Here is a 57,671-nt window from a genome sequence, read left to right on the forward strand (position 1 = left end):
CTGATGGCGGACAGTGCGAGATTGGTGGATTGCCGGGTGATCGGCGCCGTAATCGCCAGGATCGCAACCACGAGCGGCACGATGGGCAATGCCAGGATCTGTTGTCGAAGATTCACCGCTTTTCCTTCGGCTCGTTACGAGAGCTCTTGTCCTTCGAAATGGGCCCGAAAACAAAGAATCGCAGACCTTTCTCCGATCCGCGTCGATCGGGAAACGGCCGAACGCGCGTCGCCGCACAAGGAGCCCGAACGGGGCCCGAGTCAAGCCGTTTCGCGCGCGCCGCCGGCAGCAGCGCCAAAGATGCCATAAAATAGCCATACCAATGACAAATTCACTGAACAAAGTTTGAATTTGCTGGATACGGCACTCGTCGGCCGGGGCGAAGCAGCAGCCGGCAAGGCCGATCCCGGTTCGATGGCAGACGGATGAACGGGCATCTCGCCCGGATCGAGGCAAGGAACCCGCACGACCGCACAGATAAATGAAAATTTTTATAGTATTATCAACGCCTTGTCGCGCTATATGCGTCGAGAGTGGTATGTATTGTTGCATATATCCGCGCTGCTTGGTAGTATATGATTCCCTATCATTACGAAAAGCGGAACAATGCTTGATGTAATTGACGCAATCGTTCAGCCGATCGGGATCGGAAGACAGGCCATCCGGCTGGCGTGTCTTGTTTCCAGCCACTTCGACGACGTGATCGTTGCCTATGTCCAGGGCATCCGGGCCGGGGAGAGCCACATTCAGGGCATGCTGAAGGCTGGAGACATCATCGAGTTCCCCATCACTTATCTGCCGTGGGTGGAGCTTCCCGCCGAAATACGCTTCGTGCGGAGGGATGACGACGTCGAGATTTGCGCGCCTTTCGAGCTGCGCACGGTTGACGAGGCCATCATGCTCGTGGGCCCGGGGGAGCTTGAGGTCGACAACGTCACCATCGCGCAGGGCATCGTGCGCGGCGTCGTGTTCAACAAGATCAACGGCCTGCTCAAGCCCCAGCTTTTCGCCCGCATCAACGGCGTCATCCCGCGCGCGGTGGACATGGAAGAGCCCCGCCTGATGGACGAGGGCGGCGCCAGTTTCCGCTTCGCCATCCAGCTCCTGCCGATCGACATCAACGACAGCGGCCTGTCGATCGAGCTGTTCGCGGTGGGGGCCCATACGCCGCTGGCCTCGGTCGTGCTCAGCCGGCCGGCGGACGACGAGCTGGACAGGCGCCTCATCGCCCTCGACGCGCGCGTGCAGCAGATCCAGGACGCCTCCAGCTTCCATATCAAGTCCCTGCGCTCCGAGCTCAAGGAGCAGATCACGGATATCCAGCGCCGGGTCGATGCGTTCATCGAATACGCTTCGTCGTTCATCTTCGACCGGATCGCCGGCGAGCACAGGGAGACGAGCGCGCCGGTCGATGCGACGCTGCAGGCGCAGATCGACAACCTCAAGAGCTTCATCCACTCGTCTCCGACGGCGTCGAGCGGGGCCAAGAAGAGCGAGGCCGCCGTCCCGACCACGGCGACCTACGTCGATCTCAATTCCGATCTGTTCACGCTCGGCTGGTATGCCGTCGAGGTGGTGGACGGGAACGGCTTCCGCTGGATGAGCCGGACGGGGATCATCTTCAATCCCGATCCCGCCAGGGTCATCAGCGAGGTGCTCATCGTCATCGACAAGGTCTATGGCGCGACGTTCCCGCTGCTGAACTGCTATTTCGACGCCTTGCCGGCCGCTCTCGACATCACCGAGGACCCGGCGACGTCGCGGTTCATGGCGCGTCTGCGGTGGCGCGAGGGCACCCCCGCCATCCCGGTGCAGACGATACGGATCGAAAGCCAGGTGAGCGCCTCTCCGGCGCAGGCCGAAGGCTCGAACGACCAGCGCATCCTCTCGATCGCGATCCGGGAGGTCAGCTTTTTCTATACCGCCTGACGCTCGCGCGGACCGGCGGCAGAGACGAACCGCCGGAACGCTTGCCCGTTAAACGGAATCGTTCGATCGGCAGGAATTCGTTCAAAACCAGAGGCTGGGAGGAAAGAACGACCGATGGCGCCACCGATTGCCCTACGCCTATTGCGATGCCTGATGCTGGCGGCCGCCGTCGCCGGTACCGCCGCCGCCCAGGCGCAGGAGGCGGTCTGTGACGCCCCACCGACACCGTGCTGCGCTCTCGACATCCCCGCCGAGGCCCGCCATGGCGATGCTCGCCAGGACGACGCCCAAGACGGCGTCCAAGACGGCGCCCTGGCGATCGGCGTGCAGATCTGGCCGGAGCACCTGAACAACGCCCCCCAGGCCCAGTTGCTGGCGCTGCATCCGTCAGTGTTCCGCCTCACCGCCGGGCCGGGAGGATGGCGGCGTGCGGAGCCGTTGCCGACGACAGCGGACATGGCCGAGGTCCGCCGCTATGTCGCCCGGCAGTTCGAGGCGCGCCACGAGGCGCTGGAACGGCAGGCCGCGCACCTGAAGGCGCTGCTGGCGCGCACGCGGGGCAAGCTCCACCTCATCCTGTGGGAGCCGCCCTTCACCGACTCCGAGCTGCGGCTGCGACGCAGCAAGGACGACCGGCGCGTCATGCCGCGCTCGGCCGTGCCCGTCATGGCAAAGTTCCATGTCGCCGTGATCGAGGCTCTGCAGGCCTACGGCCTTCCCGTCGATGCCATCGAGCTGGCCAACGAGCCCGACGGGGACTGGAACATCCGCATTCCGCTGCGGATCTATGTGGAATTGCTGCGGGAGGTACGGCGGGAGGCGTCGGTGCAGCGGGTGGCTCTGCCGCCCATCGCCGGCCCCGGCGCGAGCTCGTACACGGCGTTGCTCGGCTACCTGAAGGACCCGGTCTTCGGCCAGCAGCTGCTCGAAGTCGTCGATATCGTCAGCGTGCATGCCTGGGACGACCGCCTCAACCGCGACATCCGGGCCGTCGCGCGAGAAACGCGGCGGCGACTGACCGCCATGGGATACCACGGGCACGTCGCGGTGACGGAATTCGCCCCGACCTTCCTCGACAGGGACGACCGGGACGCAGGACGGGGCGCCAACAAGCGCTTGGCGGAGGCGCGCAGCAATACGGACAGATACGCGGCGGAGGTGCTGCGCACCAAGGCCGTCATGCTGAGCCTCGCGATGTCCCCAATCATCTTCTGGGAATATCGCGACGTGAAGTGGGGCGCGGCCAGTTACGGGCTCGTCGACCTCGCCGGTCATGAACGCCCGACCTACAGAGCTTTCGCGCAGCTGGCCGATCTCATCGCCAGAACAAGGCCGGCGGCCGTGCTGACGGGAGAGGACGATCGCACCTTCGTGTTCTTCGGCAAGGACGGGGCACAGTCCATCCTGCTGATCAACCCGACCGGCGAGCCAGCGCGCTTCTCCTTTTCCGACAGCGTGATGCGCCTCTTCGGAGACGAATGGCTGCGCACGGCCGACCCGCCCTGCGGCATACGGACCGAACTGCTGCTGGAGCCCTACGAATTCAGGCTGCTGCAATCCGGATAGAGGAATATGCCCCGACACGACCCAGCATGCGCCGATCATCATCCGGGAGTTTTGAACCCCTGAAATTACCGACCGTAGTTGTCAGAATGAGGATTGTTATGGCTGCGAAAAAAAAGATCGCGATGGTTGGCTACTATCATTACGGCAACTATGGAGACGAGCTGTTTCTGGAGGTTTTCGAAAAATACCTTGGAGACTACGAGTTCGTGTTCCTGCAGGATACGCTGAAGCGCCCGTTCTACAGCGGCGGCCTTGAAGGACTGAAGCAGAAGGTCGCCGATGTCGACGCCATCCTGATCGGCGGCGGCGATCTGGTGATCCCCTTCTACTGGACCGACCAGTATTTCGAGGAGCCCTTTCTCTCGAAGCCCATTTTCATGCACGGCCTCGGCGTGCCGACCTGGGGGGGGCAGGATCCCCGCGTGGTCGCACGGCTGAAGAACTTCTTCCAGAGCGACAGCATCAAGCACATCCACGTGCGCGACATCGAGAGCCAGCGGTGGATCGAGCAGCATCTCGAACCGAAGGTGGACATCGCCCGCTCCCCGGACATCATCTGCGCGCTCGACCTGCCGGCCGTGCAGCGCCCGGAGGACGCCCCCATTTTCGGCATCATCACCCGCCAGCAGAGGCCCGGCGAGATCCGCTGGAACAATCTCACCGCCCTGTGCGAGAAGGCGGTGTCGCTCGGATACCGCACCCGCCACATCGTCGCCGCATCCGGCATCATCGGCAAGGACGACCTTGAGGCGCTGAAGGAATTTCCCTTCGAGGCGGACGAGTATTTCTACAGCGAGGACATCCGCGAGATCACCGCCGCCATCGGCGAGTGCGCGGTGCTGGCGTCGATGAAGTTCCACGGCCTCGTCGTGGCGACGATGTTCGGGATACCCACGATCGGGCTCATCACGACCGATAAATTCACCAATTTCTACAAGATGATAGAGCGAGAGGAACTCAGCGGCCACCACCGGCACGAAAGCCTGCCGGACCGGCTGCAGAAATACATGCCGCGCATCCCGTATTTCACGCGGCACGCGATCCGGGAAAAGGCGGATACGCAGTTGCGCAAACTGGCCAGGAAGATCAAGGAGACGCTGGACGAGCAGGAATCCGCGCTGGCGTCATAGATCAGATGCTTCCATCTGATCGATAAACACTCTAGAGCGCAAGACGTTCTGATGGAATCAGACCGTGCGCTCCAGATTTTATATTTTACCGCAACTTGCGTTCAATTCGATGGATCGACTTGAACGCAAACTGCTCTAGCGCCTCCGGGCGATGCATCAGGAGCGGCGGAGCAGCTCCCTCAAGCGGGGCGGTGTCTCCAGCGCTCCCGCCGAATGCCAGACGCAACAGGGAAGGCGATGAATTACGTGACAACCCCGCGCAAAGCATCCATCCCCGCCGACATGCGCCACCTGCGGGATGTCAAGCGATGGGGGAAGACGACCTATTACTATGATTCAATGGAGGAATTCGACAACATCAAATCCATCAGATCCGGCATATATACGATCAAGAGCGCGAAACTGTTCTACGACTTCAATGTCGCGAACCGGCGATCCCGCGTCACATTGATCATCTTTCACCCCGCTATCCCCGACCGGGCAGGCAAGAAGCTTCCGTTCTTCGTCGGCGCGAAGATTTCTGCCGACGCGGCGAACCTGATCATGGTATCGGATCCGACGTTGTACCTCCATCGGGAGATATCGTGCGGCTGGTATAGCGGCGGGACGGGATATCCCGTGCAGGCAGTGATGCCGGAGCTGCTGGGCAAGTTCCTGACCCTTCTCGGCAGCGAATTGACCATCTTCACGGGAATCTCGGGCGGCGGCTTTGCGTCGCTGCTGTTTTCGCACAGCTTTCCCGGCTCCCTCGCCATTCCGATCAATCCCGTCACGAAACTGGGCATAACGTCGAGATACGCGTTCAACATACTGAAACGGAGGGCGTTTCCCGGAATGGCGGACGAGCAGTTTCTAGACAGAACCATATGCTCCAGCCTGCGAGAGAAATATTCCGCTCCGTTCCACAACAAGATCCTCTATATCCAGAACTATCTGGATCACTTCCGCGAAATTCACGCCAAGCCGTTTTTCAGTGCTGTCGACAGCGATTCCCGGTGCAATATCAAGGTCCTGTACGGCAAGGAGTGGGGCGCGGGACATATCGCTCCCAATGCCACATACATGAAGGACATTCTTGCCACTGCGTCTTCGGCGCACGATGCCACTTCCGCCTTGGACGATCTGCCCGGGGTCATGCTGGCAAGCCCGGCCGGCATCGCGCATGCCATGCAATAGGTGTGCCCGGCGACGCCGCAGGAAGCCGGAAGTCGTGCCCCGCCGCCGGCGGCGTGTCACCATTTCACGGCAACGATGACACGCCCCAGAGCCGTCGGACACTCACTTTGAATCGGTTGGTGATTCCCATAGGTCTGGGAATGTGATTCACTTCTTGTCGGAGATGATTTGCGATGCCGAAGGCTTATTCGCTTGATCTTCGTGAGCGCGTGGCGCGTTTTGTGGGTGCCGGTCATTCGCGGCGCGCGGCTGCAGCCCATTTCGGTGTGTCGGTTTCCTTCGTGATGAGGCTGATGGCGGACTTCACCGATCAGCCGAGATCGACTGTGATAGTCACGCCTACGGCAAGCTCACCTGCTGCCACGATGAACGGCCGACCTAACCTAAGAGGCAATCCAGGCAGCGCTCGATATTCTTGGGATCGTACTCTACTAGAAGCTTTCCACCTTTTGTTTGCTCCTTCGGCTGTATATATTGCACAATCTGATCCCGCATTGCAACAATGGCCGACTGATTCCAGTTCATGGCTTGATTTCCAAGGACTATGTTAATTGTATTGGCCGGGGAGAAAACCGTGTTATGAAGGCCGCTACCAAACTCGCCCATGACGACATCGGCATTGGAGAATAGGGTCACCTGTTCTTGCCAGCTATATTTTTCCGGAGCGATTATCGAGAAACCTCTGGCATGCAATAGCTGCTCGATACTATCCGAGTCGACCAGTCCCCTTGCATTCCGGGCATTCCGAGGCGATCGAACAAGGCCCCGAGAAATATACACCCTTTTGAATTCTTCATTTTTCATGTTGCTCGACAGATTTGCGCATGATTCTATTACATCTTTGACAAATTCATTGTATGCATAAGACATGAGAGGTGAAAATCTTAATAAAGAAGGCAATACAATATCCGATGCCTTGATTATTTCTTTCCCATCGTCAAAATATATAAAATCCTCTTCGGTCAATCCTGAGACTATATTTAGCATATTCTTCGCCCACGCAGGGGTGCGGGACGGTATGAGATATTTCCTGTGTTCCCGCGAAAAAAGAGTCGATCTTTTATATAGCCATGCCATCGGCAGCATATCGAGAAGCCAATGACCATAGACCAGCCAGCCAGGCTTGACCAATGAGACAACCGGTTCCTCTATGTAGCGGATACTATCATGATACTCGTTTCGAACAAATTTGACCAATCTCTCACTGACATCTTCAACTGAAAGTTTTTTGTTTATATTTTTTAACCAATAATTATTTATAATATTTCTTGATATTATTATGCGCCTGTCCTCCGACAGGAGGATGCCCCCATCCGCCATAAAGCATTCGTTAAACTGAAATAACCCGATAGCTGGTATTTTTCCGCACACTTCACCGTGGCGATCCGCAATGAACTGACCGGAAAATTCCGGAAACGGAACCGGACGCGGAGGAGGCATGTCGCCTTCGGGAAACAGAATCTCCGCTAACACTGGCGAATCATCGAATAGATCTCTGTTTCTCCCATCTGAAAGAATTGCATCTAGCATCGGGTATCCTCCAAACGAACGCCCTACCGTTTCGCGCCGGATTTGGGCTCCATAAGACCGCGCAGATAGCTGCCGTAAGCATTCTTGGCAAAAAGCTGCGCGCGAGCCTCAAGCTGTTCAGGCCCGATCCATCCCTTGGCGAAGGCGATTTCTTCAGGGCTTCCGATCTGCTGGCCCTGTCGTTCGGTCAGCGTGCGGACGAAGTTCCCCGCATCGAGCAGGCTTGCATGGGTGCCGGTATCGAGCCAGGCGAAACCGCGTCCCATCTGCTCGACCGAGAGGCGGCCTTCCTCGAGGTAGGTCTCGAGAAGCGAGGTGATCTCCAGTTCCCCGCGCTTCGAGGGTTGCACCTGCCGGGCGCGCTCGGATGCCTTCTCGTCAAGGAAATAGAGCCCGGTTACGGCGAAGGATGACGGCGGCTGCGCCGGTTTTTCAATGATGCGGTTCACGCGGCCGTCCGCATCGAAACCGACGACGCCATACCGCTCGGGGTCGGCGACCTGATAGCCGAAGACAGTGCCGCCCGAAGACCGCTCGTCGGCACGGGCCAACAGTTCCGGCAGGCCATGGCCGAAAAAGAGGTTGTCGCCCAGCACCATCGTCGACAATGACCCGTCGAGGAACTCCTCGGCGAGGATATAGGCCTGGGCAAGGCCGTCGGGCGAGGGCTGGACGATGTAGGTCAGCTCCAGCCCCCATTGGGAGCCATCACCCAGGGTACGGCGGAACTGATCCTGATCCTGCGCCGTCGTGATCACGGCAATCTCACGGATGTTGGTCAACATGAGCACCGAGAGTGGATAATATACCATCGGCTTGTCATAGATGGGCAGGAGCTGTTTCGAAATGCCGAGGGTGATCGGGTAAAGGCGTGTTCCCGAACCTCCTGCCAGAATAATGCCCTTGCGTATCGCCATGTCAGGCCTCCTTTAGGTCTGCTATTACCTGCGCGAGACCCTCGCGCCAGTCAGGCGGCGGAATGCCGAAATCCGCAGCCAGCGTGGTGCAATCAAGGCGGGAGTTCAGCGGTCGTCGTGCGGGAGTGGGGTACTCGGCGGAAGAAATCTCTTCCACGTCCACGGAAAGCCCGGCTTGCGAGAATATCTCGCGCGCAAAGCCGACCCAGCTCGTCTCCGGCGCGCCCGCATAATGGTGTGTCCCCCCGCGCGCGCCTTCATGCAGCGCGGAGGCGAGGGAAAGTAACGAGGCGGCGATGTCTGCGGCCGGGGTGGGACCGCCGATCTGATCAGCAACGATACGCAGGTGGCTGCGTTCTGCGCCAAGCCGCAGCATGGTCTTTACGAAATTCGCGCCATGCGCCGAGAAAACCCAGGAGGTGCGCAGGATGATGTGGGCTCCGCCCGCCTCCCGGACGGCTCTTTCCCCGGCCAGCTTCGAGTGGCCATAGGCGTTGAGCGGGGCTACCGCATCCGGCGGCTGCCAGGCGCGCGTCCCCGAACCGTCAAACACGTAGTCGGTGGAAACATGCAGGAATGGAATGCCGAGGTCGGCAGCGCTGCGCGCCATTGCGCCGGGCGCATCCGCATTCACCAGATGCGCGGTCGCAACCTCGCTCTCCGCCTGATCGACCGCGGTATAGGCAGCGGCGTTGATCACCACGTCAGCAGCGCTCGTCCGTACTGCAGCCGCACAGGCGGCGGGATCGGTCAGATCGGCCTGGCGTCTGTCGAGGAAAGTTGCCTCCGGGGCCCGGCGCGCGAGCTCCCGGGCGACCTGGCCGGTGCGTCCGAAAACCAGAATCCTCATGTCTTCACTCCAAGCCGCTGGCCCACGCCATGCCGTTCCTGCAGCGGGCGCCACCAGCTCTCGTTGTCAAGGTACCACTGGACGGTACGATCGAGGCCTTCTTCGAGCGTCACCGAGGGCCGCCAGCCAAGCTCTTCACGGATGCGGGTGGGGTCGATCGCGTAGCGCGCGTCGTGGCCCGGGCGGTCCTTTACGAAGGTGATTTGCTCGGCATACGATCTGCCCGTCGGACGCTTCCTGTCTAAAATCGCACAAAGCGCCCGAACGACATCGATGTTCCGGTACTCATTTTCCCCGCCGACGTTGTAACTGCTTCCCACCCGACCTTCCCCGAGCACGAGAAGGAGCGCGTCGGCATGATCCTCCACATAAAGCCAGTCGCGCACGTTCGAACCCTGTCCATAGACGGGGATCGGCTTCCCGGCGAGAGCATTCAGGATTGTCACCGGAATCAGCTTTTCAGGAAAGTGGTAGGGGCCGTAGTTGTTGGAGCAGTTGGTCAGAACGGTAGGCAGGCCATAGGTTTCGTGCCAGGCACGGACGAGGTGGTCCGAGGCTGCCTTGGAGGCGGAATAGGGACTGCGCGGATCGTACGGCGTCTCTTCGGTGAACTGCCCCGTTTCGCCCAGCGAGCCAAAGACCTCGTCCGTCGAGACGTGGTGGAAGCGGAACGCGGGAGGCTTGTCTTTCCCTGCCCAATAGGAGCGGGCAGCTTCAAGCAGGTTGTAGGTGCCAACGATATTGGTTTCGATGAAGACGCTTGGCCCGTCGATAGACCGGTCGACGTGGCTTTCGGCCGCAAGATGCATCACCGCATCGGGCTCATGGGTAGCAAAGACACGATCGAGATTCGAACGGTCCCGGATGTCAACCCGTTCAAAAGCATAGAGACTCGAGTCCGCCACGCTTGCCACGTTATCGAGGCATGCGGCATAGGTCAGCGCATCGACATTCACCACGGAATGCCCGCAGGCCACCGCAAGCCGCACCACAGCAGAGCCGATGAAGCCAGCGCCTCCAGTCACCAGGATTTTCATGCCGCACCCCAGACAAACGGGCTATCTATATCCGCCAGGAGTGGGGCCTCAGCATCTTTATCAGACACAATAGCGGCCTCTGGCTCAATGTTCCAGCCGATACCGATCGCCGGATCGTTCCACCGTACTGCGCCTTCAGATTCGGGAGCGTAGTAGTCGGAACATTTATAAATGATTTCGGTATCGTCCGTTCGAGTGATGAACCCATGCAGGAAACCGGCGGGAATCAGCAGTTGACGCCCGTTTTCTGCGGAGAGTTCCACTCCCACCCATTTCCCGTAGGTGGAAGAATTTTTCCGGATATCGACTGCCACGTCAAAGAGCGCGCCGCGCCCACAGCGCACAAGCTTGGCCTGTGCATGCGGGGGGGACTGGAAATGGAGACCCCTCACAGTGCCCTTTTTCGCCGAAACGGAGTGATTGTCCTGCACAAAGTCAATATCCACCCCGGCCTCGGCCAAACGCTTCCTGTTCCAAGTCTCGCTAAAAAAGCCACGTGCATCCTTAAAACGACGAGGCGTCACTATTATAATACCATTTAATTCTGTAGTTTCTATCTGCATTGTGACTTGACCTCTGCGTTTTAACCTGTGTCTAAAGAGCACTTAAGAGGATGCTTACTATATACGCATTTCCCTCCATTGCGCCCGCCATACCACAAGCTTGAGATGCACGATGTCGATCCGGGCAGCCAGTTCACCTCTATCGACGGAACAGGGCGTTGAACGACGCCCGATCAGGTCTGCAGCAACCTGCCGCAGCCCGTCTGGGCGCTGCATAAAAGGGCGGATCCCCTGCGAACAGGCCAGAAACCGTCCAGACAACCGGGTTGCCTCTCTGCCTACGCCTTCTGCCCGGCTGCTTCCACCCGGGCATAGATGTCCTCGATGCGCACGATATCGTCCTCGCCGAGATAGGGGCCGGACTGGACCTCGATCAGATTGAGCGGCACCCTGCCGGGGTTCTCCAGGCGGTGGATGCAGCCGAGCGGCAGGAAGATCGATTCATTCTCGCGCAGCAGGATCTCCTCGCTGTCACGCGTGACGAGCGCCGTGCCGTTGACGACGACCCAGTGCTCGGCCCGGTGAAAATGCTTCTGCAGCGACAGCTTCGCGCCGGGATTGACGGTGATGCGCTTGACCTGGAAACGCTCGCCCTTGTGGATCGACTGGTAATATCCCCACGGGCGGTGGACCTGAACGGTCTGGGTGGCGGCGACATGGCCGTCGTTACGCAATTGCTCGACGATCTTCTTGACCTCCTGATCACGCTCCCTGTGGGTCACGAGGACGACGTCAGGCGTCGCGACGACGATGAGGTCGTCGACGCCGAGCGCCGCGACGAGCTGGCCCTCGCCGCGCAGATAGCTGTTGCGCACGTCGTGCGCCGTGACCTCGCCGACGAGGACATTGCCGTCATCGTCCCGGCGCCCGATGGCGGCGAGCGCCGACCAGCTTCCGACATCGGTCCAGCCGCAATCCGTGGGCACGACCACGGCAAGATCGGTCTTCTCCATCACCGCATAGTCCACCGCGACCGAGGGGCTTGCGGCGAACGCCTGCTCGTCGAGACGGATGAAGTCGAGATCCCGGCGCGCCTCGTCCACCGCTGCCTTGCTCGCCGCCAGGACGTCGGGCGCGAGGCGGCCGAGCTCCGACAGGAAGACGGATGCCGGCAGCAGGAAGATGGCGCTGTTCCACAGATAGTCGCCCGATGCGAGATAGCGCTCGGCGGTCTCGCTGTCCGGCTTCTCCACGAACCGCTGGACAGCGTAGACGCCCGGGCTTTCCGTCTCGATGCCCTGCTGGATGTAGCCGTAGCCCGTCGCCGGCTCCGAGGGCTTCACCCCGAAGAGCACGAACTTGCCGCCGAGCGCGGCGTCGACGCCACGGCGGACGGCGTCGAGCAGGGCCGTCTTGTCCTGCACGACGTGATCCGCCGCGACCAGCAGGATGAGCCCGTCCGGATCGCGCTGGCTTTCGATCAGCGCGGCGACGGCCGCGGCCGCCGTGGTGTTGCGGCCGACGGGTTCGAGCACGATCGTGGCGTCATCGATACCGAGCGCCCGCAGCTGTTCGGCGATGACGAACCTGTGCTCGACATTGGCGATCAGAATCGGCGCGGTGAACAGGGAACGGTCGGCGACCCGCAGCGCCGTTTCCTGCAGCAGTGAACGCTCTCCCGCGAGCGGCAGCAGCTGCTTGGGGAATGTCTCGCGCGACAACGGCCAAAGACGGGTCCCCGTTCCTCCCGAAAGAATGACGGGCGTGATCCGGACTGGTTTCGCGTTCATGTGTCACCTCGACTTCCGCGGTTGGGGGGCCGGTCCGCTCATGCCGGATCGGATCGAACCCTGCGATTCCTCGTCTTGAGCGCATTCTGGTCGGCCACACGGCCCCACTCGGCCGGCAGGCGCTCCGGCGCCCGGCCTTCCCGGACGGGCTCCAGGGAAACCGTCTCGGCCGCGCGTGCAGTGCTGCGGCGGGAGGCCGGTCCGACGTTCTTCAGCATGGCTGCCAGATGGTCGTATTGCCTTGAAACATCGGCCATATAGTGGAAGTAGAGCTCGCGGGAGGCGCGCAGCAAGTCGGTCCGCAACGCGGGGATGGACCGGTAGTCCTTCATCGCCTCCACCATGTCCTCCACCGTGGCGAGCGCGTGCAGGGCATGGCGCGCCGGCAGCCCCTCGAACGCATCGAGGGTGCCGATGACCGGACTGCCGAAGGACAGCGCTTCCACCGTCTTGATCTTGAGGCCGGTGCCGCCGATCATCGGATTGATGACGCAGTCGACGTTGCGGTAGAAATCGGCGAGCGTGTCGACGAGCCCCATCTTGTAGGGTCCCGATTTCAGATGCAGGTCGCGGCGGCAGATCGTGCCGGCGAGCGCCCAGCTCAAGGGGTCCTCCGTCTCCGCGGCAAGGGCGGCGTCGAGCTCGCGCACGGACCGCACGTTCCAAGGATTGGCGCTGCCGAGATAGCCGAAGAGGAAGAAGGACTCCTCCTTGTGGTGGCCGAGGAGGAAGTGCGGGGCGATGACGTGGCCGATGGTGACCACCTGCGAACCCTGCATGGCGCGGATGCGCGCCGATTCGTTTTCCTGGATGCCGATGACGATATCCGCCCGTTCGAAACCCTTCCGCTCCTCGTCGGCGGAGGTGAAGAACCAGCGCGGGTCGAGATCGTTCTGTTCGAGTATCTTGTGCCGGTCGCTGAACAGGTCGTGCGTGTCGATGACCTTGCAGGGTATGTCGAGGTCGACCAGCACACGCGACATCCACACGTAGTTGACGACGACCGCATCGTACCGATGGGTCCTGACGAGGTCCTTGACGGTGTTGCAGAGCTCCTCCGGGCACCAGTCGTCGATGCCCCAGCGCGACGCATAGCTCGGCCTCTTGTTGGGAGACGACGCCAGGAAGAAGAAGCGATGCCAGAACGCCGACATCGCCGTCCGCTGGTCGTTGGTCAGCCCCTCCATGCCGTAGTACAGGTAGTCCAGAACGGCGCCACGCAACTGCAGCTCCCGGCCGAAGGCCAGGATGCGCGCCGCGTTGCCCTGATTGGCCGGATGCGACGGGACCGGTGACACGACGAGTATCCGCAGATCCGCGCTCATGGATGCACCTCGAGGCGATCCACGCAGAGGCCGACCTGCCGGCTGACGTCGATGCTGCTCATGTTCCGGCAACCCACCGACAGCACGGTGAAGTCCGCCGACGGCTGGGGAACGTCGACGACGACCCTGCCGCTCGTCGCCGACCATTTCTCCAGCGTGAACGGCGCGACGCAGCCGTCGATCATGATCCTGATGCCTTCCAGATTTCCGGGATCGTTGGTGTTGACCACGGTGAGTTTCAGCCGCAACCTGTCCGAGACGGGCGCCTGCCCGCCGACGAGCAGGCGCAGATGTGGTGAAGGGCCGCTCCACAGCCAGGAATAGCCGCTGTCGATCTCGCATCTGTAGCCGCCGTCGTGAATGAAGCGGGCCGCGGTGAACGACAGTACGGCCGGCGTCCCGGCCACCGCATCCAGCTCCACCGAGGCGCGCAGTTCCCGCAGCCGCTTTTTCACGATGCGGCGGCTGATGCGCGCGCCCTCGAGCGTGCTGTCGCCGCTCAGGAAGGCGTTGAGCCCGGCGAATTCTCCTTCGGGCAGCACCAGCCTGAATACCCTGTCGCGCACGCCGGCGATCAGCAGATCGACGGACCGCCGGTCGTCCAGGACGCCGTCCGGCCAGGCGCCCGCGGCGGCATCCATGCCGACGAGGACGGCCACGCTGCCGACGCCGGCGATCGTGCTGACCACATCCGCGTCGACGTCGTTTTCGAGATAGAGAACGGTGACCTTGTCGCTGCTGCCCCTGCTCTCGCGAAAGACCGGGTCCAGCGATCCGGGGCCCAGCGACAGGATCGGCAATTGCCCTCCCGCCTGCCGAAAGCGGGAGAAGAGCTCCTTCGCCGCCGGCGTATATTGCTCCGGCCGGGCGATCCCGACGAGCACGTCGCCCACCACGCCGCTGAACCCGGAGTGCGGAAAGGAGAAATCGACGACGCGAATCTGGCCGAAGACGTGCTCCAGAAAACGCCCGATGACCGCCGCGGCGCCGAGCGACAGCAGCGCCCCCTTCCTCCGCGCGGCTGCGCGCTTATCGTAGACCAGCGACATCAGTGCGCGAATCCGTCGATGATCAGCGAGATGGGCTGAGGTCCGGAGACGGACCTCACACGGGGAACGGATCTCGCTCCCGCCCCTTTTGCGGGCTCTATCTCGTCGGCCGGCGTGTCGTCCCACTGAAAGCGGATGTTGCGTATATCGAAATGCGACGGAATGATATCGTCGAGGAAACGGTCGTTGTGGACCGTGTACTGCGAAAGCTCCGTCGGCGAGGGCCAGCCGACGCAGATGCAGAAATCCCCTTTCAGTTCCCGGACCTGCGCCACCTGATGCTCGGGTATGCCTTTGGCTGTCCGCTCCAGCTTCAGCGTCTGCCGCAAGGGGCGGGCCGCATTGGCGACATCGATATTCTGCTGCTTCTTCCTGCTCTTCCTGGGCCCCTTCTGCTCGTAGGCGGTATTGATGACCTCGGCGTAGCGGGCGGCGACGGTTTCGAGCGACAGCTCGGTCCGGGCAAGCGTCCGCGCCCGCGCGCCGAGCGCCTCCCTGAGATCCGGGTTGTCGATGAGCCCGCACACGGCGTTTTCCAGCGCGGCGCTCACGCCCATGACCGGCAGATGCACGACCGCGTCGCGGGGCAGCTCGGAATAGGCCGCCGTGTCGTTGACGATGCAGCATTTTCCCGCCGAGAAAGCCCGGGCCAGCGTGCCGGAGCTTTCGCCGACGGAGGGGAAGCGGAGATTGACGACGAGGTCCGACGCGCAGATGTAGGTGTCGAGATCCTCCTCGGATACATAGCCCGTGACCTGCGATACCGCGCTCAGTCTGGGGTAGGAACGCAGGATCTGGGAGAGCGCGTATTCCTCCGGCCGTTCGGGACCCGCGTGAATCCAGCGGAACTTGTAGCCCCGCGCCAGAGCGCCTTCGAGCGCCGCCATGAGCCAGTCGAAACGCTTGACCTTCGTCGCGAAGCCGGAAGTCAGAACGATGACCCCTTCGGCATCGAGCTTCAGGTCCCTGCGCGCCTCGGCGCTGCTCTTGTAGGCTATGGAAGGAGCGAAATGCGGGATGACCGCAATATTGCTCGCAGCATCGTCGCCGTGGACAGTCCGTATCTTGTTCAGAGCGAATTTCGAATGAACGATGACGCCACGGGACAGTTGCAGCACTTCGTCCAGCATGTCGAACAGCACGTAATTGGCCGGGGTCTTGATGCCCCGCGTTTTCCACTGCCGCGCATAGAGTTCGGAAAGCCCGGCCGACGAGCTGTTCATGCGTGCGAGGATATCCTCGAGGCTCGAGGAGCTGAGCTCGTACAGATACAGCAGGTTGAGATCGTGCAGCATCACCACGCCCGAGTGGCGGCGGAGCGCGTTGAGCACGAAGATATGTCCCTGATTATTGCCGATCTGATGCAGTATTCTGTCTTTGTCGCCGATCCAGCGTATCGACTGACGCTCGTCACGCAACGCGACACCGGGAGGCACCATTCCGAAGATATCGTCGGTATAGGCGATGCACGAGAAATGCCGCCGCAACGGCGTCAGGAGCATATAGGCATAATCCGCGATGCCGTTGCGCGCCGGCGGGAGAGGAGTGAAACAACTGAGAACGTGCTCAGGACTGTCCATACAACATGTCCTCCAGCATACTGAATGCAGAAAAACAACGTTCCGTACCGTGCGGGACAAATAGATCCCCGCACCGGACAACATCGATCAACTCCCGCGCAAGGGGAATCCGCTTGCCGGGAATCATGTTCTGCAAATTCTTTACCCGGCGCAAAATCCGATCGGTCGGATGGTCCCGGCCGATCGGAGAACGTGTTTGCGCAGCGAATGCTGACGGTAATGGCCCTCCGGGCAAGAAAGGCACGCCGGCTGGCGCGGCGGGGACCGTCCCGCCCCGGAGGAGCCGCCTGCAATTGCGGCTCTATGAACAATTGCAGGCGGCAGCACTTGGTGACGTCACGTCAACGATCAGGACAGGAGATCATTGTCCTCATCGGTGATGATGTGAATGACGTCGGCCGTCTTTTCCTGGCTCTCCTGCTCGTGGATGAACGAGGCGGCGACTTGCGCCCGATCGCCCGTTTCGTTGAGGAGGTTGACCCAGTACTCACGACCTTCGGCGTCAGCCTCGCGGTCGAGCGTATTGAGATAAAGGTGGTCGACGAATTCTTCGTTGCTGAGGCCCCTGAGATTGTCCGCCTCCTCCACGTCGAGGAACCGGCTGGCGATCTCGTACAGCGAAGCACCGTTCTCGTGCAGATCGAACCAGTACTTGATGCCGTCGACCTCGCCGCTGCGGTCGAACAGCGCCTCGTAAAGGCGGGCCACGGCGCCCTGATCCTCGTCGCTCGCCACGACGACGACGCTGTCGGACCACTTGAGGTATTCAGCGTCGGTGATCTCGAGGGTGTCCTGGGTCTCGAGGTTGATGACAATGGCGGTCTTGCCATTCCATTCCAGGCTGTAATTTTCGCGCGAGGCGAGCTGGTCTTGCCAGGAATTGTCGGCCCCGCCCTCGTCATCGCCGGCCGCAACGTTGCTCGCCTCGACATTGTTGACGAAGTCCGCAAAGTTGATGACGTCGAAGCCGTCACCGGCCTTGACGGTATCGGAACCGCTGACGAGGTAGAACTCGTCGTCGCCGGCACCGCCTTCGTAGACGTCGTCCCCGGCCCCGTCGATGAACGTGTCGCCGAAATCGCTGCCGATGATCGTGTCGTTGCCGTCACCGCCGAAGAACGTGCGTTCCGCCTCGCCCTGCGCCAGGCCCGCGTAGATGAGGTCATCGCCGCTGCCGCCGGCGACCACCACGGGAAGCTGGCCATCGATCGTGATCGTTCTGCCGGTTTCGGTCTCGAAGATCGCAACCGGCACGTCCGACGGCAGGCGGATCGCCGATTCCGAATCTTCACCGACGAACAGAATATCTATTCCGGGAGGAAGGTTGTCCCCGGAATTATAGTTTTGGGCCACCCCAACTTCCTCGCCTTCCGGCAGATCTTCCAGCACACCAATGATGGCCGACTTCACAGCGTCCGGAAGCGTCGAGTTCCCAATATTGGATATGGCTTCGTCCAAGCCAATATTATACGTAACTGCCATGACATCCTCTCATCGTACACCACTGCGCGCGAGCGATACTCCTCCCCGGTACAATCTCACGCGCCCGGATTGCAGGCCAATGTCATCTCGTTTATTATTGTTATTATTATCTTTATTAGACGCATTGCTGTTGCGCTTACGGACCAACAAGCAAAGACCTGTAACAGCCTCCTTATGCGTTTTTCCGTTAGCAGTAACCTCCTGGCCGGCGGCGCGAACGACCGAACCATCATCGAAGGCTGCTTCAAGATGCAGTTCGTATTGCGACGCTTTTTCATCGCGCAACCGAAATGACACCGAAGTAATAGGTAATCCGCGCTGTCTCGCTCCGGCGAAATCACCCGTCAACGTTTCAGGGATAGCGCCGTAATCGGAGACGACGCAATCGTAACCGATATCAACACCAATAGGGCGACCCGGCCAATGAACCGTGAAGCCCTCTACCCGACCGGACCCGCCACGCGCGCCCAGCCATTTGCCGGATGTCGCCACGACATCGCCCCGCTGAGCGATGTGCCCTGACAGATATACCGGCAAAATATCGTCCTGCACCTCCCGGACATTGGCCGGCCTCTCCTCCAGCTTATGGATAAGAGACTGGTCCGCATCAGAGATTCGGTCAAGCCTGTCCAGTTTGAGCTTGACGCGATCTTCCTTGGCCGCGCCGTTGACGAAGATCGTCACCACGATCGACGCGTCCGCTTCGGAAGAAATCACCACGGCGTCACCCGGCTCGCGCAATACCGGGCCCGTTGCATTGGGCCCCCAGAATGTTTCCACACCCTGTGTGTCGGGCGCGAATGTCACCGTAATTTGTGGCACTTCCGCGGCATCGTCCGCAGAGAGATAACGCAGGGCATACAAGCCGCGCGCAACAGGCATCACCCGTGCGAAAACGCGCGATGTCTGCGGCTTGTTGCCTGTAACGACAGAAGCAGAGGGGAGTTCTCCGGCAGGTGGCGCAACCTCCAAGTCTTTGCGCCCGACATAACGACTGACCCGTTTCGGCGCACCGGAATACCCCTCTCGCTGCCTGACAGTGAGTTCGCTTGCCATGTTCAGGGCTCCATTCAGCGCTTGAAACTATGTCAATCTAACCCCGCAAGATCGCAAGATCGTGATCGGGATCATAATTAAGCTATCCGATGAATGCAACCCACAAACAAACATCAGAACAAACAGAGTGATTGATAAGCTTTCGCGAGTCGCCGAGTCTATAATTTCTGGATTCAATACTATATGACACAAAATCGTGGCAAAAATAGGTCCTTTTTTCCGATACCCCACGTGGAATACCGGAAACGGTGCGAGTTGCGGCTCAGCAATAGGTGTTGTAGCCTGCATTTACGGGACAAAATGATTCAGACATCCATTGTCGCGTTGCCGTTGCTGGAGGAGGCGCTGCCGCAACAGGAGCATAATGCCCATATTGATGGCATGATGCCCATATTCGCGGCCGACAGGTGTAACTGCATGATTTATCACGATCTTCATCCGATATCGGATATCGCCAGCGACCTGGTCATCTATCCGGTCAGCGATTATCCGCATTTGCGATCGGTGCAGACCGTGCCCGTCGTGATCACCGAGGCGGACCGGGTGGCGGCGGAGTATCCCCTTGCATGGCAACGCATTAGCGGAAAAATGACTCTCGTCGCCCTCACCTGCCTCGAAGCGGGGGAGGATTCGCCGGCCACGTCCGTCCAAGCCGATGGGGAGCCGTTGCTGCTGGCGCTCAAGTCCTATCCGTTTGCCGTCGGCGCGATCGACGAGACGACGTCGCTGCCGGTGCTCTACGACCGCGCGCCAGTGCGCGAGGCGGCGAAGCCGCTGCCGCTCTACGACAGGAACGGCAAGCTCCATATGCATGCGCTCCGGCGTCTCGCCGCCGCGCGCATCTTCACCCACGGCGCGCGCCTCACCGCCCTGCTCTCGCAGCGGCTCGAGGAATGCGGCGCCCTCCAGCCCTGGGAATTCGCCCTGCAGTTCGACAAACGGGCCATTTCATTGAGCGGCCTGTTCATACTGGATCGGGACATCAAGATGAAACATCAAAAAATTAACCTTATTATCAATGAATACGGACGAGATGTTGTGCGCCTGTGCGAGCTCCACGAGCTTTCATTGTATCGTATGCATAATCTGGCTAGCCGATATGCAAAAATATCATACTCTTAGGGCGCTTTCCGGTTGGGCGTCATCACCTGATCGATCAGAATTCGCTCTGTAGAATGAAGCCGGATCAAATTTCCGATCTCCGGCGGAAATCGATCCGGTCGCGAGTGCTTTCGATCTGCCTGTTTCGGACGACGTCGGAATTGATATGCACAGTATTTATGAGCCGGTTTCATTTCCCGCCCATGCCGGCGTGCGCTGGTCGCCGCCAACGGTATTCGAATTCGCGCGGGATCTGAGATTCGTGCCCGTGACGCTGCTCGAACTTCGTCGCGCGGCGCATTGTTTTCCGCTCTGCCTGCGGCGCATCGGCGAATCCGTCGACGTCGTGGCGGTCCTGGCCGATTACGAAGGCCGCAACATTCATCTGAACGGGCTCGGAACCTGGACCACCGAATATGTCCCCTTCGCGTTGCGCGCCTATCCCTTCAGCCTGGTGCGCAACGCCAGGGACCAGACGCCGCGGCTTGCCGTGACGCGCGACGAGGACGTGGTCGGCCCCCACGGGCGGTATCAGCTGTTCGAATCATCGGGGCACCTGTCGGGCCCGGCGACCGCCGTCTATGAGGAACTGCTCGCGGCGGAAAAGTCGCAGGAGGCGATGAGGTTGGCCTGCCGCTCCCTCATGCACCTCGGCGTCACCATGCAGGTGCCGCCGCAGGCGATCGGCGGCCGCGGCCATCGTCACCGGCTGTTCGTGGTGGATCAGGACAGGCTCCAGGGCGCCTGGAGCGAGCAGCTCGAGGCCTGCCTGGCGCTTTACGAAAGGGAGCCGGTCACCATGCATGTCGCGGAGGCGCTGGTGTTCTCGCAGCGGGCATTCGTCATGCGCGCGAGAGAGCCCGAGCTGGTCGAGGGAACCACCGCCCCCCGGCTTCCCGGCCCGGACGGCGACCAGACCGACGCAGTGCAGGAGGACGTCGAATCATACATCGACTACGATACGAATATCGTCTTCTGAGATGTTGGTTTCGGAGCTGTCGATCGGATCCGAACAATATATCGATATTGACGAACGAATCCGCTATCCATCACGATTTGTAGATGGATATTATTATGGATTCGAATAACTTATAGACTCGTATGCAACAATTATGGTCATTTCATGACTGCTTGTCTGTCGGATGCGATCCGTCGAGATTGACAATTATCAGTATGGCGGTTACTTATCAAACAATCAACTCTCTTATTGATCTGCGGCGGAGTCTCGAGATGTTCACATCTTCCAGACTGTTTCGGCGCTCATCGCCCGATACAGCCCTCCAGACCCCGCTGAATCGTGCGATAGCTGCGGCGCGACCGGCTATCTTCGGTTTGATCGGGTTTTCGAGCGTCACAAGCATCTTGTCGCTCGTGCCGGCGATCTACATGATCAACGTGTTCGATCACGTCATGAGCAGCCGCAACACGGCGACGCTCGTCATGTTGACCGCGATCGCCCTGTTCCTGATTCTGACGAGCTCCGTCGTCGATCGCCTGCGGGCGATGGTGGCGCTGCGGGTTGGCTTGTGGTGCGATGAAAGGGTAGCGCCGCCCCTGCTCGCCGCCGTTCAGGACGCCGCCTTGCGCACCGGCGTCAGAAACGAGGCGCAGACGCTGCGCGAGCTCGACAGCTTTCGGGAATTCTGGACCGGCACCGGCATCCATCTGCTCGTCAAGGTGGCATGGGCGCCGCTTTTCGTCGCCATCCTCTTTTTTCTGCATCCCGTCTTCGGATTGATAGCGCTCGGCGGCGTGGCCATCGTCGCCGTCCTGACCTTTGCTAACGAGCGGGCGACAAGTCAGTCCGTCGTGCATGCCACCATCTCCTCCCAGCGCGCGTCGAGCCGTATGTCTTCCGCCATCCGCAACATCGAAGTGATGCACGCGATGGGAATGCGCGAGACATTTCGCCGACTCTGGATCGCTGACCACCGCGAGACGCTGGCGTGGCAGAGCCGGTCGAGCGACCGTGCGGCCGTCTACAGTGTGCTCTCGTCGTTCGTCCAGACGGCTCTCGGAATCGGCATCCTCGGCGCCGGCGCCTACCTCGCCATTCACGGCGAGATATCCGCCGGTGCCATCTTTGCGGCGCGCATCATCTTCGGGCGGGCGGTCAGTCCGATGATCGAGATCGTCAAGCAATGGAAGAGCTACGTGTCCTCCTCCCTCGCGTATCACAACGTCCAGGAGATGTTCCGCAACGCCGAGGACACCGCCGATCGCGTGCTGCTGCCGCCGCCCGAAGGCGCGCTCTCGCTGCGCGGCGTGATCCTCGAACACCAGCAGACGCGCAGGATCATCCTCAGAAACATCACCTTCGACATCGACCCGGCCGAGGCCGTCGCCGTGATCGGACCGAGCGGCAGCGGCAAATCGACGCTGATGCGGGCGATCGTCGGCGTGCTGCCGCCGGTGATGGGCGAGATCCGTCTCGACGGCGCCGAGCTGAAGCACTGGCAGGTCGAACAGCTCGGCTCCTATATCGGATACGTCCCGCAGGAAGTGGATCTCATGGCCGGCACCATCGCGCAGAACATCTGCCGATTCGGCAAGCGGAACGACGACGCGATCGTCGAGGCGGCTAAGCTTGTCGGCGCGCATGAGCTCATCCTGCAATTGTCGGATGGCTACAACACGCGAATCGATCTCGAAGGCGGCGGTCTCTCGGGCGGGCAACGCCAGCGAATCGCCCTCGCCCGGGCAGTGTACGGCGAGCCGGCGCTGCTCGTGCTCGACGAACCCAATTCGAATCTCGACGCCGCCGGCGAACAGGCGCTGATACGGGCGATTCGCGAATGCAAGCGCCTCGGCATGACCGTGATCATCGTCACCCACAAGGCGCAGATTCTGGCCGTCATGGACAAGGTGATGTTCATCAACGGCGGCACCATCAGCCAGTACGGTCCGCGCGACGAGGTGATGGCCCGCATCGGCTCGCGCAACGTCGTGCCGATTCCCGGCAAGCACATCAGCGGGGAGTGAACCATGGAAGAACTGCCAGCCAAACCGGGACCAGCCGCCGGACAGCCCGTCCGGGCCTCCGAGGCGGTGCCGAGGGACTATCAGATCGACGGGGAGGCCGAGGAAACCGTCAGCTTTCCCTCCGCGAACTGGCGCCTGCCGCTCCTGATCGGCTGGGCGATCGTCGTCTTTGCGATCGGCGGGAGCTTCGCCTGGGCGGCGCTCGCCCCCATCGACAGCGCCGTCGTGGCGCTCGGCACCGTTTCCGTGGAGAGCAACCGCAAGACGGTCCAGCATCTCGAAGGCGGCATCGTCCGCGAGATTGCCGTGAAGGACGGCGACTTCGTCGAGGAGGGGCAGGTGCTGTTCCGCCTCGACGTCACGGCGGGGGAGGCGCAGCTCGAGGTCGTCCGCAGCCAGAAGGCCGCCCTGCTCGCCGAGGAGGCCCGGCTGCTGAGCGAACGCGACCTGCTCGACAGCATCCAATTCCCCCAGGAGGTGCTCGACAGGCAGGACGACATCACCGTCGCGCAGGCGATCGCCGATCAGCAGCGCCTTTTCCGGGAGCGCAGCGCCTTCGTCCGCGCGCAGACGGACGTGCTGCATGCCCGCATGCAGCAGGAGAAAGAGGAACTCGCGGGCGCGGAGCAGGAACGGATTTCCGGCCAGAAGCAGATCGAATGGGTGGACCAGGAGCTTCCCGGCCTGCGCTCGCTGTTCGAGAAAGGTCTCGTCCAGTGGACGCGCATCACCGCCCTGGAACGCCAGCGCGCCCAGCTTGAGGGCGTGACCGCCAAGGCGGCCGCGACCCATGCGCGGCTGCAGCATTCCATCGGCCAGACGCAGCTTGAGATCGCCGAGCTGATGCAGAAATTCCAGCAGGAGATCGCGGGAGAAATCGCGGCAGTTCGCCGGCAAATCGCCGAAATGACGCAGAAGCAGAAGGTCGCGCAGGACGTTCTCAACCGCCTCGCCGTCGTCGCGCCGCAGAGCGGCGTCGTGCAGGGGTTGAAGGTGTTCACGCCCGGAGGCGTCATCCGGCCCGGCGACCCGCTGCTCGACATCGTGCCGCTCAACGAGGAGTTCGTCGTGCGCGCGCAGGTCTCACCGCTGAACATGGACGTGGTCAGCGTCGGCCAGCGCGCGGAGCTGCGTTTTCCCGCGTTTCATCTGCCGTACGTTCCGACCATGTTCGGCGTCGTCAGAACGCTGTCCTACGACAGGCTCTTGGATGAAGCCAACAGCGAGCCCTACTTCGCCGCCGAGGTCGTCGCCGACAAGTCGACGCTGCCGCCGGAAATCAGGGAAAAGCTGCGGGCGGGACTGCCGGTCGATGTCGTTATCGTCTCGGGAGAAAGAACGCCGCTGCAGTATCTGCTCGCTCCCCTGACCGATCGGCTGAGAAAGGGCATGCGCGAGGGATGACGGCGTTGAGGGAAGCGGATGCCGGACATGCCGCTGCGGGGGACAGCGCCCCGAAGACGGTTCTGAACGTCGGCAGCGGCCTGTGGGCGCCGCACAAGCTGCACGCGTTCTTCCGCAGCGGGCACTGGAACGAGGTGCGCGTCGACATCGACGTCAGGGTGAGGCCCGACGTCGTGGCCGATGTCACCGACCTTTCCGCGTTCGGCGACGGCAGCGTGGACGCGGTGTGGAGTTCGCATAACCTCGAGCACCTCCACGACCATCAGGTGCCGCTCGCGCTGCGGGAGTTTCTCCGGGTGCTGCGCGGCGACGGCCTCGTCCTGCTGACCATGCCCGATCTCCAGGCGGTAGCCGAGATGATCGCCGCGGGCCAATGCGAGGAGGTCGCCTACGAATCGCCGGCCGGGCCGATCACGCCGCTCGACATGGTGTACGGACACCGCCCGTCGATCGCTGCCGGCAACGTCCATATGGTGCACAGAACCGGGTTCACCCGGGCGCGTCTGCGGCGGATGCTTGCCGAGGCGGGCTTCACGCGCAATCATGTGTTCCGCGGACGAAACATGGACCTGTGGGGTGTCGCGCTCATGCCCGACACCGACCCCGGCGTGCTGGCACAGCTTTTCCGCAAGCCGGTATCCGTCCTGTGAACGTCCTGTTCGTGCATCAGGGATTCCCCGCCCAGTTCAAGGGGCTCGTCAAGCTGTTGTCGCGGACGCCGGGCGTCCGCCTCGCTGCCATCGGCACGCGTGACGACGCCTATGCCTATGTCGACTACCGCCGGTACAAGCCACCGGGCCTGCGCCCCGATACGGGCATCGTGAACGAGGATGCGACCATGCGCATAGGCAGGGCCGAGGCTGTCGTCGCACAGGCGAAGCGGCTGCGGTCGGACGGTTTCGAACCCGATATCGTTCTCGCGCACACCGGCTGGGGCGAGGCACTGCTGCTGCGCGATACCTACCCGCGCGCCCGCATCGTCTGCTACTGCGAATATTATTACCGCCGCACCGGCGGCGATCTCGGGTTCGATCCGGAGTTTCCGTCCCAGTCGGAGGAGACGATGCACCGGCTGCGCGTGCGCAACGCCTTCAGCCTCGCATCCATGGACGACGCCGACCTCTGCATATCCGCAACCGCGTGGCAGCGCTCGACCTATCCGGCGCCGTTCCATGACCGGATAGAGGTTTTCCACGAGGGCGTCGACGTCGGGCGCCTCACCGGCTCCAGGCGAGCGGCGGACGCGCCGTTTCGCGCCGGCCTCGGTATTCCGCCCGGCGCACCGGTCGTTTCCTACAGCGCGCGGTACCTCGAGCCGCTGCGCGGATTCCACACGTTCATGCGGTCCCTGCCAGCGCTGCTGCAGGAAATGCCCGATGCCCACGTGCTCGTCGTCGGCAGCGACGAGGGCGGCTACGGCGCCCCTCCCAAGGGAGCGCGGACGTGGAAGGAAGCCATGCTGAAGGAGGTGGGCAGCCGGCTGGATGCGGCGCGGGTGCACTTCCTCGGGTCCCTGCCCTACGACGGCTATTGCTCGGTGCTCGGATGCGCGGACGTCCATGTCTACCTGACGGCGCCGTTCGTCCTGTCGTGGTCGGCGGTGGAAGCGATGGCCATGGGCAAGGCCATCGTCGCCTCCGCCACGCCGCCGGTCACCGAATTCATGACGCACGGCGACAACGCGTGGCTCGTCGACTTCTTCCGGCCCGAGATGGTCACGGCCGCCACCGTCGCCCTGCTCGACGACGCCGCGGAGCGGGAAAGGCTGGGAAACAGCGCCCGCGCCACGGTGGAGCGGCGATCGCTCGATCGCAACGTCGCCAGCCGCAACATCTGGACGCGGCTGCAATCCCTGTCATGAGAGCGAAGCCTTGACGATGCCCGACGATCTCCTTTCCGACATGGTCGTGTCGATCGCAGAAGCGGACCAGAGCGTGCTCGCGGCGCTGGCGCTGGAAGCGTACCGGCAGGAAAAGTACAGGCTGGCGCTCGCCCATATCGACAGATGCTGCAGAACCGGCGGGCCGGTGGCGGAATACCTCTCTCTGCGGGCGCTGGTCCGAGACAGGCTGGGCGACAGCAAGGGCAGCCTGGACGATCTGATGCAGGCGTCGGCGATCAAGCCGCCGGGCAACGGCGACCGGCGGCGGCTGGTGCACGCCGCGCTCAAGGCCGGAGACATCGATGCCTGTCTCGCCGCCGCCGCGCCGATACTGGCGGCTCAGTCCCCTCCGACGGGCCTGCTGCGGACGCTGGAGCAGATCGCGCCGCAGGGTCTCGGCTGGCTGTCCGCCCGGGAGGATGCGGTCGACGTCCACCTGCGGTGGAACGGCGGGGAGTACCTGTCGCTGACGGCGATCTGGGATGACGAGCCGCAAACCCATACGGTCCGCTCGCGCGAGGCCGGGGAGCCGTTCGAGCATCAGGCGGTCCTCGCGCTGGCGTGGCCCGCCGGCGCGAGCGCCTTCAGCGCCACGGCGGACATTCCGATCCTCGGCGGTCCGCTGAAGCGCGCCCACGGCCGGCAGGAGCACGACCGGATCGAGATCGTCAACGCCCAGGCCCTGCCCGTCTACGATCGGCCGGGGGCGATACGCCACGCCACCGTCGTCATTCCCGTCTATCGGGACTTCGAAGCCACGCGTGCATGCATCGGCGGCGTCCTGGACCATCTGCGGGTTGACGAAGGCGTCTCCGTCGTCGTCGTGAACGACAGCAGCCCGGAGCCGCGCCTTGCGGCCTACATCCGCGATCTCGCCAACGAGGGGCGCATCACGGCCGTGATGCGCAGCCGCAACGGCGGTTTCATCGCGGCGGTGGAGACGGCGCTGGCGCTCATTCCGACCGGCGACGTCATCCTGCTCAACGCCGACACCCTCACGCCGCCGGGCTGGATCGCGGCGCTGCGGCAGGTGGCCGCGTCCGATCCGCGCATCGGCACGGTCACCCCGCTGTCGAACAACGGTGAGCTGACGAGCTTTCCGCGCCCGTTCCAGGCAAACCCCATGCCGGCCGCCAACGTCGTGGCGGCGCTCGACACGGCGGCAAGACGCGCCAACGGCCGGGAAGCCGTCGACATCCCGAACGGCATCGGCTTCTGCCTCTACATGACGCGCGCCTGCCTCGACGCGGTCGGCGGTTTCGGCAGCCCCTTCCTCGCCAGCGGCTACTACGAGGACGTCGACTTCTCCCTGCGGGCCGAGAAGGCCGGGTTCCGCAACGTCTGCGCCACCGGGGTCTTCGTGGGCCACAGCGGCTCGGCGTCCTATCTCGATGCCAAGCGCGGCCTCGTGATCCGCAACATGGGCGAGATCCTGAGGCGCTTTCCCGACATCCGCCCGAAGACCGACTGGTTCATCGCCCACGATCCGCTGGCGGCAGCGCGCGAGCGCATCCTGACCGCGATCCTCGGGGAAGGGACGCCCGCGGATCTCGCCGTTCTGGTCTCGGGCACGGGCCACGCCGATGCGGAGGCGATCGCGGCGGCGTGCGACGGCGCGAGGGAAGGCGAAGACGACGTCCGTCCGCTCGTCCTGCGGTTCGACCCGGCGTTCGCGCACCGGGTGTCGGTGACGTCGTCAGGGCCCCTTCCCTTCGATCTTTCCGTCGAAATCGGCACCGGCGACGAGTTGGACCGGCTGGCCGAGCTGCTGCGCGCGGCGGGAGTCTCGCGGCTGCTGCACGTGCTCTACGGCCCCTGCGTGCCGCAGTCTCTCGAACTGGGGCGGAAACTCGCCCTGCCCTGCGATGTCGCGGTGATGGACGTCTCGGCGATCCCCCGCCCCAGGACGCGCGCGGCGGCGCTTTTCAGGAGCGCCCGGCGCTGCTTTCCGGGCAACGGACAGGTGGCGCTCGCCATCGGCCACCTGATGCCGCATCTGTCGCCCGATCCGCCGCTGATCCGCTCGCACCGGCATCTCACCCGGGTGAGCCGCTCCATGGGGGACAGCCTGCTGGCGGTCATTCCCCTCGAGGTCGGCGCCGCCCGGTTCCGGGACATCGCGGCACTGGCGGCGGCCTTGCACAGGCAGCACGACGAGCGGGCGATCATCGTGCTCGGCCGCACGGTGGACGACGCCTCGCTCATGCGCATGGGAAACGTGGTCATCGTCGGCGAAACCTCGCCCGATGAGTGGCCGCGCCTGATCGGGCTCTACGGCTGCGGCGCCGCGCTCGTATCCGGCGGCGATACGTCCCGCTGCGACGCGCGCCTGTCCTTCGTCGACGCGCTGCCCGTGCCGATCGCCGCCCGAAGCGGCGGGTGGCTGGAAGAGGCCCTGCTGAAGGACATCGACTGCCCGCTCGATCCCTCCCTGTCGCCCGACGCGGCGGCTCGGGCGGTCCTGACCTGGCTTGCGACGGCGGCGTAGCGCCGCTTGAACGAGGCTCACGCGACCGGCCGCAGACCGGATGCGTCGGCACAATGCCCCCCGGGCGATCGGGTCGCCCCCATCAATCAAGGAAAAACAAACAATCAAGGAAAAACAAATGTCTTCTACCGAAAAGAATGACGTCGCCAGACGTCGCCAAAGGAAGTCCGTCACGGTGCGGGAGGAAACGCCGGCGGACGACGCGCGGATCGCCTATCGATCCGGACGGACGAGTGCGCCGGACCCGATAGCCGACAAGGTCCTCGGCGAATTCATCCGCCTCGACGCCACCACGCTCGGCGGCTGGGCGCTCGCGCCCGCGTTCCCCGATCGCCGGCTGGTGGTCGAGATATGGCTCGAAGGCGTGTTTCTGCAGGCGGTGCGGGCGGACAACTTCGTGCCGGAGCTGCGGACGCGGTTCGGCAGCGACGGCTGCCACGGCTTCATCTGCCGCATTCCCGACTGGGCGGTGGCCGAACGGGGCATGGCGAGCGCCTATCTGTCCAACACCAACCACGTCATCGGCACCCCCGTCACCCTCGACGCCTCGGACAATTTCATCCGCAAGTTCGACGTTCCGGGCAACGTCCGCTGGCTGGGCGGGCTGCGTCTTTCCGGCTGGGCCTACGACCGGAGCGCGCCCCAGCGGCACCTGCGGGTCTATGCCTATTGCGACGACACGCTCATCGGCGAGGCGGTCGCCGACCGCATCTACGAGCCACAACAGGAGGAGCCCGTGCCGGCCGGGCCCTATGGCTTCGACCTGCACCTGTCGACGCATCTGGCTGACGGCAAGCTGCATCGCGTGCGGGTCGTCGAGGAACGGGGCACGGAGCTCGCCGGGAGTCCGCTCGTGGTGGGATCGCTGGGGAGCGGGCTGCCGCGGGAGTTCGACGAGAAGCCGACGGATCCGGGATACCGGCGGCGGCTGGAGTTCTTCGAGCGGCTGTTCCCCTCCTCGCTGCCGCTCGACACCTACGGGGAATGGGCGAATGCCTATGGCGAGGAGCCCGCACCGTCCGTCTCCGGCGCCGGTCCCCGGTTCGCCATCGTCGTGATCGGCGAAGCCGACGCCATGGCCGCAACCATCGCCAGCATCGAGAACGGCTCGTTCGACAACTGGCTCGTCATCGCCGTCGACGAGCCGGGGCATCTCACCGCGGACGACTGGCAGGCCATAGGCCGGAACATCCGGGACGAGGAAGCCGACCGCGTCATCGCGCTGAGGGCGGGGGACGTCCTCCACCCGCGCGCCCTCGCGTATCTCGCCGCCGCCATCGAGGCCGATCCCTCGCCGGGGATCATCTACGCCGACAGCGAAACCGTCGACGCCGACGGCAGCGTCGTGCCGTCATTCAAGCCCGCTTTCGATCTCACGCGCCTCCGGACACAGGGCTACGCCGCCGACATCGCCGCGTTCGTCCCCGAGCTGCTGCCACGGCTAGAGCTATTCCAGCAGAAGTGGACACCACTTTTGCGTCCGGAATTGCGTAAAAACAAAGAGATAGAGCATTTCCGCGATTCGGAGAAAAGCGGAAATGCTCCATATCCCGACAGCGGTTTTTCCGCGGCTGTCGTGGTGGCGGGCAGCTTCGCCGCCGCGATCGACGGCGGGCGGACGATCGCGCATCTGCCCCAGGTGCTCGTCACCGTGCCGGAGAGAGACGCAGAGGAGCGCGCGGCGGAGCTCTCGGCGGCGGCGCAGTTCTGGCCGGGAGGAACCGCCGAGGTCGTGCACACGGGTGGGCGTCCGTCGCTGCGGCTGCGGCCCCGGCTCGACACCGGGGAGCGGGTCTCGATCCTGATCCCCACCCGCGACCGGGTCGGGCTGCTGCGCGCCTGCATCGCCTCGATCCGTGCCCGCACGGACTGGCCGAACTACGACATCACCGTCATGGACAACGATTCCAGCGAGCCCGAGACGCTGGCCTATCTCGGGGAAATCGCGCGCGACGGCGTCACGGTGCTGCGCTGTCCGGGCCCCTTCAACTACGCGCGCATCAACAATCTGGCCGCCCATGCCGCCACGGGCTCATGGCTGCTGCTGCTCAACAACGACACCGAGTGCACCGACAGCGGCTGGCTGGCCGCCATGCTGGAAGCGGGCCACGACGGCGACGTCGGCGCCGTGGGGGCGAAGCTCGTCTGGCCGAGCGGCACGGTGCAGCACGGCGGCGTGGTGCTGGGGCCATATTTCGGCGCGCTCCATGCCTTCAACGACTGCGCCGCCGACGATCCCGGCTACGACGGCCTTCTCACCGTCTGCCACGAGGTCAGCGCCGTGACCGCCGCCTGCCTGCTGGTGCGGCGCGAGGACTACCTCACTGTCGGGGGCCTCGACGAGCGCCTGTTCCCGATCAATTTCAACGACGTCGATTTCTGCCTCAAGCTCAGGGCCGCGGGCAAGCGCAATGTCTGGACCCCCCATGCGAGCCTGCTCCACAGGGAATCGGCCAGCCGCGGACGCGATGTCGGCGCGGAACGGACGGCGCGCGCGGCGCGCGAATTGCGAAGCCTGCAGTTGAAATGGGGCGAAGCGCTCATCGCCGACCCCTATTACTCGCCGTGCCTGAACCTCGACGCCTATCCCTATTCCGGCCTCGCCTGGCCGCCGCGCCCGCGCGCGGCGCGCCTCAACCTGCCGCCGCAGCCCGCAAGCGTCGAGCGGGCCTGACCGGCCACGACCACGAGCACGCGTCGGCCCCCTTTCAGCGGCCGGCGATGCGCCGATAGATGGCGTCGAGGCGCTGCGCATAGCGCGTTCCGACGTTGACAGGCCGGAACGCCTCCGCCTCGCCGGACGCCTCCTGCGGCTCGTATCGCGCCGCCCGGAGCGCCTCCACGGCGGCGCTGTGGCGCGGCTCGGCCCAATACTGGCCGTCCGCCCACGGATAGTGTCCCGCCGGCACGTCGACCATGTCGGCCTCGACCAGCAGCTGATTGCCCGCGAGCGCGAAATCGACGTTGCCCGACCAGTAGGTCGCGACCACCTTGCGCCCCAGCAGCACTGCCTCGGCCAGCGACCGTCCGAAACCCTCGGCCCGGTGAAGGGACACGAGGCAGTCGGACGACGCCAGCAGTTGCAGCAGGTCGTGCCTTTTCAGCACGGCGTCGACGACGATCAGGCGAGAGTCGGCCTTCGCCGCCGCGTTGAGTTCGTCCATCCGCGCCCCGTCCGCCGCGCCGCGCATGACCTTCACGACGAGACGCACCGAATCGTCACCGGGAAAGGCGTCCCGGAACGCCTCGATCGCCGCCATCGGATTCTTGCGATGGAACGACGACAGCGCGTCGAAGTAGGTCAGGAACACGAACTTGCCGTCCGGCAGGCCGAAACGCTTGCGGCTGGCCTCGACGGGCTCCGCCGTCACCGCCGAGGGCATGTGCACGACGGGCACGGGCGAGGCCAGTTCGTAGGCGCCGCGCACATGGGCGCTGATCGCCCACACCTCGTCGACGAGCGAGAAGCAGAATTCGAGCTCCCGCGGCCAGCGCGGCAATTCCCACGGCCACAGGCCGATGGTGTAGCGGCCGTGGAAGAGCTGCGTGCCGCGCTCGCAGAACAGCCGCAACGTCTCCATGCCCGTCATGACGAGCAGGTTGAGCGGATAGACGGGGCTGTCGACGGCATCGGCGGGATAGGCGTGCGGCATGGTCTCGACATTGGGACCCGCCGGGAAGTCGATGACGCAATGATCGACCCGGGCATCGGCCAGGGCGCGCGAGGCGCATCGCGCATCCTCGCCGATGCCGAGCTGCCCGAACAGGTGACCGACGACGTTGACGCCGAAATAGGCCCAGGAAGGATAGGCCGGGGAAGCCCCGTCCGGCTGGACCGGGAGCTCCGGCGCCTCCGGCACGTTGACGCCCGCGGGGCAGACGCGCTCCACGAGATCGACAAGCCAGCGCGGATGCGGGAAGAACGGGGACAAGCCGTTGAAGATATGCTTGAAATACCATGCGAGCAGTTGCTGCCGGCCTTCGCTCCTGTCGAGCGGCGTCGCCCGCGCCAGATCCGCGCTGAAGGCGCGCACCGCGAGCGCGGCATAGGGCAAGGGGATATTGCCGCCCGGGTACTGCGCCTCCAGTTCGGTGGGCGCCAGATAGAGCGCACGAATCTGCGGCCGCTGCATCGCCTCGCGCAGTACCGCGTATTCGCGCAGGCCGCTCGACAGGCACCATCCCAGAAAGCCGAACCGCTGCTCCCGGGTCTGCAGCGGCCATAGCTTCTGCAGATCCGGCCGCAGCATCCATATGGCCGCCATGACCGCGAGCAGCGGCACCTCGTCCGCCTCCGCCAGTTCCTCGAAAGGCTCCAGAAAGGCCAGATAGCGGGCGTGCGGAGCCGTCCTCGCCCGTGACACCTGACGGCTCAGCGCCAGGCCGATGCTACTTGAACGCGTCATTGCACCTCATCTTTTCATCCGGCATCGACAGACGGTCGATTTGTCCTTCTTCCGCGAATACGGGGAAGAACGCGCCCGATACCTGTCATCCGATTCGAATAGGAGACGAGGGTACGTCAAAGCATTGTCAGCGGAAAGAGACGCGATCCCGTCGGCGTCTCCTGCGAGACGGTATTGAAGAGGCGGGGCAGGCTGTCGTCCTGTCCGGGATAGAGCCCTATCGCCACCGTGCCCGCGCCGAAGGCGTGAACGCAGTTGTGCTTGCGCTGTGACACCAGCACGTCTAGCTCGGCGATCAGCGCCTTCAGGCGCCCGGGCGACATCTCCTCGAGCCACCAGGACGGATCGAGCGTCTGCGGCAGCACCACCTTCTGGCGCAGGCCCAGGCGGCTGACGAAGGAGGAGAACGCCGCCGCGTCGTCCTCGGCCTTCTCGTACTGGTGGATCGTACTCACCACCGGCACGAGGGCATAGTCCTCGTAAGGCTTGAGGAAATCCCGTATCAGCGGGGCGTTCTCATCGGCGGCGCGGGCCATGGTGGCCTGGTTGGTCAGCGAGATGCCGAGCTTGGGACCCGCCGGCAATCCGAAATCGACGCTGTCGTCCATGGGATGAAAGCGCTCCGGGTAGCGCGTCAGCGTGACCTCCACCGGCAAATCGAGCTTCCACCGGTTGACGATGCGCTGCGACGTGAAGTCCCGGACGGAGAACGACGCGAGCGCCTGCGCGGCCCGCCGGATCTCCGGCGTTATCCACGACGTGTTCAGATTGGCGACGCCGATGTTGTAGATGTGACATTGCGCACCCCACGCAAGCGCGTCGTTCATGAAGGTCATGAACTTCGGCAGCATCGACAGGGTGCCAACCCCGCCGCCGCCCAGCACGATTCTCTCGGGCCGCAACAATCTGGCCTGATTGTAATTCCCGATGAAACTCGCCGCCTCGACAAATCGCCCAGTGAAAGCGGAGCGGGAGCTCAGCACATGAACCTCGTCCGAGGGGAATTTGTTGATGGCATCCAGCAAGCACAGCTCGTCGCCGAGATTGCCGAAACCGTAGGAACCAAGGAAAAGGGTTTTCAAGCCGGACGATCTCCTGTCGTTGGTCCGCTGCCACTCCCGCGATAGGACGGATATCCGACCGATACGCGGAAAAACGTTCCAGACGTCAACCTGCTCGATTGATCAGCCCGGGGCGGATATTAGTGTATCGACGGTCGAGATGCCAGCTTGCGCGGACTCCGCTTGTGGATTGATCGGACGGAGTGGAAACCGGCAGGCGCGATACCGCCGCGCCTGCCGGCTCGATGCGGGAGCGGGGAATTTACGCCGCCTGCGCCACGACGAACCGCGTCCGGACGCCGGCCATGACCGTCATCGAGGCGAGGCAGAGGACGACGCCGCTCATCAGGAACACGGTGCTCACGCCCGTCGTGTCGACGATCAGGCCGCCGGCCGCGGCACCGGTGGTGATCGCCAGATTGATCGCGGCGACGAGCAGGCCGCCGGCGGTTTCCGCCTCGTCCGGCACCGCGCGCGCGATCCATGTCGACCATGCCACCGGGATGGTGCCGAAGGCGAGGCCCCACAGCGCGACGACGACCGCGTCCGCCGCGACGTGGCCGCCGTACTGCCCCAGCACGAAGGCCAGGGACCCGATGAAGAGCGGCACCACGGCAAGCGTCAGCCGCAGGGAGCGCTGCAGCAGCCAGCCGCCGAGATAGTTGCCGAGAAAGGTGGCGATCCCGAATGCTAGGAGCATCATCGAGATGACCGTCACCTCCACATTCGTCACCGACTCGAGGAAGGGCCTGATATAGGTGAACATCGCCATGTGGCCGGAGAACACGAGCAGGGCGGCGACGAGGGCGATGGCGACGTGGCGGCGCGACAGCAGCTCGGCCAGCGTGCCGAATCGCGGCAGGCTCTGCGGGGGCATGCGCGGCAGGCTGACGAACTGGAAGATCAGCGTGATGAGGCCAAGGCCCGCCGCCGCCAGGAACACCCAGCGCCACCCCCAGAGATCGCCCAGATAGCTGCCGACGGGCGCGGCGAAGATCGTCGCGGCGGAAACGCCCGACACCACGATGGACAGGGCGCGGGGCACGGACTGCTCCGGAACGAGCCGCATCACGGTTGCCGTCGACAAGGCCCAGAAGCCGCCCAGCGCCATGCCGAGCAGGACGCGCCCGGCGAGCAGGAGCGGCAGGCTCGGCGCCACGGCGACCAGCAGATTCGACAGGATGAGCAGCAGCGAGAAGACCAGCAGCACGTTGCGCCGGTCGCTTCTGCGCGTCAGCACCGCGATCAGCAGGCTGCTGACGACACCCGTCACCGCGGTTGCCGTCACCGCCTGCCCCGCCATGCCCTCGGTGATGCCGAGATCGCGCGCCATCGGCGTCAGCATGCTCGCGGGCAGAAACTCCGCTCCGACGAGGCCGAAGACGCCCATGCCCATCGAGGCCACGGCCGCCCACGCCGGCGCGGGTTCGGACGCCTCCGCATTGCTCGTTGTTGTCGCATTACCCATATCCGGGTCCTTTCGCTGGCGCGCTTTCCGGCCGGAAAGCGCGCAAAGTGGGAGAACTCCGGACTGCGGTCCGGAGAACTGGACCCTGGCGATATGGGTAGCCATGCCGGACGATCCATGTCATTTTTGCCGGGTTATATGATCGATACTCCTGAAGTCGCGACGGAGCCCCGAGCCATGGATCTTGTGAGCGAGTTGTTGTCGGGCATGCGCCTTCGGGGTGCCAGCTACAGCAAGCTGCGTCTGGCGCCACCGTTCGGCATCGGCTTCGGCCCCGCGCCGAACGCCTATTTCCATTTCGTCTCGGCCGGGGAACTCTACCTGCGTCCGGCGGGCGGCGAGATGACAGCCAATGGCATGACGGCCAACGGCATGACGCCGCTGCGCTGCGGCGACGCCGTCCTGCTGCCGCGGGGCGACGGGCACGCGCTCGTTTCGGCGCATGGCGTCGCGATCCGCGCGTTCGATAGTTACAAGACCGTTCCGCTGTGCTCCCAGGTGTGCATGGTCGACGCCGTCACGCAAGACGCCCGTGACAGCGGCGAAGCCCTGATCTTCTCCGGCCGGCTGCAATTCGAGCTCGATACGCTGCACCCGCTGGTGGGCCTCATGCCGCAGGTGATGTCGGTCCGCGCCCTGCTGGGTCGGCAGCCGGAACTCGCGCCGCTGCTCGCGGCCATGGAGCGCGAGATGGCGACCGCGCGCGCCGGCGCGGCGGGCATTCTCGCCCGGCTCGCGGACGTCGTCGCCGCGAGCATCGTGCGCGGATGGGTCGAGTCCGGCTGCGGGGATGCGACCGGCTGGGTCGAGGCGATGCGGGACCCGCGTCTCGGGCGCGTCATCGCGGCGTTGCACCGCGACCCCGGCCGCGACTGGACCATCGCGGAAATGGCCGCGGAGATGGGCAGCTCGCGTTCGGTGTTCGCGGAGCGGTTCGTCGCGGTCACGGGGACCACGCCGTCGCGCTATCTGCTCTCGCTGCGGATGCGCCTTGCCGCCCGGTGGATCGGCTGCGAGGGGCTGTCCATCGATCAGGTCGCGCCGCGTCTCGGCTACGGCTCGCGCGCCGCGTTCAGCCGGGCCTACAAGCGCGCCACCGGGACGTCGCCGGGGCAGTTGCGCCGCGCCGGCGCGCCCGGCTGAGGCCGATGCTCACGGCCGGCGCGCTTTGCGGCCGATCAAAAGAAAGCGGTGAGAACCTATTACGTGAACACCGATAAGCCCGTATCATGCCGGAAGGGAGGCAGCCCAATGGTCGACCAGATCGCGAAGGTCCACGCGACGAAAACGCCCGAGAACCCGGCGCAGCGCGATGCCGGGGATCTGATCCGCACACAGGCGCATGCCGCCGGCAAGGAAGACGCCATCCGGCAAGTCGGGCAGCTTCTCGTCGCAGCGGGCCGCGCCGCGCCGGGCTACGAGGAGAGCATGGTGCGGCGGGAAGCCGTCGCGAATACATATCTGGGCGCCGGCGTCGCCATTCCGCACGGGCTCGGCGAGGACCGGGGCCTCGTGCGCCGCGACGGAATCGCGGTGCTGCAGATCCCGGAAGGGATCGAATGGAACCCCGGCCAGACCGCCCATCTCGTCGTCGGCATCGCCGCAACTTCCGACAGCCACATCGCCATCCTGCGCCGCCTGACGCGCCTGCTTCAGGACGAGGCGCGGCTCAGGGCGCTCTTCACCACGACCGACCCCGAAGCCATCGCCGCCGCGCTGCGGGGCGACGGCGAGGCCGAAACGCCCGCCGCCGGCCAGATGGCCGGGGATACGGCCGAGGACCTGGAGCAGCGGACCGAATGGACGGTCGATTACCCGCCCGGCCTGCATGCGCGCCCCGCCGCCGCCTGGGTGGAGGCGGCGAAGGCCTCGGGCGTGCCCATGCGCGTGCGCCACGGCGGGGAAACGGCCGATCCGCGCAGCCTGGTGTCGCTGCTGCAGCTTGGGCTCAGGGCGGGCGACACCATCGTGATCTCCGCCTCCGGCACAGGCGCGGCCGAGGCGCTGGCCCGGTTTCGCACCGTCGTCACCGGCCTGTCGGCACGCGAGAAGGCCGAGGCGGCGCGGGCCGCCGAAAAGGTGCGCGCGCCGCTGCGCGGCTGGAAGCCCGCCGGCAATCCGGCCGCGGTGGCGGGCGTGGCGGCGAGCCCCGGCCTCGCCATCGGCCGGGTGCATCTGCTCGCCGCGGCCGAGCGCGAGGTGCCCGACCGGCCGGTCGGCCTCATCGAGGGCGGCGCGCTGCTGAACGAGGCGCTGGTGCGCACCCGCGCCCGGATGAAGGCGCTGATCGACGACACGACGCGCCGGCTGGGGCCGGCCGATGCGAAAATCTTCGAAGCCCAGACGGCCCTCCTCGACGACACCGACCTCATTACCCTCACCTGCCAGCTCATGGTGGAGGGACACGGCGTCGCGTGGTCGTGGAACGAGGCCGTGAACCGGATCGCGGGGCAGTTGTCGGCGCTGGAGAATCCGGTGCTCGCCGCCCGTGCGGCCGACCTGCACGACGTCGGCCGGCGCGTACTGGGGCAGATCGACCCGGCGCTCGGCGACGGCTCGCCGGCGGACCTGCCGGACGAACCCTGCATTCTCGTCGCGCCGGACCTGTCGCCCTCCGACACGGCGGCGCTCGACACGTCGCGGGTCGCCGGGATCGCGACCGCGCTCGGCGGCCCGACGTCGCACAGCGCCATTCTGGCCCGCACCCTCGGCGTGCCGCTCGTGGTCGCGGGCGGGGCTGAGCTGCTGCGGCTCGCGGCGGACGCCACCGCGATCGTCGACGGCGACAACGGCCGCGTCTGGCTCGACCCCTCGGCCGAGGACCTCGCCTCGGCCCGCGCGTGGATCGCGACCCTCGCCGACAAGCGCGCCGCCGAGGCAGCGGAGCGCGGCAAGCCGGCGCGCACGCTCGACGGCCACACCATCGCCATCGGCGCGAACGTCAACCGGCCGGATCAGGTGCCGCTCGCCCTGTCGCAGGGCGCCGAGGGCGTCGGCCTGATGCGCACCGAGTTCCTGTTCCTGGAGCGCGGCGACAGCCCGACCGAGGACGAACAGTACGAGACCTATCGCGGCATGATCGCGGCGCTCGGCGGGCGCCCGCTCATCGTGCGCGCGCTCGACATCGGCGGCGACAAGCAGGTGCCGCACCTCGACCTGCCACGGGAGGAGAACCCCTTCCTCGGCGTGCGTGGCGCGCGGCTGCTGCTGCGCCGGCCGGACCTGCTCGACCCGCAGCTGCGCGCGCTCTACAGGGCGGCCAGGGACCGTCCTGCCAGGGACGGCGGCGACCTGTCGATCATGTTCCCGATGGTGACGTCCCTCCACGAACTCGTCGCGTTGCGCGAGCTATGCGGTTTCGTCCGCGCGGAACTCAACGCGCCCGAGGTGCCGATCGGCATCATGATCGAGGTGCCCGCCGCCGCCATCGAGGCACACGTGCTGGCGGCGCATGCGGATTTCTTTTCCATCGGCACGAACGATCTCACCCAGTATGCGTTGGCCATCGACCGCCAGAATCCGGAACTCGCGAGCGCGGCGGACAGCCTGCATCCCGCCGTGCTGCGCCTCATCGCCATGACGGTGGCGGGCGCGCGCCGGCACGAGCGCTGGGTGGGCGTGTGCGGCGGCATCGCGGGCGACCCGTTCGGGGCCATGCTGCTCATCGGGCTCGGCGTCAGCGAGCTGTCGATGACGCCGCGCGACATTCCGGCGGTCAAGGCCCGGATCCGCGGCGCGAAGCTCGAGGATCTGCAGGCGCTGGCCGCAAGCGCGCTGGAGGCGGAAACGCCCGCCGACGTGCGCAGGCTCGACAGGGGAGAAGACTGATGGGCGTCATCACGGTTACCTTCAATCCGGCCATCGACCAGACCGTCACGCTCGACCGGCTGGTGCCCGGCGAGGTCCACCGTCCCCGTTCGGTCCGGCAGGACGTGGGCGGCAAGGGCGTCAACGTCGCGAGCTGCCTCGCCGATTGGGGGGTGCCGGTCGCGGCGTTCGGCCTGCTCGGCGCCGACAACGCCGTGCCGTTCGAGACACTGTTCCGCATCAAGGGCGTCGAGGACCGCTTCCGGCGCGTTCCGGGTGCAACCCGGATCAACTTCAAGATCGTGGACGACGAGAACACCACCGACATCAACTTCGACGGACCGCCGGCCACCTCCGAGCGGATCGAGGCAGTCGCGGCGGAGGTGGAGGCGCTCGCCGGGGCGGGCACGCTCGTCGTGCTGGCGGGCAGCCTGCCTCCCGGATGCCCGGCCGATACCTATGCCGGGATCGTCGCCCGGCTCACGGCGAAGGGCGCGCGCGTGTTTCTCGACACCAGCGGCCCGCCGCTGGCGAAGGCGCTCGAAGGCGCTGTCCTGCCGCACTGCATCAAGCCGAACCGGCATGAGCTGGCCGACTGGGCCGGCACGCCGCTCGCCGACATCGGCGACGTCGTGCGGGCCGCGGCCGGTCTCCATGCGCGCGGCGTTTCGCTGGTGGTGGTGTCGATGGGCCCGCAGGGCGCCCTGTTCCTGTCGGACGAGGGCGCGCTCATCGCCCGGCGCACCGTGGACAACCTCGCCAGCACGGTGGGCGCCGGCGACGCCATGGTCGCCGGGATCGTGGCCGCCACCATCGAGGGCGCGGACCTCGCGCGCACTGCCCGTCTGGCGACGGCGTTCGCGGTGGGGAAGCTCGGCAAGGTCGGCCCCAACCTGCCCGACCCCGAGACGGTCCGCGCGCTGGCGGAAACGGTCGATCTCGTCTCGGCGGACATCGCGGACGCGGCTCATGGGGAACGCAGGAAATGAGCAGGATACTGGCCGTGATCGATGCGGGCGAGGCCGGCGTTGCCGGGGTTCTGGCCGGCGAGGCGCTGCGCAAGGCCGCCCGTGCCGGCGGCCGGCCGATCGACATCGAGGTGCGCACCGGACAGGGCGTGACGAATCCGCTGCCCGCCTACACCCCGCAGGAGGGAGACACGCTGCTGTTCGTCGGCCCTCTCGACGCCCCGGACTCCGGTTTCGGCGCGCGGCCCCACAAGCGCCTGACGCTGGAATCGGTGCTGGCCGATCCGGCGGCCGCCCTCGCCGGGACCGCGCCGGAGGGAGAGCAGCCGGAGGGAGAGCAGCCGGAGGGGGCGCAGCGAGGCGGCGACGGGCCGCGCATCGTCGCGGTGACCTCCTGCCCCACCGGCATCGCGCACACCTTCATGGCGGCAGAGGGGCTCCAGGCGGGCGCGCGGCAGCTCGGCTACGCCATCCGCGTCGAGACGCAGGGCTCGGTCGGGGCCGAAAACGCGCTCACGCCGCAGGAGATCGCCGCCGCCGACCTGGTACTGATCGCCGCCGACCGCGAGGTGGATCGCGCCCGCTTCAACGGCAAGCGCGTGTTCGCGACCGGTACCAAGCCCGCCATCACCGGCGGCGCGCGGCTGATCGAGCAGGCTTTCGCCGAAGCGAAGGTGCAGGGCGGCGAGGACGCGGCCCGCACCGAGGCCGCCCCCGCCGGCGGCACCGAGAAGGCCGGCCCCTACAAGCATCTGATGACCGGCGTCTCCTTCATGCTGCCCTTCGTGGTGGCGGGCGGCCTGCTCATCGCGCTTGCCTTCGCGCTGGGCGGCATCGATGCGGGCAGCGACGCGAATGCCGGCACGCTGGCACACGCCCTGTTCGAGATCGGCGCCAAGGGGGGCTTCGCCCTCATCGTGCCGGCGCTCGCGGGCTACATCGCCTATTCCATCGCCGACCGGCCGGGCATCGCGCCCGGCATGATCGGCGGCATGCTCGCCGCCGGTCTCGACGCGGGCTTCCTCGGCGGCATCGTCGCCGGCTTCATCGCCGGCTATGGCGTGTACTGGCTCAACCGGCTGATACAACTGCCGAAGAACCTGCAGGGGCTGAAGCCGGTCCTGATCCTGCCGCTGCTCGGCACGCTGCTGACCGGCCTGCTGATGATCTACGCCGTGGGCGCGCCGGTGGCGGCGATCCTGACCTTCCTCACGGACTGGCTGCGCAGCATGCAGGGATCGAGCGCCGTGTTCCTCGGCCTTCTGATCGGCGCGATGATGGCCTTCGACATGGGCGGGCCGGTGAACAAGGCGAGCTATGCGTTCTCGACCGCGCTCATCGCCAGCCACATCTACACGCCGATGGCGGCCGCCATGGCGGCGGGCATGACGCCGCCGCTCGCCATCGCGCTGGCGACGCGCCTGTTCCGCAACCGCTTCACGCCGGACGAGCGCGAGGCCGCGCCCGCCGCGGCGGTGCTCGGCCTCGCCTTCGTGACGGAAGGCGCGATCCCCTTCGCAGCGCGCGACCCCTTCCGGGTCATCCCGGCGCTGATGGTGGGATCGGCGCTCGCGGGCGCGATCTCGATGGCTGCGGGCGTCGAGCTCAGAGTGCCGCACGGCGGCGTCTTCGTGCTGCCCATTCCGGGGGCGGTCACGCATCTGGCGATCTACGCCCTCGCCCTTGTCGCGGGCACGGTCGCGAGCGCGCTCATCCTCGGCCTGCTCAAGCGGCCGGTGGCCGCGAGCGGGACAGAAGCATCGACGGGGCCGCCGCCCGCCGAGCTGTCCGGTGAGAAATACGCCGCGGGCTCATGAGTCCGAGCGCAGATGCGCCACGAGGCTGCGCGCGGGCGGGGTCAAGTCCGCGTCGCCGCGGATGCAGATGGACAGCCGCCGCGTCGCCCACGCGTCGGCGAGGCGGATGACGGCAAGCCGCGCGGACCGCCGGCAGCGGCGCGCCGCCGCCTCGGGCACGATGCCGATGCCCGCGCCCTCGCCCGCCATCCGGCAGATGCCGTCGAAGGTGCGCACCTTCACACGCAGCCTCAGCCGCATGCCGATCGCCGCCGCGTGGGCGTCGATGTGTGCCTGCAGGGCGCCCGCCGCCAGGCCGATGAAATACTGGTCCGCGAGATCGGCGAAACGGACCTGCTTCCTGGCCGCCAGGATATGGTCACGCGCCGTCACCACGGTCAGACGGTCGACCGCGAAGGGCAGCAGCTGCAGGCCGCCCGTATCGACCGCATGCGACAGGATGCCGATCTCGACGAACCCCGCGGCGACGCTTCTGGCAATCTCGGTGCTTTGCCGCTCCCTGAGCTCGACGTCGACCCGCGGGTGCGCCGCCATCCATGGCGCGAGCCGCTCAGGCAGGAACTCGGCGATGGCGGCCGTGTTGGCGAGAATGCGGATGGTCGCGCGAAGGCCTTTCGCATGTTCGCCGAGCTCTCCGCGCATCTGCGCCATCTGGTGCAGGATGAGGCGTGCGTGATGGGCGAGCGCCTCCCCGGCCTCGGTCAGCGTGACCCCGCGCCGCCCGCGCTCCAGCAGGGCGACCCCGCCGTCGGCCTCCATGTCGCGCAGGCGCTCGCTCGCCGCCGGCAGCGACAGGCCCGCCTCCGCCGCGCCGTGCGTGATGCTGCCCGCATCGACGACGGCGAGAAACAGGCGAAGGTCGGTCAGGTCGAAGCGCATGCCGCGACGATATCGGATAACGAGCCTTCGGGCCAGCCGAAGCCATGCTGCGGATGATCCGCATTGCCGGCGCGGCCGGATGGTGTACCCGGAGAACATGTTCGATGCTCCGATAACGCTCCTCGCGGTCGCCGCGACCTTCTTCGCCGCCGGTCTCGTCAAGGGCGTCACCGGCATGGGCCTGCCGACGGTGGCGATGGGCGTGCTCGGCGCGCTCGTCTCGCCGCTTGCCGCGGCGAGCCTGCTGATCGTCCCGTCCTTCGTGACCAATGTCTGGCAGCTTGTCGCGGGCCCGGGCCCCGGCGCGCTCGTCCGCAGGCTCTGGCCGATGATGCTCGCGATCGTCGCGGGAACGGTCCTGGGTTCGTCCTGGCTGACGCGCGGCGATACGCGCCTCACCACGGCGGCGCTCGGGGCGGCGCTGGTGATCTATTCCGGATATGGCCTCCTCGGCCGCCGGCTTCGCGTGCCGGCGCGGATGGAGCCGTGGCTGTCGCCCCTCGTCGGCGCCGCGACGGGCGCGGTCACGGGCGGCACCGGCGTGTTCGTCATTCCCGCCGTGCCCTATCTCCAGGCGCTGGGGCTGGAGAAGGACGACCTGGTGCAGGCGCTCGGCCTGTCCTTCACCGTGTCCACCATCGCGCTGGCGGCAGGGCTCACTTGGCGCGGCGCCGTGCGGACGGACGATCTTGCGCTGTCGATTCTCGCCGTCCTGCCCGCTCTCGGCGGCATGTGGGCCGGGCAGATCGTCCGGCGCGCCGTCACGCCCGCCGTCTTCCAGCGCTGGTTCCTGATCTGCCTCCTGCTGCTCGGGGCGGAAATGGTGTCGAGGCTGGCCGTTTGAGCCAGGGTCCCTACGGTCAAGCAAACGTGAACATGAACGGATCCGCGAAATCGGCTATAAATGAGGGCCGTGACCGGGCCCGCAGGGCCTGTCCATGCTGGCTTGGTATGCATGGCCCGGCGCAGACGGAGGCGGACATGCTCACGAAGCGGACGTTGCTGTTGAGTGGTGCCGCAGGCATCGCGGGAGTGACACTTGCCGGATTGTGGCGCCAGGGCGACGGCGCCACACACGCCGCCGGCACCACGCATGCCGCCGGCACTTTCGAGGTGACGCACAGCGAGGACGAATGGCGCCGGCTGCTGACGTCGGACCAATACGCGGTGCTGCGGGAGGACGCCACGGAGCGGCCGTTCACCAGTCCCCTGCTCGACGAGCATCGGCCGGGGGTGTTCGGCTGCGCGGGTTGCGACCGCGAGCTGTTCTCCTCCACGACGAAATTCGACAGCCGGACCGGCTGGCCGAGCTTCTGGGCGCCGCTTGAGGGAGCGGTCGGCGAAACGCACGACACCTCCTTCGGCATGGTGCGCACCGCCGTGCATTGCGCCCGCTGCGGCGGCCATCTCGGCCATGTCTTCGACGACGGCCCGCCGCCGACGGGACTGCGCTACTGCATGAACGGCGTCGCCCTGACATTCAAGCCGGCTCAGACGTGACAATGCGAGCCTGAGGACGGATCGGAGCGATGCTGCTCATTCTCGTGGCCTATCTCGGCGGGTTGCTCACCATCGTCAGCCCCTGCATCCTTCCGGTGTTGCCCTTCGTCTTCACGCGGGCGGACCGCCCGTTCGCACGCGCCGGCCTGCCGCTGCTCGCCGGCATGGCGCTCGCCTTCGCGGCCGTCGCTTCCCTTGCCGCCCTCGCCGGCGAATGGGTGGTCGCGGCCAATGAATACGGCCGTCTGGCCGCCATGGCGCTTCTGGCGCTGTTCGGACTGGCGCTGCTGTTCCCGGCCCTTGCGGATCGGCTGGCGCAGCCGTTCGTGACGCTGGGCGCGCGGCTGTCACGGACGGCGCAGGCCGGGGCCGACGGCGAACCTTCCGTTGTCTCGTCGGCGATGCTCGGCGTCGCCACGGGCCTGCTGTGGGCGCCCTGCGCCGGCCCCATCCTGGGGCTGATTCTCACCGGCGCGGCCATCAACGGCGCCAACGTGCAGACATCCATGCTGCTGCTGGCCTACGCTGCGGGCGCGGCGACGTCGCTCGCGCTCGCCCTCCTCGTCGGCGGGCGCGTGTTCGCGGCGATGAAGCGTTCGCTGGGCGCCGGAGAATGGATCAGGCGCGGGCTGGGCGCGGCGGTCGTCGCGGGCGTGGGCGCCATCGCGCTGGGGCTCGATACGGGCTTCCTCGCGCGGGTCTCGCTGGCGAGCACGACGTCGATCGAGCAGGGCCTGCTCGACCGGTTCCCTCCCCCGGCCGACGCCACGGCCGGCCGGCAGCCGCCCGGCGCATCGGAGAGCGCGGCATCCGTCGTCATGTCGGGCGGCCCGGCCATGATGGCGGGCGGATCGGCGATGATGACGGGTGGATCGGCGATGATGATGCAGGCCGCGCCGGCGCAGACGCAGACCGATCTGCCGGTCGAGGGCACGTTTCCGTCGCTGGTGGGCGCCGTCGGCTGGCTCAACACGCCGCCGCTCTCCGTCGAAGCCTTGAAGGGCAAGGTAGTGCTCGTCGATTTCTGGACCTATTCCTGCATCAATTGCCTGCGCGCCATCCCTTATGTCCGCGCCTGGGCCGAGAAGTACGAGGAGCAGGGCCTCGTCGTGATCGGCGTGCATACGCCGGAATTCGCCTTCGAAAAGAACGTCGACAACGTCCGCAACGCGGTCGCCGACCTGAAGATCGGCTATCCGGTGGCCATCGACAACAACTACGCCGTCTGGCGCGCCTTCGGCAACAGATACTGGCCGGCGCACTATTTCATCGACGCGCAGGGGCGCATCCGCCATCATCACTTCGGCGAGGGCGACTACGAGCAATCCGAGAGGGTCATCCGGCAATTGCTGGCGGAAGCCGGCGCGAAGGACGTCGCGGACGACTACGTCGCCGTCTCCGCGACAGGCGCCGAGGCGCCGGCGAACCTGGCCGATGTCCGCTCGCCCGAGACCTATATCGGCTATGAGCGCGCGGAGAACTTCGTCTCTCCCGGCGGCGCGGCGCACGACGCGGCGCGTGCCTATGAGCCCGGCGCGCCGCGCCTGAACGAATGGGGGCTCGCCGGCCGGTGGACAGTCGGCAAGGAGCATGCGGAACTCGACGCCGCGGACGGCGGCATCGTCTTCCTCTTCCACGCGCGCGACCTGCACCTCGTGCTGGGTCCGGGCGCGGACGGCAAGCCCGTGCGCTTCCGCGTCACCATCGACGGCAAGCCGCCCGGCGACGACCACGGCGTCGATACGGACGCGAACGGACAAGGCATTGTCACGGGAGAGCGGCTCTACCAGCTCGTGCGCCAGCAGGGAGCGGTCCGCGAGCGCACATTCGAGATCCGCTTCCTCGATCCCGGCGTGCAGGCCTTCGCCTTCACGTTCGGCTAGTATCAAACCAAAATAGGTACCGTTTTTGAGATCGATTTGATGCGTCAACAAGAAGATAGCGCGGCGGCGTCGATTCAGATTTCTGCCCGCCGGCCTGAAACCGGAGAACATCCATGTCATCGGCGCTGCATTTCTCGATTTCACGCCTCGCGAGATGGCGTTTGCACGCGGCCGCGCTCGTCATCGCGGCCGCGGTCATGACCGTTCTGGCGGGCGTTTCGCCCTCAAAGAGCCAGGAAGGCATCGCCATTCCGGCGCCGGCGCGCGACGCGCAGGCCGCCGGCGGCACGGCCGTCGCGGTTCTTGCCGGCGGCTGCTTCTGGGGCGTGCAGGGGGTCTTCCAGCACGTCGACGGCGTGCTCAATGCGGTGTCCGGCTATGCCGGCGGCGACAGCTCGACGGCACAGTACGAAGCCGTGGGCACGGGCCGCACCGGCCACGCCGAGGCCGTTGAGATCTCCTTCGATCCGGCCAGGATCAGCTACGGCCGCATCCTGCAGATCTTCTTCTCGGTCGCCCACGATCCGACCCAGCTCAACAGGCAGGGGCCTGACGTGGGTACGCAATACCGCACCGCGATCTTTCCGCAGGACGAGGAGCAGGCGGCCATTGCGAAGGACTACATCGCGCAGCTCAATCAGGCGCGGGTCTACGATGCCGCCATCGTCACGCGGATCGAGCGCGACCGGCCGTTCTTCCCGGCCGAGGCCTATCATCAGGATTTCATGACGCGGAACCCGACATATCCCTATATCGTCTACAACGACCTGCCGAAGGTCGAGAATCTGAAGCGGCTTTTCCCGGAGCGTTATCGCGAGAAGCCGGTGCTGGTCTCGCAGACGCGCGCGGTCAATTGAGGCCCGCTCTCAGTCACACTGGGCGATCGTGATTTCCCGGCTCTTGGCGCGCGAGCAGCAGATGATGATGTTGTCGTCCCATTCGTCGTCGAACAGCACCAGATCCCGGTGGTCCGCTTCGCCCTCGATCAGCTTCATGCGGCAGGTGCCGCAGGTGCCCGCCCCGCACGAACTGGCGACCGCATGGCCCGCCTCTTCCAGAACCTGCAGGATCGTCTTGTCCGCGGGCACGAAATGGCGTGTTCCGGCCGATGCGAAATTGACCCAGAAGCCGTCCTCCCCGTCGGACGCGGTGGCAACGGCGGCACTGCCGAAATCCTCGAAATGGACGCTGCCGCGCGGCCAATGGGCGGTGGCGGAGCGGATCGCATGCAGCAGGCCGGCCGGCCCGCAGGCGTATATGGCGTGCCCCTGGAGACAGCCGACGCGGCCGGTCAGATCGTAGGCCCTGGCAAGATCGCCCCCGTCGAGGTGCACGGTCAGGTCTTCCTCGGGAACCAGGCTCTCCAGGGCGTCGACATAGGCCAGCGCCTCGCGGTCGCGGCCGAGGTAGAGGACGCGGAAGGGCGTGTTGCGCCGGCGCAGACTGCGCGCCATGGCGAGGATCGGCGTCACGCCGATGCCGCCGGCGATCAGCAGCACCCGGGCATCGTCGGCCAGCATCTCGAAATCGTTGTGCGGCGCCGATACGCGCAGGACATCGCCCTCCGCGACCCGATCCGTCAAGGCGCGCGAACCGCCGCGGCCTTCGGGCTCGCGCTTGACGGCAATGGCGTAGGACGCAAGCTCCTCGGGATCCGAGCACAGCGAATATTGCCGGGTCTCGCCCTCCGCGACCGCGACATGGATATGCGCGCCGGCCGTGAAGGGGGGAAGCGCGGTGCCATCGGCGCGGGCGAGGACGAATTCGGTGATGTCGGAGGCAACCTGACGCCGGCCGGTGACGATGACATCGAAAAGTTCCATGGCGGCCCTCAGACGGACAGCGCGCGCCGCGCCCGGCGCGCGAGATAATCGAAGTTGATGGTGAACTGCTCCTGTTTCCCGAGGCTGTCCTTCAGCGCCGCGATGTCCTCTTCGGGAAACAGGCTCGCCGAGCCGCTCGTGGCTTCCGCAGCCAGCTGTATCTGCGCCGCGTTCTCGAGCATGATCGCGCCGATGATGCATTCCTCCAGGGTCGATCCGGTGCAGGCGATGCCGTGGTGCTTCATCAGGACGGCGCGGTTGCCGCCCAGCGCGTCCGCCAGCGCCTTGCCCTGCTCGGGCTTGCGGATCAGGGTGATCGTCTCCTCGAAGAGGCCGAGGCTGCCGTGAAACAGCGCCGCCGGCTGGCTGACCGGGCGCAGCGGCCGGCCGGTGGCGCTGAGCGCCACGCAATAGGTCGGATGGGTGTGCAGCACGGCGTTGACGTCGGGCCGCGCCTTGAGGATCTCGGTGTGGATGAAGACTTCCGAGTGGCGCCTCGCAGTGCCCGAGACCACGTTGCCATCAAGGTCGCAGATCAGCAGGTCTTCGGCGACGAGCTCATCCAGCCCGACCGAATGCGGCTTCATCAGGAAATGGTCCGGATTGTCCGGCAGGCGCACGGCCATGTGGCCGCGGGTCAGGTCATCCTGGCCGTTCTGCACCAGGATATGGCCGGAGATCACGATCTTTTCACGAAGGTCCCGATGGTTCATGTCATTGATCCTGTACGATCAGGTCGGGCTGGCCGACCTTGCGATATTCGTTGTCGAGAAGGCGCACCAGCTTGACGACGGTGTATCCCAAGCCGTTCGCGAGGTCCTCGACCATGGCGCGCGACAGCTTCATCCGCATCCAGCCGAGGCCGTCGTTGTAGAGGCCGAGGTCGATCGCGCGGCGTGTCGGGTCGATGCCCGTCGACCACAGCAGATTGTCGAGCTCGATCAGCGTGTCGCTCTCGGGCTCGAAGGATCCGCTGAAGGCCGGGGTCATCTGCGCCCGCAGCGCGATCAGCTCCCGGATCAGCGCGCTGACTTGCTGGGCGTCCAGGGCCTCGTCGCCCAGCAGCACATGCTGGCGGTCTTCGGTCAGCTCGGTATGGGGCATTATTCTCTCCCTATTGTCCGGTTGCGTGTTTCAGAGCGCCACCGGCATGCGGCTCCGGGCCGAGTGCGCCGCCGCCTCCAGGATGCGTCCGAGGAGCACCCCGTGCCGGGCGTCGTGGCGGCTCGGCCGGCCGGCGAGCACCGCCGCGAACTCGTCGAGGACGAGGGCGCGGGGCGAGTTCTGCGTGCCGAGCGGGACGTGGTCGACCCGCTCCCGCCGGTGGATCTCGATGCCGTCCGGCGCCTGGCGCAAGGTGCCGAGGGCGCAGGAGACGAGGGTCAGACCGTAGTGCGGCTGATGGGGCGCGTCGTTCCGGATCGCCGTCCTGGCGCGGATGTATTTCGCCGACACCTCGTCCGCCGCGGCGACCGGGGGCTGCTTGGCGCCCGCATCCGGGAAGCCCCATTCGCCGATGTTGCGCGTCAGCAGCACGGTGTTGAAATGGCCGTAGCCGTTATAGCTCGCCGTGCCCACCGCCCCGCCGGCGAATTCCAGCGTCAGGGAAAAGGCGCCTGTGGTCGGCCGTGCCGGGTCCACGTCGTAGAGGTGCGCCCAGACGCGGGTGACCGTCTCCGGCAGGATGGTGGTCAGGATGTCGATCTGGTGCGAGCCCTGCCGATAGAGCACGCCGCCGCCCAGATCGAGCCGCAGTTCCTCCGGGCGGCGCGGGCGGTAGACCCAGTCCGTCGCGCACAGCGTCTGCATCGTCATCACCGGTCCGAGCTCGCCCGAGCCGACGATCTCGGCCATGGTGCGGACGGGCAGGTCGAAGCCATGGGAATGGCCGACGACGAGGCAGCGGCCGGCGCGCTCGGCCGCTTCGGCGATCGCCTCACACTCCGCGAGGGTGACGGCCATCGGCTTTTCCATCACCAGATGGCGGCCGGCGGCGAGTATCGCGAGCGCCTGGGCGTGATGCAGATCGGTCGGCGTCGCCAGATACACGCAGGGCACATCCTCCGCCGCCAGCATCTGCTCGAGGTCGGCATAGACGCGCACGCCCCATCTTTCCATGGCCTGTCGCCGCGCCTCCTGCCGGGGCTCGACGACGCAGGCGAGGGAGAACGCCGGGTGCTTCAGGATGGCGTCGGTGAAGGCCAGCCCCGCCAGCCCGAGACCGACCACCGCGATTTCGCAGGGCATCGTTCGATCGGTCGTGCGGCCTCTGGCGGCGGTGCCCGTCGGAGGCCGGGCCTGTTTCATTCGGCCGCCTGCAGCGGCTGGGAGGGCTCGTAGACCTCGACCAGATCGTCGAGGATCGGCGAGAAGCGCATGTGCGTGCGCAGCAGCCAGGACTTCATGCCGTCCGAGTTGTGGTGCTTCTTCCGCTCGTTCGGCAGCTCGATGAGCTTGTTTTCCGCCACATTGCGGAAAGTGTTCATCGGCTCCTGCCCGGCCTCGACCTTCTTGATCTCGCGGCGGAGCATGCGGCGATAGGCGGCGATGCCCTGATCGGTCGAGCCGAGGTTCTCGGTGGTGCGGTCGGTGATGCGCCCCTGCGAGATCCAGGCCATCATGTCCTGGCCGTCCACGTTGTCGACGATATAGTCGCCCTTCTCGTCGAAAATCGGCACCTCATAGGTATAGAGCCGGTTGAGCAGATGCTGCGGCACCTTCCTGCCCGCAGGCGGGACATAGGCGGTGTACCAGATGTGCAGCGTGTTCTCGTCGTCGACCGGCACGCGGATCTGGAAGGCGTAGTAGCGCGAGCTCTCGTCGCCGTTGCCCACCGACAGGGTGTTGGGAAAGAAGACCGGATGGCCGACGCGCCAATCGTCGGATTCCTCGGACTGCCCGACGAGCAGGCGGTGCTTGGTGATGCCGTACTTGAATTCGTTGAAGGCGATCTTCGCATGCGGCGCCGAGATGGCGACCTTCACGTTCTCCTGCTCCTTGACGAATTCGTAGAGATGGCCGTGAAGCCATTCCGTGTGCACCGGATCGAGCGAATTCTCCATCGCCTGGAGCCAGTTGATCGGAATGATCGTGCGCCCCATCATGCGGATCGTTCCCGGCACGACGAAGCCGTCGATGCGCGGCAGCAGCGGCGCGGGGTCCGGCCCGAGATAGGCCCAGAGCATGCCGCCGAGCTGCTCGACCCTGTAGCCGCCCGTCTTGATCTTCTGGCAGAAGGACTGGCCCTCGGGCTCGTTCGGCTGCTCGACGCACTGTCCCTTGTGATCGAAAGCCCAGCCGTGATAGGGGCAGCGCAGCCCGTCCTCGGTCGGAATGCCGTTGACGAGCGAGGCGCGGCGGTGCGGGCACTGGCGGTCCAGCAGGCCGACCTTGCCCGAGCGGTCGCGGAACAGCACCAGATCCTGCCCGAGCAGACGCACCGGGATCGTCCACTTCTCCTCCAGGTCCTCGATTGCCGCGACCGGATGCCAGTACCGGCGCATCAGTTCGCCTGCCGGCGTGCCCGGGCCCACACGGGTGAGCATTTCATTCTGTTCTTTGGTCAGCATGTGCCGTCCTCCTCATTGCATGCTGGGTCCCCATCAGGGGCACTTGCGGGGGAGAGCAGATCGTCCTGCCGGGGATCCTGCGTCGTTCTTTCAGCAGATGGCGCAGTTTGTCCCGGCCCCCTATTATTGTTAAGTGATTAACAAAAAATCCCGTTCGCGTCAATCTCGAAAATTTCGAAAGTGGCCCGCAAATGCCGTTCACGCCTGACGCATTGACTATTCTCGCCGCAACTGGAAAGAACGACGATCATGACGAGCTCGTACGACCGCATTGCCCACCTGCTCAAGCTGACGTCGAAGAGCGCGGCGCGCGCGCTTCAGACCCGTCTTGCGCGCGAGGACATCAACTACGGCTTCTGGACCTTTCTGCGCATCCTGTGGGAGCAGGACGATCTGACGATCACCGAACTCTCGCAGGCCGCAGGCGTCGCCAAGCCGGCGGTGGTCAACGCGATCCAGGCGATGGAGGCGCGCGGTTTCGTCACGCGCGTCAAACGTGACGGCAACGCCAAGGCGGTCTATGTCCGGCTCACCGACGAGGGCCGGGCGCTGCAGGAGAAGCTGGTGCCCTATGCCCAGGAGGTGAACGCGATCGCCATGCGCGGATACAGCGACAAGGAGATCGAACAGTTCCGCCAGCAGCTTCTCCGGATCCTGAAGAATCTCGAGGACGCCGCCGAGTAGGGCGGGACACCGCCCCGCCCCGTTTCCGTGCGCGCGCACCCAGCCGGTGCGCACCCTCCCTCAGATCGAGGGGATGATCCTCGCGGCCGGCAGCAGCTCGCCGAGCAGCGTCGGCGGCCACGGGATTCTCAGGAAATGATCGAAGATCAGCCAGATCAGCAGCGACGTTCCGATGGTCATCCCCGCGCAGAGGCCCCAGCGCTCGCGATTCTCGACCCGCATGTAGAGCACGATGAAGACCAGCGCCGCGGGCAGCAGGCCGATCAGGGCCATCAGCGCCATGATGACCAGCATCCAGCCGAAGAACAGCATGCCGCGCAGGAAGACCGTGCCGTTGGACAGGCCCTGGTGATCCGCCACGAGGTCCATGCCGCCTTCCATGATCGCCTCGTCGGCTCCGGCGTTGGTGCCCTCGCCGGGCGCCGAGACCAGATCCGCGCGACGCAGGGGGCGCGTGAAGATCTGCACGATCAGCGACAGCGACAGGCACACGAGGCAGAAGACCCCGACGATCATCGGCCCGAGCCGTGCGGACGCCGCGAAACCGTTGGCCACGGTCACCATGACGACCGTCAGCAGCAGGAGCGCGAGCGGCAGCAGATCGGCGAGCGCCACGCGCGGCATGCTGAAGCCGGGGGACGTGCGGCGCAGCTTCAGCCGGGCGCGCAGCGTCGCGAAGATGGGCTGGATCATGATCAGCGCCGACAGCGCGAAGACGATCATCACGGTCGGGCGCGTCAGCCATTCGGTCCCGTAGCGCCCCATGGAGATGAACATGTACTGCTCGATGAGACCGCCCAGCACGAAGCCGAGGATCAGCGGCGGACGCGGCCAGCGCAACTGCTTCATCACCCAGCCGACGAGGCCGAAGATCAGCAGCGCGTAGATGTCACCCCAGTCGCGATTGCCCTGGAAAGCGCCGAGATAGACCAGAATCAGGGCCACCGGAATGATCAGCGTATAGCGCAGCGTCGCGAGTTTCGCGAGCTGGCCGCTGAGCAGGAAGCAGAGCCCCGCGCCGAGGATATTGGCGAGCGCGACCGACCAGATCATCGAGTAGGTGATGTCCAGATGCTCGTTCAGCATGCCCGGTCCGGGCACGAGGCCCTGGATGATGAAGGCCCCGAGCAGGATCGCCATCGAGGCCGAGCCCGGCACGCCGAAGGCGATCGTCGGGATCAGGGCGCCGGCGGTATTGGCGTTGTTGGCCGCCTCGGGCGCGATCACGCCGCGCACATCGCCGGTGCCGAACGTCTTTTTCGCGCCGGGAACCACTTTCGAGGCGAAGCCATAGGCGAACCAGTCGACCACCGAGGAGCCGAGGCCCGGCAGTGCGCCGATCAGGGTGCCCAGCGACGAGCAGGCCAGCACCAGGGGCGAGTTGCGCAGCGTATCCTTGAAGCCCTGCCCCATGCCGCCGGTGATCTGGCCGTTGGCCTTGGCGGCTATGACGACGCGCTGGATGGCGAAATCCGCCAGTTCCGGCAGGGCGAAGAGCCCCAGCGCGACGGGAAGCAGCGGCAGGCCGTCGTAGAGGTAGATGGTGTCGAGTGTCCACCGCATCTCGCCACCCTGCGGATCGGCGCCGATCATGGACAGGAGAACGCCGAGGCTCGCCAGGGACAGGCCGCGCAGGGGCGAGTTGCCGGACAGGACCGAGACCATCGAGATGCCGAAGACCGAAAAGGCCAGCAGTTCGGGCGAGCCCACCTTCAGCATGATCGGCCGCATGACCGGAATGCAGAGCGCGAGGATGGCAGCGGCGAAGACGCCGCCGATCATCGAGGCGGAATAGGCCGCCGAGAGGGCACGGCCGGCTTCGCCGTTGCGCGCCATCTTGTGGCCGTCGAGCACGGTGGCCTGCGCCGACTGCGACCCCGGAACCCCGAACATCACGGCCGGGATCGTGTCGGACGTCGCCATCACCGAGGCGAGGCCGAGCAGGAAGGCGAAGGCGGTGTAGGGATCCATCCCGAACGTGAACGGCAGCAGGAGGGCGATGCCGGCGACGCCGCCCACGCCTGGAAGGATACCGATTATGAGGCCCAGCACCACACCGCTGAACAGGTAGAAGATGCGGTGAAGTTCCAGGATCATCGACAGGGCATTGCCGGCGGCTTCAAGCATGGCGGCAATCCCCGGCTGCAAGCCCGCCTTGCTGCGGGAACGGATTGATGAGGCTGCGCAAGATTCTGTCCTGAGAATAGGAAATGGCGGAGAGACGGCTCCCGGGACCCCGATCCGGCCGGGCCGGATCGGGCTTGATGCACTAGTGGGCCATCAGGACCGGGGTTTTCAGATCGGCCAGGATCTCGTGGGTCGTGCCACCCAGAATATCCTCGCTGAACTTGGAGTGCTCATAGGCGCCCATCACCAGCAGGTCGGCGCCCTGGTCCTCGGTGAACCGGCGGATCGTGGCGGCGACCGAGCCGTGGCGCGACACATAGACCGCGCTGGCCTTTATGCCGTGGCGCCCGACATGGGTGAGCACTTCCTCCGACCAGAACTGCGCGCGGTCCTTCTGGTGCCCCACGCAGAGAATGACGACTTCCGTGAAGGACTGGAGGATGTGCAGCATCGCCGACAGGGTCCGCGCCGCGGCCCGGCGGCCGTCCCATGCCACGACGACCTTGGGTGCATCCGGCAGCGCGGCCGCCTTCTCGGGCACGACGATCACCGGCTTGCCCGACCGCAGCGCCACGACGTCCGGCGACAGGACATGCTCGCGCTCGGGCTTGGCGCCTTCGCTCGAGATGATGCACAGATCATAGTAGCGCGCCGCCTTCGTCACCGAAACCGTGGCGTCGCCGGTCAACGGCAGCCAGTGCAGATCGTCCGGGCGTGGAAAGCCCTGCGTGTCCTCTCCGAACTTCCGCTGTGCCTCCGAGATGACCTCATGGTTCATCCGGCGCGAGATCTCCTCGAAGTCCTGGCGCAGCGCGCGCGGAACCCAGTTGTTGCCGCCCCAGTAGTCGCGCGGCGGCTGGTAGGGAAAGGCGGCCGTCAGATGCGCCCCGCGCTGCTCGGCCAGCCGCCAGGCCACGCGCAGGGCGTCCTGCCCGGCCGTCGTCCCGTCATAGACGACCAGAAGGTCCTTGATTCCCGACATAGGTTTGTCCCCGTGCAAGCCGGCTGCGGCGGACAGGCGCCCGCCGCAGCCGGACCGGTCAGTGCCGGATGATGGAAATCATCTTCTCGATGATCGCGGGGTCGGACCCATAGACGGCCTTGACCGTCTCGGCCAGTGCAGCCCCGTCCGAGGGGACGATGTCGAGCCCGGAGGCCTTGGCCGCGGCGAGGAACTCGGGGTCGCTCATCGTGGCCATGAAGGCGTTGCGCAGGGCTTCGAGCCGGTCGGCCGGGATATCCGGCGGGGCGACGAAGGGACGGCCGAGATCCATCGTGGCGTTGATGAAGCCGGCAAGGCCCCGGCCCAGATCGTCGCTCGCCAGATCCTGCGCCAGCGGCACGTCCTTGAGATCCTCGATCGGCGTCTGCGTGTACTGCACCGGCAAGACGACGACATTGTCCCGAAGCCAGTCGAGGCTCGACAGCTTCAGCGTCGACCAGGACCAGCCGCAGCGCCCGTCGATCTCCCCGCGCTCCATGGCGAGCGTGATCTCGTTGCCGCCGGGATAGCCGTCGATGATCTTGAGGTTGGTGCCGGCGATCTCGTTCAGCACCAGCGCCTGGACGTTGGGATCCGAGCCCGCGCCGGTGCCGCCCACGGTGATTTCCTTGGTTTTCAGATCCTCGATCGACTTGATGCCGGCCGCCGTGTTGAAGCCGCAGAGCGATATCTCGGTATTGGCGTTCCCGATATAGTTGAGCTCGGTCGCGTCGAAGCTGGCCGCATTGTTCTTCAGCAGCGGCTCGAACGGCGCGCCGCGCGCGACCGCGCCGAAGGCCGTGCCGTCCTTGGGCGCGGCCCGATAGAGCCAGTTGGTGAGCTTCAGGCTGCCGGCGCCGGGCATGTTCACCGGCACCACCGTCGGGTTGCCGGGGATGTGCTTGCCGATATAGCTCGCAACCAGCCGGGCATAGGTGTCGTACCCGCCGCCCACGGAATAGCCGATGTACAGGTTGACAGTCTTGCCCCGATAGAACTCTTCAGGCGTCTGAGCCTGGGCAACCGCCGGCGCCAGGCCCAGCAAGGCCACAGCAACGGTACAAAGCGCGGATTTCAGCGTCATTGATTTTTCCTCCCTTGAACAATCATCGTGACGATCTAGATGACAAAACCCTCCAGCGTCTCCGGTGCAAACAGCTCCTCGACATCGACGAGCCGTTTGGACAGTCCCTGCTCGTGGTGGTAGCGCAGGAAGGCCGTGAGCGTTTTCTCGTTCTTCTCCAGTCCGTAAGGCCAGAAGTCCCTGCCCATGGCGCTGACGGCCTCCTCGTAGCCGTGCACCGACCACGGCAGCGAGGATTTCATCGCCGCGGTCTCGCCGAGGCCCTCGAGGCACAGATCCTTGGACAGCGTGAAGGCATCCAGCAGCGCACGCGCGACCCAGCGGTTCTCCTCGTAGAAGTCGCGGCGCAGGGCGACGGTGTGCATGATCGGGAAGATCGAGGTGCGGGCGAAGTAATCCGCCTCGACCTCCTTGAAGTTCTCGAACAGGCGCACGACCGGACCGCCCGGGCCGGTGTAGGTCGAGGGCTTGCGCGCGGTATAGAGCGCGTCGATCTCGCCGGCCGCCAGCATCCCGGCCAGGGTCTTGCCCGGGCCGATGGGCTGGACGTCGAATGTCGGCGGCAGGTCGAGCTTGATCTTTTCCTCCCGGTTCGGCTCTTCCTGGCCGCCGGTGAAGTAGGTCACCGATTCCGGTTTCACCCCGTATTCGTCCGACAGGATGCCCCTGATCCAGACCGGCGCCGTCATCTGGTACTCGGGGCAGCCGACGCGCTTGCCCACCAGATCCTGCGGCGTGCGGATCCGCGAGTCGGCATTGACGTAGATCGACCCGTGCCGGAAAAAGCGCGACGGGAAAACCGGAATCGCGACGAAGGGCTTGTCCTCCCGGTTGAG

Annotated in this window: 45 protein-coding genes (1 of these 45 running past the window's edge); 21 read left to right on the forward strand and 24 right to left on the reverse strand. The window is 65.4% G+C overall.

Going from position 1 to position 57,671, the window contains the following annotated elements:
- The first annotated feature begins 606 nt into the window (after positions 1 to 606).
- The 4 genes from ACUSIJ_RS23985 to ACUSIJ_RS24000 all read left to right on the forward strand — a co-directional run bounded on the left by ACUSIJ_RS23985 (position 607) and on the right by ACUSIJ_RS24000 (position 5,801).
- Entirely contained in the window at positions 607 to 1,929 is a 1,323-nt protein-coding gene (locus tag ACUSIJ_RS23985) for a hypothetical protein (RefSeq protein WP_449310950.1), read from the forward strand.
- Positions 1,930 to 2,082: 153 nt separating this feature from the next.
- On the forward strand, positions 2,083 to 3,495 hold the full coding sequence (locus ACUSIJ_RS23990) for a hypothetical protein (protein WP_449310951.1): 1,413 nt from the start codon (positions 2,083 to 2,085) through the stop codon (positions 3,493 to 3,495).
- 98 nt (positions 3,496 to 3,593) lie between these two features.
- Positions 3,594 to 4,625: a polysaccharide pyruvyl transferase family protein gene (locus ACUSIJ_RS23995; protein ID WP_449310952.1), complete on the forward strand. Its 1,032-nt coding sequence runs from the start codon at positions 3,594 to 3,596 to the stop codon at positions 4,623 to 4,625.
- A 237-nt stretch (positions 4,626 to 4,862) separates the two neighbouring features.
- Positions 4,863 to 5,801, forward strand: a complete 939-nt coding sequence (locus ACUSIJ_RS24000) for a hypothetical protein (RefSeq protein WP_449310953.1) — start codon at positions 4,863 to 4,865, stop codon at positions 5,799 to 5,801.
- Positions 5,802 to 6,179: 378 nt separating this feature from the next.
- On the opposite strand, the gene ACUSIJ_RS24005 is transcribed toward ACUSIJ_RS24000, so the two are convergent.
- The 11 genes from ACUSIJ_RS24005 to ACUSIJ_RS24055 form a co-directional block, all read right to left on the reverse strand.
- Entirely contained in the window at positions 6,180 to 7,331 is a 1,152-nt protein-coding gene (locus tag ACUSIJ_RS24005) for a glycosyltransferase family 61 protein (RefSeq protein WP_449310954.1), read from the reverse strand.
- A gap of 23 nt (positions 7,332 to 7,354) precedes the next feature.
- On the reverse strand, positions 7,355 to 8,248 hold the full coding sequence (gene rfbA, locus ACUSIJ_RS24010) for a glucose-1-phosphate thymidylyltransferase RfbA (protein ID WP_449310955.1): 894 nt from the start codon (positions 8,246 to 8,248) through the stop codon (positions 7,355 to 7,357).
- 1 nt (position 8,249) lies between these two features.
- Positions 8,250 to 9,098 carry a dTDP-4-dehydrorhamnose reductase gene (rfbD, locus tag ACUSIJ_RS24015; RefSeq protein ID WP_449310956.1) on the reverse strand — a complete coding sequence of 283 codons (849 nt, stop codon included), beginning with the start codon at positions 9,096 to 9,098 and terminating at the stop codon, positions 8,250 to 8,252.
- Entirely contained in the window at positions 9,095 to 10,135 is a 1,041-nt protein-coding gene (gene rfbB, locus ACUSIJ_RS24020; RefSeq protein WP_449310957.1) for a dTDP-glucose 4,6-dehydratase, read from the reverse strand. Before rfbB ends, rfbD begins: the two co-directional genes overlap by 4 nt.
- Positions 10,132 to 10,698: a dTDP-4-dehydrorhamnose 3,5-epimerase gene (gene rfbC / locus ACUSIJ_RS24025; RefSeq protein WP_449310958.1), complete on the reverse strand. Its 567-nt coding sequence runs from the start codon at positions 10,696 to 10,698 to the stop codon at positions 10,132 to 10,134. The genes rfbB and rfbC overlap by 4 nt, the downstream gene beginning before the upstream one ends.
- Before the next feature lie 278 nt (positions 10,699 to 10,976).
- Positions 10,977 to 12,428, reverse strand: coding sequence for a mannose-1-phosphate guanylyltransferase/mannose-6-phosphate isomerase (locus ACUSIJ_RS24030; RefSeq protein WP_449310959.1), 1,452 nt, complete (start codon positions 12,426 to 12,428; stop codon positions 10,977 to 10,979).
- Between the two features lie 38 nt (positions 12,429 to 12,466).
- The gene (locus ACUSIJ_RS24035) at positions 12,467 to 13,753 is read right to left on the reverse strand and encodes a glycosyltransferase (protein WP_449310960.1); all 1,287 of its coding nucleotides are present in this window, start codon (positions 13,751 to 13,753) and stop codon (positions 12,467 to 12,469) included.
- Positions 13,750 to 14,802, reverse strand: coding sequence for a hypothetical protein (locus ACUSIJ_RS24040; protein WP_449310961.1), 1,053 nt, complete (start codon positions 14,800 to 14,802; stop codon positions 13,750 to 13,752). The genes ACUSIJ_RS24035 and ACUSIJ_RS24040 overlap by 4 nt, the downstream gene beginning before the upstream one ends.
- Positions 14,802 to 16,382 carry a glycosyltransferase family 4 protein gene (locus ACUSIJ_RS24045; RefSeq protein ID WP_449310962.1) on the reverse strand — a complete coding sequence of 527 codons (1,581 nt, stop codon included), beginning with the start codon at positions 16,380 to 16,382 and terminating at the stop codon, positions 14,802 to 14,804. Before ACUSIJ_RS24045 ends, ACUSIJ_RS24040 begins: the two co-directional genes overlap by 1 nt.
- Positions 16,383 to 16,730: 348 nt before the next feature.
- Complete coding sequence (locus tag ACUSIJ_RS24050) at positions 16,731 to 17,735, reverse strand: DUF4214 domain-containing protein (protein WP_449310963.1); 1,005 nt, start codon at positions 17,733 to 17,735, stop codon at positions 16,731 to 16,733.
- Positions 17,736 to 17,873: 138 nt separating this feature from the next.
- Positions 17,874 to 18,920: a hypothetical protein gene (locus tag ACUSIJ_RS24055; protein WP_449310964.1), complete on the reverse strand. Its 1,047-nt coding sequence runs from the start codon at positions 18,918 to 18,920 to the stop codon at positions 17,874 to 17,876.
- 300 nt (positions 18,921 to 19,220) lie between these two features.
- Between ACUSIJ_RS24055 and ACUSIJ_RS24060 the strand changes: the two genes are divergently transcribed.
- From ACUSIJ_RS24060 to ACUSIJ_RS24095, 8 genes are all read left to right on the forward strand, one after another.
- The gene (locus ACUSIJ_RS24060; protein WP_449310965.1) at positions 19,221 to 20,042 is read left to right on the forward strand and encodes a SapC family protein; all 822 of its coding nucleotides are present in this window, start codon (positions 19,221 to 19,223) and stop codon (positions 20,040 to 20,042) included.
- 145 nt (positions 20,043 to 20,187) lie between these two features.
- The gene (locus ACUSIJ_RS24065) at positions 20,188 to 21,000 is read left to right on the forward strand and encodes a SapC family protein (protein WP_449310966.1); all 813 of its coding nucleotides are present in this window, start codon (positions 20,188 to 20,190) and stop codon (positions 20,998 to 21,000) included.
- A gap of 251 nt (positions 21,001 to 21,251) precedes the next feature.
- Positions 21,252 to 23,003, forward strand: coding sequence for a type I secretion system permease/ATPase (locus ACUSIJ_RS24070; protein WP_449310967.1), 1,752 nt, complete (start codon positions 21,252 to 21,254; stop codon positions 23,001 to 23,003).
- A 3-nt stretch (positions 23,004 to 23,006) separates the two neighbouring features.
- Positions 23,007 to 24,407, forward strand: a complete 1,401-nt coding sequence (locus ACUSIJ_RS24075; RefSeq protein WP_449310968.1) for an HlyD family type I secretion periplasmic adaptor subunit — start codon at positions 23,007 to 23,009, stop codon at positions 24,405 to 24,407.
- Positions 24,404 to 25,057, forward strand: a complete 654-nt coding sequence (locus ACUSIJ_RS24080) for a class I SAM-dependent methyltransferase (protein WP_449310969.1) — start codon at positions 24,404 to 24,406, stop codon at positions 25,055 to 25,057. The genes ACUSIJ_RS24075 and ACUSIJ_RS24080 overlap by 4 nt, the downstream gene beginning before the upstream one ends.
- On the forward strand, positions 25,054 to 26,268 hold the full coding sequence (locus ACUSIJ_RS24085; protein ID WP_449310970.1) for a glycosyltransferase: 1,215 nt from the start codon (positions 25,054 to 25,056) through the stop codon (positions 26,266 to 26,268). The genes ACUSIJ_RS24080 and ACUSIJ_RS24085 overlap by 4 nt, the downstream gene beginning before the upstream one ends.
- A gap of 16 nt (positions 26,269 to 26,284) precedes the next feature.
- A complete protein-coding gene (locus ACUSIJ_RS24090; protein WP_449310971.1) occupies positions 26,285 to 28,777 on the forward strand; it encodes a glycosyltransferase family 2 protein in 2,493 nt (830 codons plus the stop codon).
- A 118-nt stretch (positions 28,778 to 28,895) separates the two neighbouring features.
- Positions 28,896 to 31,451, forward strand: coding sequence for a glycosyltransferase family 2 protein (locus ACUSIJ_RS24095; RefSeq protein ID WP_449310972.1), 2,556 nt, complete (start codon positions 28,896 to 28,898; stop codon positions 31,449 to 31,451).
- 34 nt (positions 31,452 to 31,485) lie between these two features.
- On the opposite strand, the gene ACUSIJ_RS24100 is transcribed toward ACUSIJ_RS24095, so the two are convergent.
- From ACUSIJ_RS24100 to ACUSIJ_RS24110, 3 genes are all read right to left on the reverse strand, one after another.
- On the reverse strand, positions 31,486 to 33,183 hold the full coding sequence (locus ACUSIJ_RS24100) for a glycosyltransferase (protein ID WP_449310973.1): 1,698 nt from the start codon (positions 33,181 to 33,183) through the stop codon (positions 31,486 to 31,488).
- A gap of 116 nt (positions 33,184 to 33,299) precedes the next feature.
- On the reverse strand, positions 33,300 to 34,265 hold the full coding sequence (locus ACUSIJ_RS24105) for a polysaccharide pyruvyl transferase family protein (RefSeq protein ID WP_449310974.1): 966 nt from the start codon (positions 34,263 to 34,265) through the stop codon (positions 33,300 to 33,302).
- Positions 34,266 to 34,506: 241 nt separating this feature from the next.
- The gene (locus tag ACUSIJ_RS24110) at positions 34,507 to 35,712 is read right to left on the reverse strand and encodes an MFS transporter (RefSeq protein ID WP_449310975.1); all 1,206 of its coding nucleotides are present in this window, start codon (positions 35,710 to 35,712) and stop codon (positions 34,507 to 34,509) included.
- 177 nt (positions 35,713 to 35,889) lie between these two features.
- On the opposite strand from ACUSIJ_RS24110, the gene ACUSIJ_RS24115 reads away from it, so the two are divergent.
- From ACUSIJ_RS24115 to ACUSIJ_RS24130, 4 genes are all read left to right on the forward strand, one after another.
- Positions 35,890 to 36,855 carry a cupin domain-containing protein gene (locus ACUSIJ_RS24115; RefSeq protein WP_449310976.1) on the forward strand — a complete coding sequence of 322 codons (966 nt, stop codon included), beginning with the start codon at positions 35,890 to 35,892 and terminating at the stop codon, positions 36,853 to 36,855.
- A gap of 108 nt (positions 36,856 to 36,963) precedes the next feature.
- A complete protein-coding gene (ptsP, locus tag ACUSIJ_RS24120) occupies positions 36,964 to 39,540 on the forward strand; it encodes a phosphoenolpyruvate--protein phosphotransferase (protein WP_449310977.1) in 2,577 nt (858 codons plus the stop codon).
- Positions 39,540 to 40,508 carry a 1-phosphofructokinase gene (gene pfkB / locus ACUSIJ_RS24125; RefSeq protein ID WP_449310978.1) on the forward strand — a complete coding sequence of 323 codons (969 nt, stop codon included), beginning with the start codon at positions 39,540 to 39,542 and terminating at the stop codon, positions 40,506 to 40,508. The genes ptsP and pfkB overlap by 1 nt, the downstream gene beginning before the upstream one ends.
- Positions 40,505 to 42,304, forward strand: a complete 1,800-nt coding sequence (locus ACUSIJ_RS24130) for a PTS fructose transporter subunit IIC (RefSeq protein WP_449310979.1) — start codon at positions 40,505 to 40,507, stop codon at positions 42,302 to 42,304. Before pfkB ends, ACUSIJ_RS24130 begins: the two co-directional genes overlap by 4 nt.
- Here the strand turns inward: ACUSIJ_RS24130 and ACUSIJ_RS24135 are convergent.
- Positions 42,299 to 43,183, reverse strand: a complete 885-nt coding sequence (locus tag ACUSIJ_RS24135; protein WP_449310980.1) for a LysR family transcriptional regulator — start codon at positions 43,181 to 43,183, stop codon at positions 42,299 to 42,301. The genes ACUSIJ_RS24130 and ACUSIJ_RS24135 overlap by 6 nt on opposite strands.
- Positions 43,184 to 43,280: 97 nt before the next feature.
- Here ACUSIJ_RS24135 and ACUSIJ_RS24140 point away from each other — a divergent pair, with 97 nt between their 5' ends.
- From ACUSIJ_RS24140 to msrA, 4 genes are all read left to right on the forward strand, one after another.
- Positions 43,281 to 44,027 (forward strand): sulfite exporter TauE/SafE family protein, encoded by a 747-nt coding sequence (locus ACUSIJ_RS24140; protein ID WP_449310981.1) that lies wholly within the window; start codon positions 43,281 to 43,283, stop codon positions 44,025 to 44,027.
- Between the two features lie 137 nt (positions 44,028 to 44,164).
- The gene (gene msrB / locus ACUSIJ_RS24145) at positions 44,165 to 44,683 is read left to right on the forward strand and encodes a peptide-methionine (R)-S-oxide reductase MsrB (protein WP_449310982.1); all 519 of its coding nucleotides are present in this window, start codon (positions 44,165 to 44,167) and stop codon (positions 44,681 to 44,683) included.
- 29 nt (positions 44,684 to 44,712) lie between these two features.
- Positions 44,713 to 46,566, forward strand: coding sequence for a cytochrome c biogenesis protein DipZ (locus tag ACUSIJ_RS24150; protein ID WP_449310983.1), 1,854 nt, complete (start codon positions 44,713 to 44,715; stop codon positions 46,564 to 46,566).
- Positions 46,567 to 46,679: 113 nt separating this feature from the next.
- The gene (gene msrA / locus ACUSIJ_RS24155) at positions 46,680 to 47,423 is read left to right on the forward strand and encodes a peptide-methionine (S)-S-oxide reductase MsrA (protein WP_449310984.1); all 744 of its coding nucleotides are present in this window, start codon (positions 46,680 to 46,682) and stop codon (positions 47,421 to 47,423) included.
- Positions 47,424 to 47,432: 9 nt separating this feature from the next.
- Here the strand turns inward: msrA and ACUSIJ_RS24160 are convergent, their stop codons facing one another.
- From ACUSIJ_RS24160 to ACUSIJ_RS24180, 5 genes are read right to left on the reverse strand one after another with little or no spacing between them, the layout of a single operon-like run.
- Entirely contained in the window at positions 47,433 to 48,389 is a 957-nt protein-coding gene (locus ACUSIJ_RS24160) for a PDR/VanB family oxidoreductase (protein ID WP_449310985.1), read from the reverse strand.
- Positions 48,390 to 48,397: 8 nt separating this feature from the next.
- Positions 48,398 to 49,102: a class II aldolase/adducin family protein gene (locus ACUSIJ_RS24165; protein WP_449310986.1), complete on the reverse strand. Its 705-nt coding sequence runs from the start codon at positions 49,100 to 49,102 to the stop codon at positions 48,398 to 48,400.
- A gap of 1 nt (position 49,103) precedes the next feature.
- A complete protein-coding gene (locus ACUSIJ_RS24170) occupies positions 49,104 to 49,493 on the reverse strand; it encodes a hypothetical protein (protein ID WP_449310987.1) in 390 nt (129 codons plus the stop codon).
- A gap of 30 nt (positions 49,494 to 49,523) precedes the next feature.
- Positions 49,524 to 50,636, reverse strand: a complete 1,113-nt coding sequence (locus tag ACUSIJ_RS24175) for a Gfo/Idh/MocA family oxidoreductase (RefSeq protein WP_449310988.1) — start codon at positions 50,634 to 50,636, stop codon at positions 49,524 to 49,526.
- 56 nt (positions 50,637 to 50,692) lie between these two features.
- Positions 50,693 to 51,958, reverse strand: a complete 1,266-nt coding sequence (locus ACUSIJ_RS24180) for a Rieske 2Fe-2S domain-containing protein (protein WP_449310989.1) — start codon at positions 51,956 to 51,958, stop codon at positions 50,693 to 50,695.
- Between the two features lie 249 nt (positions 51,959 to 52,207).
- Between ACUSIJ_RS24180 and ACUSIJ_RS24185 the strand changes: the two genes are divergently transcribed.
- The gene (locus tag ACUSIJ_RS24185) at positions 52,208 to 52,642 is read left to right on the forward strand and encodes a MarR family winged helix-turn-helix transcriptional regulator (RefSeq protein ID WP_449310990.1); all 435 of its coding nucleotides are present in this window, start codon (positions 52,208 to 52,210) and stop codon (positions 52,640 to 52,642) included.
- A 60-nt stretch (positions 52,643 to 52,702) separates the two neighbouring features.
- Here ACUSIJ_RS24185 and ACUSIJ_RS24190 read toward each other — a convergent pair whose 3' ends face one another.
- The 4 genes from ACUSIJ_RS24190 to ACUSIJ_RS24205 all read right to left on the reverse strand — a co-directional run.
- A complete protein-coding gene (locus tag ACUSIJ_RS24190) occupies positions 52,703 to 54,769 on the reverse strand; it encodes a tripartite tricarboxylate transporter permease (RefSeq protein ID WP_449310991.1) in 2,067 nt (688 codons plus the stop codon).
- Between the two features lie 142 nt (positions 54,770 to 54,911).
- Positions 54,912 to 55,751 carry a universal stress protein gene (locus tag ACUSIJ_RS24195; protein WP_449310992.1) on the reverse strand — a complete coding sequence of 280 codons (840 nt, stop codon included), beginning with the start codon at positions 55,749 to 55,751 and terminating at the stop codon, positions 54,912 to 54,914.
- Positions 55,752 to 55,809: 58 nt separating this feature from the next.
- On the reverse strand, positions 55,810 to 56,835 hold the full coding sequence (locus tag ACUSIJ_RS24200; protein ID WP_449310993.1) for a Bug family tripartite tricarboxylate transporter substrate binding protein: 1,026 nt from the start codon (positions 56,833 to 56,835) through the stop codon (positions 55,810 to 55,812).
- A 35-nt stretch (positions 56,836 to 56,870) separates the two neighbouring features.
- On the reverse strand, positions 56,871 to 57,671 hold the 3' portion of the coding sequence (locus ACUSIJ_RS24205) for an ABC transporter substrate-binding protein (protein WP_449310994.1). The gene runs 192 nt beyond the window's last position; only the last 801 of its 993 coding nucleotides appear in the window; its start codon lies off the right edge, out of view — the gene reads right to left on this strand; it ends in the stop codon at positions 56,871 to 56,873.

It is taken from the genome of Pseudochelatococcus sp. B33, from assembly GCF_053570585.1.

What these genes read in the sequence shown, in the direction of transcription:
- ACUSIJ_RS23985 (WP_449310950.1), top strand. Translation starts at nt 607, where the DNA reads ATGCTTGATGTAATTGACGCAATCGTTCAGCCGATCGGGATCGGAAGA.
- ACUSIJ_RS23990 (WP_449310951.1), top strand. Translation starts at nt 2,083, where the DNA reads ATGCTGGCGGCCGCCGTCGCCGGTACCGCCGCCGCCCAGGCGCAGGAG.
- ACUSIJ_RS23995 (WP_449310952.1), top strand. Translation starts at nt 3,594, where the DNA reads ATGGCTGCGAAAAAAAAGATCGCGATGGTTGGCTACTATCATTACGGC.
- ACUSIJ_RS24000 (WP_449310953.1), top strand. Translation starts at nt 4,863, where the DNA reads ATGAATTACGTGACAACCCCGCGCAAAGCATCCATCCCCGCCGACATG.
- ACUSIJ_RS24005 (WP_449310954.1), bottom strand. Translation starts at nt 7,331, where the DNA reads ATGCTAGATGCAATTCTTTCAGATGGGAGAAACAGAGATCTATTCGAT.
- rfbA (WP_449310955.1), bottom strand. Translation starts at nt 8,248, where the DNA reads ATGGCGATACGCAAGGGCATTATTCTGGCAGGAGGTTCGGGAACACGC.
- rfbD (WP_449310956.1), bottom strand. Translation starts at nt 9,098, where the DNA reads ATGAGGATTCTGGTTTTCGGACGCACCGGCCAGGTCGCCCGGGAGCTC.
- rfbB (WP_449310957.1), bottom strand. Translation starts at nt 10,135, where the DNA reads ATGAAAATCCTGGTGACTGGAGGCGCTGGCTTCATCGGCTCTGCTGTG.
- rfbC (WP_449310958.1), bottom strand. Translation starts at nt 10,698, where the DNA reads ATGCAGATAGAAACTACAGAATTAAATGGTATTATAATAGTGACGCCT.
- ACUSIJ_RS24030 (WP_449310959.1), bottom strand. Translation starts at nt 12,428, where the DNA reads ATGAACGCGAAACCAGTCCGGATCACGCCCGTCATTCTTTCGGGAGGA.
- ACUSIJ_RS24035 (WP_449310960.1), bottom strand. Translation starts at nt 13,753, where the DNA reads ATGAGCGCGGATCTGCGGATACTCGTCGTGTCACCGGTCCCGTCGCAT.
- ACUSIJ_RS24040 (WP_449310961.1), bottom strand. Translation starts at nt 14,802, where the DNA reads ATGTCGCTGGTCTACGATAAGCGCGCAGCCGCGCGGAGGAAGGGGGCG.
- ACUSIJ_RS24045 (WP_449310962.1), bottom strand. Translation starts at nt 16,382, where the DNA reads ATGGACAGTCCTGAGCACGTTCTCAGTTGTTTCACTCCTCTCCCGCCG.
- ACUSIJ_RS24055 (WP_449310964.1), bottom strand. Translation starts at nt 18,920, where the DNA reads ATGGCAAGCGAACTCACTGTCAGGCAGCGAGAGGGGTATTCCGGTGCG.
- ACUSIJ_RS24060 (WP_449310965.1), top strand. Translation starts at nt 19,221, where the DNA reads ATGATTCAGACATCCATTGTCGCGTTGCCGTTGCTGGAGGAGGCGCTG.
- ACUSIJ_RS24065 (WP_449310966.1), top strand. Translation starts at nt 20,188, where the DNA reads ATGCACAGTATTTATGAGCCGGTTTCATTTCCCGCCCATGCCGGCGTG.
- ACUSIJ_RS24070 (WP_449310967.1), top strand. Translation starts at nt 21,252, where the DNA reads ATGTTCACATCTTCCAGACTGTTTCGGCGCTCATCGCCCGATACAGCC.
- ACUSIJ_RS24075 (WP_449310968.1), top strand. Translation starts at nt 23,007, where the DNA reads ATGGAAGAACTGCCAGCCAAACCGGGACCAGCCGCCGGACAGCCCGTC.
- ACUSIJ_RS24080 (WP_449310969.1), top strand. Translation starts at nt 24,404, where the DNA reads ATGACGGCGTTGAGGGAAGCGGATGCCGGACATGCCGCTGCGGGGGAC.
- ACUSIJ_RS24090 (WP_449310971.1), top strand. Translation starts at nt 26,285, where the DNA reads ATGCCCGACGATCTCCTTTCCGACATGGTCGTGTCGATCGCAGAAGCG.
- ACUSIJ_RS24095 (WP_449310972.1), top strand. Translation starts at nt 28,896, where the DNA reads ATGTCTTCTACCGAAAAGAATGACGTCGCCAGACGTCGCCAAAGGAAG.
- ACUSIJ_RS24100 (WP_449310973.1), bottom strand. Translation starts at nt 33,183, where the DNA reads ATGACGCGTTCAAGTAGCATCGGCCTGGCGCTGAGCCGTCAGGTGTCA.
- ACUSIJ_RS24110 (WP_449310975.1), bottom strand. Translation starts at nt 35,712, where the DNA reads ATGGGTAATGCGACAACAACGAGCAATGCGGAGGCGTCCGAACCCGCG.
- ACUSIJ_RS24115 (WP_449310976.1), top strand. Translation starts at nt 35,890, where the DNA reads ATGGATCTTGTGAGCGAGTTGTTGTCGGGCATGCGCCTTCGGGGTGCC.
- ptsP (WP_449310977.1), top strand. Translation starts at nt 36,964, where the DNA reads ATGGTCGACCAGATCGCGAAGGTCCACGCGACGAAAACGCCCGAGAAC.
- pfkB (WP_449310978.1), top strand. Translation starts at nt 39,540, where the DNA reads ATGGGCGTCATCACGGTTACCTTCAATCCGGCCATCGACCAGACCGTC.
- ACUSIJ_RS24130 (WP_449310979.1), top strand. Translation starts at nt 40,505, where the DNA reads ATGAGCAGGATACTGGCCGTGATCGATGCGGGCGAGGCCGGCGTTGCC.
- ACUSIJ_RS24135 (WP_449310980.1), bottom strand. Translation starts at nt 43,183, where the DNA reads ATGCGCTTCGACCTGACCGACCTTCGCCTGTTTCTCGCCGTCGTCGAT.
- ACUSIJ_RS24140 (WP_449310981.1), top strand. Translation starts at nt 43,281, where the DNA reads ATGTTCGATGCTCCGATAACGCTCCTCGCGGTCGCCGCGACCTTCTTC.
- msrB (WP_449310982.1), top strand. Translation starts at nt 44,165, where the DNA reads ATGCTCACGAAGCGGACGTTGCTGTTGAGTGGTGCCGCAGGCATCGCG.
- ACUSIJ_RS24150 (WP_449310983.1), top strand. Translation starts at nt 44,713, where the DNA reads ATGCTGCTCATTCTCGTGGCCTATCTCGGCGGGTTGCTCACCATCGTC.
- msrA (WP_449310984.1), top strand. Translation starts at nt 46,680, where the DNA reads ATGTCATCGGCGCTGCATTTCTCGATTTCACGCCTCGCGAGATGGCGT.
- ACUSIJ_RS24160 (WP_449310985.1), bottom strand. Translation starts at nt 48,389, where the DNA reads ATGGAACTTTTCGATGTCATCGTCACCGGCCGGCGTCAGGTTGCCTCC.
- ACUSIJ_RS24165 (WP_449310986.1), bottom strand. Translation starts at nt 49,102, where the DNA reads ATGAACCATCGGGACCTTCGTGAAAAGATCGTGATCTCCGGCCATATC.
- ACUSIJ_RS24170 (WP_449310987.1), bottom strand. Translation starts at nt 49,493, where the DNA reads ATGCCCCATACCGAGCTGACCGAAGACCGCCAGCATGTGCTGCTGGGC.
- ACUSIJ_RS24175 (WP_449310988.1), bottom strand. Translation starts at nt 50,636, where the DNA reads ATGCCCTGCGAAATCGCGGTGGTCGGTCTCGGGCTGGCGGGGCTGGCC.
- ACUSIJ_RS24180 (WP_449310989.1), bottom strand. Translation starts at nt 51,958, where the DNA reads ATGCTGACCAAAGAACAGAATGAAATGCTCACCCGTGTGGGCCCGGGC.
- ACUSIJ_RS24185 (WP_449310990.1), top strand. Translation starts at nt 52,208, where the DNA reads ATGACGAGCTCGTACGACCGCATTGCCCACCTGCTCAAGCTGACGTCG.
- ACUSIJ_RS24190 (WP_449310991.1), bottom strand. Translation starts at nt 54,769, where the DNA reads ATGCTTGAAGCCGCCGGCAATGCCCTGTCGATGATCCTGGAACTTCAC.
- ACUSIJ_RS24195 (WP_449310992.1), bottom strand. Translation starts at nt 55,751, where the DNA reads ATGTCGGGAATCAAGGACCTTCTGGTCGTCTATGACGGGACGACGGCC.
- ACUSIJ_RS24200 (WP_449310993.1), bottom strand. Translation starts at nt 56,835, where the DNA reads ATGACGCTGAAATCCGCGCTTTGTACCGTTGCTGTGGCCTTGCTGGGC.